The 56,942-nt window shown below is 60.2% G+C and carries 52 protein-coding genes, 3 tRNA genes and 1 pseudogene (1 of these 56 running past the window's edge); 44 read left to right on the plus strand and 12 right to left on the minus strand.

The window, feature by feature from the left end:
- The first annotated feature begins 352 nt into the window (after nt 1-352).
- The 11 genes from nadE to FYJ74_RS00055 all read left to right on the plus strand — a co-directional run bounded on the left by nadE (nt 353) and on the right by FYJ74_RS00055 (nt 12,733).
- Nucleotides 353-1,087: an NAD(+) synthase gene (nadE, locus tag FYJ74_RS00005; protein ID WP_320633408.1), complete on the plus strand. Its 735-nt coding sequence runs from the start codon at nt 353-355 to the stop codon at nt 1,085-1,087.
- A gap of 61 nt (nt 1,088-1,148) precedes the next feature.
- Nucleotides 1,149-1,904: a YebC/PmpR family DNA-binding transcriptional regulator gene (locus FYJ74_RS00010; RefSeq protein ID WP_154527593.1), complete on the plus strand. Its 756-nt coding sequence runs from the start codon at nt 1,149-1,151 to the stop codon at nt 1,902-1,904.
- A complete protein-coding gene (locus FYJ74_RS00015) occupies nt 1,888-2,406 on the plus strand; it encodes a crossover junction endodeoxyribonuclease RuvC (RefSeq protein ID WP_154527594.1) in 519 nt (172 codons plus the stop codon). Before FYJ74_RS00010 ends, FYJ74_RS00015 begins: the two co-directional genes overlap by 17 nt.
- Nucleotides 2,407-2,412: 6 nt before the next feature.
- A complete protein-coding gene (gene ruvA / locus FYJ74_RS00020; RefSeq protein WP_154527595.1) occupies nt 2,413-3,024 on the plus strand; it encodes a Holliday junction branch migration protein RuvA in 612 nt (203 codons plus the stop codon).
- 12 nt (nt 3,025-3,036) lie between these two features.
- On the plus strand, nt 3,037-4,080 hold the full coding sequence (ruvB, locus tag FYJ74_RS00025) for a Holliday junction branch migration DNA helicase RuvB (protein WP_154527596.1): 1,044 nt from the start codon (nt 3,037-3,039) through the stop codon (nt 4,078-4,080).
- Nucleotides 4,016-5,485 (plus strand): SpoIID/LytB domain-containing protein, encoded by a 1,470-nt coding sequence (locus tag FYJ74_RS00030; protein ID WP_154527597.1) that lies wholly within the window; start codon nt 4,016-4,018, stop codon nt 5,483-5,485. The genes ruvB and FYJ74_RS00030 overlap by 65 nt, the downstream gene beginning before the upstream one ends.
- Before the next feature lie 44 nt (nt 5,486-5,529).
- Complete coding sequence (queA, locus tag FYJ74_RS00035) at nt 5,530-6,579, plus strand: tRNA preQ1(34) S-adenosylmethionine ribosyltransferase-isomerase QueA (protein WP_154527598.1); 1,050 nt, start codon at nt 5,530-5,532, stop codon at nt 6,577-6,579.
- 14 nt (nt 6,580-6,593) lie between these two features.
- Entirely contained in the window at nt 6,594-7,586 is a 993-nt protein-coding gene (gene mltG, locus FYJ74_RS00040; RefSeq protein ID WP_154527599.1) for an endolytic transglycosylase MltG, read from the plus strand.
- Between the two features lie 31 nt (nt 7,587-7,617).
- A complete protein-coding gene (locus FYJ74_RS00045; RefSeq protein ID WP_154527600.1) occupies nt 7,618-8,751 on the plus strand; it encodes a GTPase in 1,134 nt (377 codons plus the stop codon).
- Entirely contained in the window at nt 8,751-10,106 is a 1,356-nt protein-coding gene (locus tag FYJ74_RS00050; RefSeq protein ID WP_154527601.1) for a TldD/PmbA family protein, read from the plus strand. The genes FYJ74_RS00045 and FYJ74_RS00050 overlap by 1 nt, the downstream gene beginning before the upstream one ends.
- A 62-nt stretch (nt 10,107-10,168) precedes the next feature.
- Entirely contained in the window at nt 10,169-12,733 is a 2,565-nt protein-coding gene (locus FYJ74_RS00055) for a DNA translocase FtsK (RefSeq protein ID WP_154527602.1), read from the plus strand.
- A 172-nt stretch (nt 12,734-12,905) separates the two neighbouring features.
- On the opposite strand, the gene rpmB is transcribed toward FYJ74_RS00055, so the two are convergent.
- The gene (rpmB, locus tag FYJ74_RS00060; RefSeq protein WP_040550057.1) at nt 12,906-13,100 is read right to left on the minus strand and encodes a 50S ribosomal protein L28; all 195 of its coding nucleotides are present in this window, start codon (nt 13,098-13,100) and stop codon (nt 12,906-12,908) included.
- A gap of 152 nt (nt 13,101-13,252) precedes the next feature.
- Here rpmB and xseB point away from each other — a divergent pair, with 152 nt between their 5' ends.
- The 6 genes from xseB (at nt 13,253) to FYJ74_RS00090 (ending at nt 19,746) form a co-directional block, all read left to right on the plus strand.
- On the plus strand, nt 13,253-13,477 hold the full coding sequence (xseB, locus tag FYJ74_RS00065) for an exodeoxyribonuclease VII small subunit (protein ID WP_154527913.1): 225 nt from the start codon (nt 13,253-13,255) through the stop codon (nt 13,475-13,477).
- The gene (locus tag FYJ74_RS00070) at nt 13,467-14,360 is read left to right on the plus strand and encodes a polyprenyl synthetase family protein (protein ID WP_154527603.1); all 894 of its coding nucleotides are present in this window, start codon (nt 13,467-13,469) and stop codon (nt 14,358-14,360) included. The genes xseB and FYJ74_RS00070 overlap by 11 nt, the downstream gene beginning before the upstream one ends.
- 1 nt (nt 14,361) lies before the next feature.
- Nucleotides 14,362-16,200 carry a 1-deoxy-D-xylulose-5-phosphate synthase gene (dxs, locus tag FYJ74_RS00075; RefSeq protein WP_154527604.1) on the plus strand — a complete coding sequence of 613 codons (1,839 nt, stop codon included), beginning with the start codon at nt 14,362-14,364 and terminating at the stop codon, nt 16,198-16,200.
- Nucleotides 16,181-16,993 (plus strand): TlyA family RNA methyltransferase, encoded by an 813-nt coding sequence (locus FYJ74_RS00080; RefSeq protein ID WP_154527605.1) that lies wholly within the window; start codon nt 16,181-16,183, stop codon nt 16,991-16,993. Before dxs ends, FYJ74_RS00080 begins: the two co-directional genes overlap by 20 nt.
- 175 nt (nt 16,994-17,168) lie before the next feature.
- Nucleotides 17,169-18,044 (plus strand): NAD(+)/NADH kinase, encoded by an 876-nt coding sequence (locus FYJ74_RS00085; RefSeq protein WP_154527606.1) that lies wholly within the window; start codon nt 17,169-17,171, stop codon nt 18,042-18,044.
- The gene (locus tag FYJ74_RS00090; protein ID WP_195838747.1) at nt 18,037-19,746 is read left to right on the plus strand and encodes an AAA family ATPase; all 1,710 of its coding nucleotides are present in this window, start codon (nt 18,037-18,039) and stop codon (nt 19,744-19,746) included. The genes FYJ74_RS00085 and FYJ74_RS00090 overlap by 8 nt, the downstream gene beginning before the upstream one ends.
- A 49-nt stretch (nt 19,747-19,795) precedes the next feature.
- Here FYJ74_RS00090 and FYJ74_RS00095 read toward each other — a convergent pair whose 3' ends face one another.
- Nucleotides 19,796-20,473, minus strand: a complete 678-nt coding sequence (locus FYJ74_RS00095) for a GntR family transcriptional regulator (RefSeq protein WP_154527608.1) — start codon at nt 20,471-20,473, stop codon at nt 19,796-19,798.
- Between the two features lie 201 nt (nt 20,474-20,674).
- Between FYJ74_RS00095 and FYJ74_RS00100 the strand changes: the two genes are divergently transcribed.
- From FYJ74_RS00100 to FYJ74_RS11900, 16 genes are all read left to right on the plus strand, one after another.
- Nucleotides 20,675-21,637, plus strand: coding sequence for an NAD-dependent epimerase/dehydratase family protein (locus FYJ74_RS00100; protein WP_154527609.1), 963 nt, complete (start codon nt 20,675-20,677; stop codon nt 21,635-21,637).
- A 31-nt stretch (nt 21,638-21,668) separates the two neighbouring features.
- A complete protein-coding gene (locus tag FYJ74_RS00105) occupies nt 21,669-22,895 on the plus strand; it encodes an aminotransferase class I/II-fold pyridoxal phosphate-dependent enzyme (RefSeq protein WP_154527610.1) in 1,227 nt (408 codons plus the stop codon).
- 215 nt (nt 22,896-23,110) lie between these two features.
- Nucleotides 23,111-23,377, plus strand: a complete 267-nt coding sequence (gene rpsO / locus FYJ74_RS00110) for a 30S ribosomal protein S15 (protein ID WP_154527611.1) — start codon at nt 23,111-23,113, stop codon at nt 23,375-23,377.
- 196 nt (nt 23,378-23,573) lie between these two features.
- Nucleotides 23,574-25,829, plus strand: a complete 2,256-nt coding sequence (locus FYJ74_RS00115; RefSeq protein WP_154527612.1) for a polyribonucleotide nucleotidyltransferase — start codon at nt 23,574-23,576, stop codon at nt 25,827-25,829.
- A 2-nt stretch (nt 25,830-25,831) separates the two neighbouring features.
- Nucleotides 25,832-26,269, plus strand: a complete 438-nt coding sequence (gene dut / locus FYJ74_RS00120; RefSeq protein WP_154527613.1) for a dUTP diphosphatase — start codon at nt 25,832-25,834, stop codon at nt 26,267-26,269.
- 80 nt (nt 26,270-26,349) lie between these two features.
- On the plus strand, nt 26,350-28,272 hold the full coding sequence (gene thrS, locus FYJ74_RS00125; protein ID WP_195838748.1) for a threonine--tRNA ligase: 1,923 nt from the start codon (nt 26,350-26,352) through the stop codon (nt 28,270-28,272).
- 64 nt (nt 28,273-28,336) lie between these two features.
- On the plus strand, nt 28,337-28,486 hold the full coding sequence (locus FYJ74_RS00130) for a LuxR C-terminal-related transcriptional regulator (RefSeq protein ID WP_154527614.1): 150 nt from the start codon (nt 28,337-28,339) through the stop codon (nt 28,484-28,486).
- A gap of 256 nt (nt 28,487-28,742) precedes the next feature.
- Nucleotides 28,743-29,261 carry a translation initiation factor IF-3 gene (gene infC / locus FYJ74_RS00135; protein WP_320634007.1) on the plus strand — a complete coding sequence of 173 codons (519 nt, stop codon included), beginning with the start codon at nt 28,743-28,745 and terminating at the stop codon, nt 29,259-29,261.
- Nucleotides 29,262-29,288: 27 nt separating this feature from the next.
- Complete coding sequence (gene rpmI / locus FYJ74_RS00140) at nt 29,289-29,489, plus strand: 50S ribosomal protein L35 (protein ID WP_009163741.1); 201 nt, start codon at nt 29,289-29,291, stop codon at nt 29,487-29,489.
- A 27-nt stretch (nt 29,490-29,516) separates the two neighbouring features.
- Entirely contained in the window at nt 29,517-29,873 is a 357-nt protein-coding gene (rplT, locus tag FYJ74_RS00145; protein WP_154527615.1) for a 50S ribosomal protein L20, read from the plus strand.
- A 139-nt stretch (nt 29,874-30,012) separates the two neighbouring features.
- On the plus strand, nt 30,013-31,056 hold the full coding sequence (pheS, locus tag FYJ74_RS00150) for a phenylalanine--tRNA ligase subunit alpha (protein WP_154527616.1): 1,044 nt from the start codon (nt 30,013-30,015) through the stop codon (nt 31,054-31,056).
- Nucleotides 31,056-33,437 carry a phenylalanine--tRNA ligase subunit beta gene (gene pheT / locus FYJ74_RS00155; RefSeq protein WP_154527617.1) on the plus strand — a complete coding sequence of 794 codons (2,382 nt, stop codon included), beginning with the start codon at nt 31,056-31,058 and terminating at the stop codon, nt 33,435-33,437. Before pheS ends, pheT begins: the two co-directional genes overlap by 1 nt.
- Before the next feature lie 49 nt (nt 33,438-33,486).
- Nucleotides 33,487-33,780, plus strand: a complete 294-nt coding sequence (locus tag FYJ74_RS00160; protein ID WP_154527618.1) for a hypothetical protein — start codon at nt 33,487-33,489, stop codon at nt 33,778-33,780.
- Nucleotides 33,781-33,784: 4 nt separating this feature from the next.
- The gene (locus FYJ74_RS00165; RefSeq protein ID WP_154527619.1) at nt 33,785-34,072 is read left to right on the plus strand and encodes a flagellar biosynthesis protein FlaG; all 288 of its coding nucleotides are present in this window, start codon (nt 33,785-33,787) and stop codon (nt 34,070-34,072) included.
- A complete protein-coding gene (locus FYJ74_RS00170) occupies nt 34,069-34,572 on the plus strand; it encodes a CvpA family protein (RefSeq protein ID WP_154527620.1) in 504 nt (167 codons plus the stop codon). The genes FYJ74_RS00165 and FYJ74_RS00170 overlap by 4 nt, the downstream gene beginning before the upstream one ends.
- A 13-nt stretch (nt 34,573-34,585) precedes the next feature.
- Nucleotides 34,586-36,931, plus strand: a complete 2,346-nt coding sequence (locus FYJ74_RS11900) for an endonuclease MutS2 (protein ID WP_326830826.1) — start codon at nt 34,586-34,588, stop codon at nt 36,929-36,931.
- A 265-nt stretch (nt 36,932-37,196) separates the two neighbouring features.
- On the opposite strand, the gene FYJ74_RS00180 is transcribed toward FYJ74_RS11900, so the two are convergent.
- The 3 genes from FYJ74_RS00180 to FYJ74_RS00190 form a co-directional block, all read right to left on the minus strand.
- The gene (locus FYJ74_RS00180; protein ID WP_154527621.1) at nt 37,197-37,640 is read right to left on the minus strand and encodes a DUF340 domain-containing protein; all 444 of its coding nucleotides are present in this window, start codon (nt 37,638-37,640) and stop codon (nt 37,197-37,199) included.
- Nucleotides 37,641-37,664: 24 nt separating this feature from the next.
- Complete coding sequence (locus FYJ74_RS00185) at nt 37,665-38,480, minus strand: DUF3100 domain-containing protein (RefSeq protein WP_154527622.1); 816 nt, start codon at nt 38,478-38,480, stop codon at nt 37,665-37,667.
- Nucleotides 38,481-38,564: 84 nt separating this feature from the next.
- On the minus strand, nt 38,565-39,878 hold the full coding sequence (locus FYJ74_RS00190; protein WP_154527623.1) for an amidohydrolase: 1,314 nt from the start codon (nt 39,876-39,878) through the stop codon (nt 38,565-38,567).
- Between the two features lie 330 nt (nt 39,879-40,208).
- Here FYJ74_RS00190 and FYJ74_RS00195 point away from each other — a divergent pair.
- The 4 genes from FYJ74_RS00195 (at nt 40,209) to FYJ74_RS00210 (ending at nt 42,172) form a co-directional block, all read left to right on the plus strand.
- Nucleotides 40,209-40,285, plus strand: a tRNA-Arg gene (locus tag FYJ74_RS00195).
- Between the two features lie 18 nt (nt 40,286-40,303).
- A tRNA-Gln gene (locus FYJ74_RS00200) sits at nt 40,304-40,377 on the plus strand.
- A gap of 335 nt (nt 40,378-40,712) precedes the next feature.
- A complete protein-coding gene (locus FYJ74_RS00205; RefSeq protein WP_320633561.1) occupies nt 40,713-41,396 on the plus strand; it encodes a GntR family transcriptional regulator in 684 nt (227 codons plus the stop codon).
- Nucleotides 41,393-42,172, plus strand: a complete 780-nt coding sequence (locus FYJ74_RS00210) for a YdcF family protein (RefSeq protein WP_154527625.1) — start codon at nt 41,393-41,395, stop codon at nt 42,170-42,172. The genes FYJ74_RS00205 and FYJ74_RS00210 overlap by 4 nt, the downstream gene beginning before the upstream one ends.
- 111 nt (nt 42,173-42,283) lie before the next feature.
- Here the strand turns inward: FYJ74_RS00210 and FYJ74_RS00215 are convergent, their stop codons facing one another.
- The 3 genes from FYJ74_RS00215 to FYJ74_RS00225 form a co-directional block, all read right to left on the minus strand.
- On the minus strand, nt 42,284-43,267 hold the full coding sequence (locus FYJ74_RS00215) for an HAD family hydrolase (RefSeq protein WP_154527626.1): 984 nt from the start codon (nt 43,265-43,267) through the stop codon (nt 42,284-42,286).
- 353 nt (nt 43,268-43,620) lie between these two features.
- Nucleotides 43,621-43,989 carry a molecular chaperone DnaJ gene (locus FYJ74_RS00220; protein WP_154527627.1) on the minus strand — a complete coding sequence of 123 codons (369 nt, stop codon included), beginning with the start codon at nt 43,987-43,989 and terminating at the stop codon, nt 43,621-43,623.
- A 177-nt stretch (nt 43,990-44,166) separates the two neighbouring features.
- Nucleotides 44,167-45,933, minus strand: coding sequence for a DEAD/DEAH box helicase (locus FYJ74_RS00225; RefSeq protein WP_326830827.1), 1,767 nt, complete (start codon nt 45,931-45,933; stop codon nt 44,167-44,169).
- Between the two features lie 424 nt (nt 45,934-46,357).
- On the opposite strand from FYJ74_RS00225, the gene FYJ74_RS00230 reads away from it, so the two are divergent.
- Entirely contained in the window at nt 46,358-47,164 is an 807-nt protein-coding gene (locus FYJ74_RS00230; RefSeq protein WP_154527629.1) for a class I SAM-dependent methyltransferase, read from the plus strand.
- Nucleotides 47,165-47,346: 182 nt separating this feature from the next.
- Here the strand turns inward: FYJ74_RS00230 and FYJ74_RS00235 are convergent.
- The 3 genes and pseudogenes from FYJ74_RS00235 to FYJ74_RS00245 form a co-directional block, all read right to left on the minus strand.
- Nucleotides 47,347-47,431, minus strand: a tRNA-Leu gene (locus tag FYJ74_RS00235).
- A 170-nt stretch (nt 47,432-47,601) separates the two neighbouring features.
- A pseudogene (locus FYJ74_RS11980) lies at nt 47,602-47,972 on the minus strand (GxxExxY protein).
- Nucleotides 47,969-49,378, minus strand: coding sequence for an MATE family efflux transporter (locus FYJ74_RS00245; RefSeq protein WP_154527630.1), 1,410 nt, complete (start codon nt 49,376-49,378; stop codon nt 47,969-47,971). Before FYJ74_RS00245 ends, FYJ74_RS11980 begins: the two are co-directional and overlap by 4 nt.
- A 366-nt stretch (nt 49,379-49,744) precedes the next feature.
- Between FYJ74_RS00245 and FYJ74_RS00250 the strand changes: the two genes are divergently transcribed.
- Nucleotides 49,745-50,200, plus strand: coding sequence for an RrF2 family transcriptional regulator (locus FYJ74_RS00250; protein ID WP_154527631.1), 456 nt, complete (start codon nt 49,745-49,747; stop codon nt 50,198-50,200).
- 64 nt (nt 50,201-50,264) lie between these two features.
- On the opposite strand, the gene FYJ74_RS00255 is transcribed toward FYJ74_RS00250, so the two are convergent.
- Complete coding sequence (locus tag FYJ74_RS00255) at nt 50,265-50,624, minus strand: VOC family protein (protein ID WP_195838749.1); 360 nt, start codon at nt 50,622-50,624, stop codon at nt 50,265-50,267.
- Nucleotides 50,625-50,910: 286 nt separating this feature from the next.
- On the opposite strand from FYJ74_RS00255, the gene FYJ74_RS00260 reads away from it, so the two are divergent.
- The 5 genes from FYJ74_RS00260 to FYJ74_RS00280 form a co-directional block, all read left to right on the plus strand.
- A complete protein-coding gene (locus tag FYJ74_RS00260; protein ID WP_154527633.1) occupies nt 50,911-51,249 on the plus strand; it encodes an HU family DNA-binding protein in 339 nt (112 codons plus the stop codon).
- A 181-nt stretch (nt 51,250-51,430) separates the two neighbouring features.
- Entirely contained in the window at nt 51,431-53,482 is a 2,052-nt protein-coding gene (locus tag FYJ74_RS00265) for an acetate--CoA ligase family protein (protein WP_195838750.1), read from the plus strand.
- Between the two features lie 131 nt (nt 53,483-53,613).
- On the plus strand, nt 53,614-54,213 hold the full coding sequence (gene plsY / locus FYJ74_RS00270) for a glycerol-3-phosphate 1-O-acyltransferase PlsY (RefSeq protein ID WP_154527635.1): 600 nt from the start codon (nt 53,614-53,616) through the stop codon (nt 54,211-54,213).
- A gap of 80 nt (nt 54,214-54,293) precedes the next feature.
- Entirely contained in the window at nt 54,294-54,791 is a 498-nt protein-coding gene (locus FYJ74_RS00275; RefSeq protein ID WP_154527636.1) for a CtsR family transcriptional regulator, read from the plus strand.
- 39 nt (nt 54,792-54,830) lie between these two features.
- Nucleotides 54,831-56,942 carry the 5' portion of an ATP-dependent Clp protease ATP-binding subunit gene (locus FYJ74_RS00280; RefSeq protein ID WP_154527637.1) on the plus strand. The gene runs 213 nt beyond the window's last position, so only the first 2,112 of its 2,325 coding nucleotides appear in the window; it begins with the start codon at nt 54,831-54,833; the stop codon falls past the right edge of the window.

The raw sequence follows: 56,942 nt of genomic DNA on the forward strand, positions 1-56,942 counted from the left end.
TCAGCCGGCCCTTTCGGTTCTGACGTTTGATCAGCCCTTTCAGCTGCTGCAGCGAAAGGTGATAGGATTCTGCTATTTGCCTGTTCGTCTCTCCGGAACTTTTGCGACGAAAAATTTCGGCTGATAAATGTTCTGCTTGTGTGTAATTCCTTGCCATAGCAAGACCTCCTGTTGTTGAGTTCATTCTACAACAGGAGGTCTTTTTATTCTCTGGCCTTTAAACGGGGTACAGGCCACTGTATGTCCAGTAAGCGTGGTACATATTATTTCGTGACGGCTTTTTTCTGCCCTAAATACAGCGAGTGTGGTAAAATAAAACGTCATGTCGCACGAGGGAAGAGGAGGGGCTTCTGTGAGAGACGCCAGAAAATTGATCGACGCCATCGAAAAATGGATGAGCCAGATTATTTCCGCTTCCGGAGCCGGCGGCGCCGTAGTCGGACTGAGCGGCGGCATCGACTCGGCCGTGGCGGCGGCGCTGCTCAAAGGAGCGCTCGGGACGGAGCGCGTGATAACGGTGTATATGCCGTGCCACAGCATTCCTCTTGACGGAGAGCACGCGCGCCTGACCGCCGAGGCGCTGGGAGTGAAAATGCTGACGGTCGATCTGTCGGAGACTTTTGACGTCTACCGGCGCACGATCGATCCGGTCATGGAACCTTCCACGCTGGCGGCCGCCAATATCAAGCCACGTCTGCGCATGATCACGGCATATTCCATTGCGCAGACGCTTGGGTACCTGGTGTGCGGTACGGGCAACAAGGACGAGCTGACCGTGGGCTACTTTACCAAATACGGAGACGGCGGCAGCGACTTTATGCCTCTGGCCGATCTGACCAAGGCCGAGGTGCGCGCGATCGCGCGCGAAGTGGGCGTGCCGCCTCCGGTGGTCGAAAAGCCGCCGTCGGCAGGACTCTGGGAAGGGCAGACCGACGAACAGGAAATGGGGCTGTCCTACGAAGTTCTCGACGCCTATGTTTCCGGACAGCCGGTCGATGAGAAGAGCCGCAGGGAAATCGAGCGGCGCAGACGTATTTCGGAGCACAAAAGAAAAATGCCGCCAATCTGCGTTATCGGCGCAGTTTGAGCGATTTCAAGCATGTTTTTACAGAGTGGGACTCCCTAAACTTTTTATGAGGTGATTTTGTATGTCAGGGCATTCGAAGTGGGCAAATATCAAGCACCGTAAGGCTGCGCAGGATTCCAAAAAAGGAAACGAGCGTCAGAAGCTGATCAAGATGATCATCATCGCGGCCAAGGAAGGCGGAGGCGATCCCGGCATGAATGTGCGCCTCAAGGCGGCGCTCGACCGCGCGCGGGCGGCCAGCGTTCCCAACGACACGATCACCAGGGCCATCAAACGCGGCACCGGCGAGCTCGAAGGCGTGTCCTACGAAGAGCTGACGTACGAGGGCTACGGCATCGACGGCGTGGCCATCATCTGCGAGTCGCTGACGGACAACCGCAACCGCACCACGCCCGAGATCCGCGCCATTCTCGAACGCAACGGCGGTTCCATGGGAACGGCCGGCAGCGTGGCCTGGAACTTCGAGCGCAAGGGCAGCATCACCATCGAAGGCGCGGTCGACGAGGATCAGCTGATGGAAGACGCTATCGACGCCGGCGCGGATGACGTGGCCGTCAACGAGGAAGGCGCCACGGTGACGACCGATCCTTCAGCCATGATGGACATTCGTGAAGCGCTTGAAAAGAAAGGCTATAAGGTAACCGACACCGAAAATATTTTCGTCCCCAAGACGACCGTGACGATCAGCGACGCGGAGAAGGCCCGCAAGATGCTCAAGCTCTTCGATCTGCTCGACAGCCACGATGACGTTCAAAACGTCTACGCCAACTTCGAATTTACCGACGAGGTGAACGAAGCCATTGCCAACGACGACTAAGGGACTTGTCTGCCTGGGGATCGACCCGGGCATCGGTCGCCTCGGATACGGCTTTGTGTGCCAATCGGGAAGCTCCTACCGGGCGTTGACCTATGGGTGTCTTGAGACGCCTCCCCATCAGGATACGTCAGTGAGAATCAAAGCGTTGTATGACGGAGTGAGGGAGCAGATTGAAAACTGCTCCCCTCATTTTATGTCCGTCGAGAGGCTCTATTTCGGACAGAACCGTACGACTGCCGAAGCGGTGTGGCAGGTTCGGGGAGCCGTACTGCTGCTGGGAGCGCAATATCATCTGCCGGTTGTCGAACCCAAACCGTCGGAAGTGAAGCTGACGGTCTGCGGCGATGGCACGGCGGAAAAACGTCAGGTACAGCTCATGATTCAGCAGCTTCTGAATCTGCCGGGAATTCCCCGTCCCGACGACACGGCCGATGCGCTCGGAATCGCGCTGGCCGGCCTGGCGATCGTCCGCAGTCCACAGTATGCCTATGGAAGGAGATAGCCAGCCATGCTTGCCAGCATCAGAGGAACGGTTGTAGAGAAGTCCGAGTTTACGGTTGTCGTCGAGTGCAACGGGTTGGGCGTGGAGGTCCTTTTGACGCGTCGGGCAGCGGAGCGGTGCGAACTCGGAGCGCAGGTATTTCTTTACACACTGCTGCAGATCGGCGACGCCGGCATCGCCCTTTACGGTTTCGCCGACGATACCGAGCGCCGGACGTTCAAGCTGATGATTCTGACCAAGGGCGTGGGCGGCAAGGCGGCCATTTCCATCCTTCAGTATCTTTCCCCTGCGGAGATCGTCGCGGCCGTGGAGCAGAACGACATCAGACTGCTTACTTCGGTGCCGGGAATCGGCAAAAAAACGGCCGAACGCATCTGTTTCGAACTTTCCGACCGCATTCATAAAAAAGGCTTTATCCAGCTGACGGGCGAGCTGCACGGTGCGCCTGCCGGCGATCAGCAGGCGGCCGCCGGCGTGCTCGACGCTCTTGAATCCCTGGGATTCGACCGAGCCTCGGCTGTGCGCGCCTACAAGTCGGTTGTGGCTGAACAGGGAGAGTCTCTTGGCGAAAGCGAGGCCATTATGAGCTGCCTTCGCATCCTTCAGCCCCGTAAGTGAGGTTGATGCGCTTTGGACAAAGAAAACATTCGTCGCGGCTTTGATCTGCCGCCGCTTGATGAGCTCAAAGAGCGGGAAGACGAGAGGGGCCTTCGCCCCCTGCAGTTATCCGATTTCAACGGCCAGTCGGAGATAAAATCCAAGCTGGAAGTCTATATCCAGGCCGCAAAAAAGCGCGAAGAAGCGCTGGATCATCTTCTCTTTTACGGGCCTCCCGGCTTGGGGAAGACGACCCTGGCCGGCATCATCGCCCATGAAATGGACAGCGAGCTGCGGGTGACGACGGGGCCGGCGCTGGAGAAGCCCGGCGATCTCGCCGCGATCCTCTCGAACCTTCAGGATCACGACGTGCTTTTCATCGACGAGATCCACCGCATGTCCGCGACGATCGAAGAAGTGCTGTACTCCGCCATGGAGGACTTCACGCTGCACATTATCGTCGGCAAGGGGCCGCTGGCGCGCAGCATCTGCCTGAACCTGCCGCATTTCACGCTGGTGGGGGCCACGACCCGTCTGGGACTGCTCAGCGCGCCGCTGCGCGCCCGGTTTGGCATCGTCGAGCAGCTGCGGCTTTATACGCCGGAGGAGCTGTGCGTGATTCTCGACCGCGGCGCGGGCGTGATGAACATGAAGGTGGAGCCCGACGCCTGCCGCGCGATCGCCGGCCGTTCGCGCGGGACGCCGCGGATCGCCCTGAGGCTGTTGCGCCGCGTCCGCGACTTTGCCGAGGTGGCCGGCGTACCGACCGTTGAGGCAGCTTTGGCGGAACGGGCGATGGATACGCTCGGGCTTGACAGCCTTGGCCTGGACGACGGCGACCGCAAAATACTCGACGCCATCGTCAGCCTTTTCGACGGCGGTCCCGTGGGGCTTTCGACCCTTGCCGCAGCGCTGAACGAGGAACCTCAAACGATCGAAGACATTTACGAGCCCTATTTGATTCAAAAGGGCATGATCGAACGCACCCCTCGAGGGAGGAAAGCAACGGAAAATGCGTACCGTTATCTTGGCAAGACGCCGCCTCAGGCGGCACCGGATCAGCTGGAACTGCTGTAAAAAGATTTTTCTCGCCGTGTTTTTTTTCTCGCTGTGCCTTGCGGCTGAAGCTCAGGCGCGCTGGATTCGCGTAGGTCTCGTGACCGCGCCTTCCGCGCCGATTTCCGGACGCGGCTTGAGCGGCAAGGACGGCGGCGGCCGCCGTTTTTCGCTGCCGGCGAGTTTCAGCGCTCACGCGCGCGGCTCGAACGTCGTCATTCAGGGAAAAAGCTATGTTTCGCCTGTGATCGTGAGCTCGCCGCATCAGATCCGCTGCGGCAAGGTCAGCTATGAAGGCGAGCTGGTGCTGCGGGCCCGCGGCAGTCAGATCACGGTGATCAACCGGCTTGACGTTGAAAAATATCTTCGCGGCGTTCTCGGCTACGAGATCAATCCGCAATGGGGCATGGAAGTTCTCAAGGCGCAGGCGGTGATCTCCAGGACCTACGCGCTGGCGCAGATGGGACGTCACGAAGCCAGCGGTTATGACGTTTGCACGACCGATCATTGTCAGGTCTATCGCGGCACGAACGTGCTCCACGCTTCGACGGACCGCGCGATCGCGCAGACCCGCGGCCAGGTCTTGACGTACAAGGGCGGTTTGGCGCACACCTTTTTCTGTTCCGACAGCGGCGGCGCCACCGCTGATGTCAGCGACGTGTGGGGCAAAAGCGTCCCCTATCTGATCGTTCGCAAAGAGCCCTTCCCCTCCGAATCCCCCAAGGCTCGCTGGGAGGCCTCTCTGTCGGCGGGCGAGATCCAGAACGCTCTCGCCAAAAAAGGCAGAAGCGTGGGGACGTTGTCGCAGATCGCCATCGAGCGGCGGGACGCTGCCGGGCGCGCGGCAACGCTGAGATTTACGGGCTCTGCGGGAAGCTCCGTGCTCAGCAGCGCGGCCTTTCGCACCCTGATCGGCGCTAAAAAGGTGCGCAGCACGTTCTTTGAGTTTTCCTCCGAAGGCCCGCGTATGACCGACGTGCCCGATCCCGCTCAGCGCCGCGAAGCGCCTCATGCCGCGAGAAAAATCGCCTTTGACACGACGCCTCTGACGGCGGCTGAAGACGCGCAGCTCAAGGCGCTGATCGAGCAAAAGAAATTCAATGTCGACGAGCGACTGGACATGATCCTCTATCCCGAACGGCGCCGAAATTACCTGTATAAAGCTTTGGGCGTTGAGGCGCCGGAAACGGAGCGGGAACGGGAACCGCTCGAACAGCCGGCGGAACCGGCGAAGCGCATTCCGAATCCGAGCCGGACGGGAGTTTTCGCCAACCTTACCGGCGGCAGCGTCACACTATATGGGCGTGGCTGGGGGCACGGCGTCGGCCTCTCGCAGTGGGGGGCTAAAGCCATGGCGGATCGGGGCTGGTCGGCGGAGAGAATACTTGAGTTTTATTATCCCGGCACGGTAATCCAAAAGAGATGAAGAGATAACGTACGGCAACCCTTTACAGGAGTGACCTTTTGTTAATGACGCAATGTAACTTTTTTGACATCAATACCTATGATTATGAACTCCCGCCCGAGCTGATCGCGCAGAAACCGGCGCAACCCCGCGACCGCTGCCGTCTTCTGGCCGTACGCCGTGCGGACGGAGAACTGTTTCATCAGCGTTTCCATGATATTCTTCAGTGGCTTCGCCCCGGCGATGTCCTTGTGCGCAACGACACGCGCGTTATGGCCGCGCGCGTCGAAGGCGTGAAGGTCAACGGCAGCGCCCACGTGGAGGTACTTCTGCTGCGTCCGGAAGACGACGGCGAAAAATGCTGGGAGGCCTTGGTTCGCCCTGGCCGCAAGTTGCCCGAGGGAGCGCGGGTACGCCTTGACGGCGACGTCGTGGTCACGATCGGCGCCGTCAAAAGCGAAGACGGCGTGCGCCGCGTCATTTTCCCCGCTGACTGCGATGTGCGCGCCTTGGCTGAGGCAAACGGCTCGATGCCGTTGCCTCCTTATATTCATGAGCGCTCGTCGCGCCCCGAGGATTATCAGACCGTTTATGCGAAGGATCCTCGTTCTGCGGCGGCGCCGACGGCCGGCCTCCATTTTACTCGAGATCTGCTCCGGAAAGTCGCCGACTGCGGCGTGACGATTGCCGACATTACGCTCGAAGTCGGGCTGGGAACGTTTCGCCCCGTCAAAACGGAGGACATTCGAAGGCATCATATGCATGCCGAACGCTGCCTCGTTTCTCAGGATGCCTATGACAAGATCGTCATGGCCAAGAAGAACGGGGGGCGCGTCGTCGCCCTCGGCACGACCGTGGTGAGAACTCTCGAAGGCATGGCCGCCACCTCCGCGGGGCTTCATCCGGGCATGCTGGAAACGGACCTCTTCATCTATCCTGGGTTTGAATACAAGGTCGTGGATGCGCTGATCACGAATTTCCATCTTCCCAAAAGCACGCTGATGATGCTGGTTGCGGCCTTTGCGGGGTATGACCTGACCATGAAAGCATACGCCGAAGCGGTGAAGGAACGATATCGCTTCTTTTCGTTCGGCGACGCGATGATGATCGTATAAAGGCGTGCAGCGCAATGAAAAAAATTCTTGCAGTCCTTGCGCTCGTTTTTGTCGGCGCCGTCGCCGCGTATCACTGGAAGCCTTCGCAGTGGAGAGACGTCTTCGTCATGCCGTTCCATAAGAACGAAAAGACGGTTCAGCTCTTCCTGAAAGAAGGAGAATCTCTGCGTCACTTTGCGCAAAAGATCGCCGAAGAGAATCTCGTTGCCGACCGTCGCAATCTGCTGTATTGGCTCGGCAAAAAGGGCGTCGATCGTTCGCTTCGCGCCGGGGGATATCACATCTCTTCCGGCCCTTCCTGGTATGTCGCCGAACAGTTGAAGAATGCCGAACCTTCGTACTTCAGTGCGATGATCGTTCCCGGCGCGCTGCCGCAAAAGCCCTTTTCGCTGGGGAGCGACGAAGCGCAAAAAGCGGCGCTGAATGACCTCGGCAACTTCCCCGCGGCCATGCGCCGCATTTTGCCCGACGCGGCCGAAGGGCGCGCGGCGTTCCTTCTGCCCGAGACCTATTCTCTGACGGAAGCATCTCTATCGGAGCTTGTCAAGCAGGCGTCGGCGGCGTGGTATGCCCGTTTCGGCGCGCTTCTGACCGATAAGGACAACGCGTTGCGAACGGCGGTGATCGCCTCTCTGCTGCAGCGCGAAGCGCAGATCGACAGCGAATACCCTGTGATCGCCGGAGTCATCGAAAACCGGCTGGCTCAAAACATGCTGCTGCAGATCGATGCGAGCGTCGTCTACGCGTGGTATCTGCAGAAAGGCGAAATGCTGAAGCGCGTACTGTTCAAGCATCTCGAAGTGGATTCGCCGTACAATACCTATAAGAGCGCGGGCCTTCCGCCGCTTCCTGTCTGCGTTCCCTCGGCCCAAGCCTGGGAAGGCGCGTTGGCACCCGAGGAGAACGATTTTCTCTATTACGTGGCCCGCGGCGACGGAAGCCATCGTTTCGCCAAAACGGAAGCCGAGCACCAGAAGAACGTGCTGCTCTATCGCAAAAGCAAATAATTCGTGGTAACAGAAGAAGGAGACGCTTCCGATGGAAGAAAAAAGACGCTGTCCCGGCTGCGGAGCCGTTTTTCAGGGTTTTGACGAGAATCTTCCCGGCTATCTTGTGCCGGGCAAGAATCCCGACGACGGCGTGCTTTGCAAACGCTGCTTTCAAATGAAGCATTACGGCGTTTATCGCAAGGCGCTGCTCGCTGACCCCGGGATTCAAAAGGATATCAGAGCTCATGCGCTGGGCGCCGCCGCCCTGTTTCTTGTCCTTGACGTGAGTCGCCCGGAGATTTCCCTGCCCGATCTCGACTGGGCGGAGAGCATGAAAAAGCCTGTCTTTGTCATCGCCAACAAAATCGACCTGCTCGAACCGTGGACGACCCGCAAAGAGGTGCTGCAGTGGCTGTCGGAACGCACTGGCGTCCGACAGGAACAGATTCTTCTGGTCTCGGCGCAGAACCGCGGCGATATGGCCGAACTGCGGCGGCACATCGAGGAGACGTTCGACGCCGGCGACCGGCTCCTTTTTGCCGGCGCCGCCAATGTCGGCAAGAGCACGCTTCTCGGCGCGCTTTTGAAGAATGAAATGCCGACGGTATCTCGGCTGCCCGGCACGACCGTGGGACTGACGGAGTACCGGATGGCGAACGGGCCGATTTTGGTGGACGCTCCCGGTTTGAAGGGAGAGGATCCCTTCGTTCCCGTGCTCTGTCCCGATTGCCTCGCCGCTCTTTCGCCGAAAAAAGTTTTTCAAAGCAGCATCGAGGTGCTGAAAACCGGTCAAACCGTCTTTTGGGGCGGCTTGGCCCAGCTTATCGTCGCGGATGCAGGCGAGCGCGGCTGGGTCCGCTTGGGGATTTTCGCTCCTGACAGCGTCACGATTCATCGCACCCGCGAAGAACGCATCGACGGCCTGATGAAAGAGCATGCCGGCGAATTGCTGGTGCCGCCGTGCCGCAAGTGCGCGGCGAAACTGCAGACGCAGAGCTGGCGTGAAGAGCAGTTTCAGATCCATCCCGAAGAAGACCTCGTCGTTCCCGGCATCGGCTGGGTTGCGCTGTACAGCGGCGCCTGTACGGCGAAGCTGCGCGCCCCTGCGTTCGTGAAGGGAGTCCGGCGTCCCTGGCTCATTCCCTCGCCGGCGCGGCGCCAGCAGGGGAAGAAAAAAAATTAATGGCCGCTTTGGAGGACTGCACGCAGTTTTTGAGCGCTCTGCCCGGCATCGATGGGGGCGATCTGTATTTTCAGCGCTCCGCGTCGCGCAGTTTGTCCTACAGTGACGGAAAAGTCGAAGAGGTTTCCAGCTCTTCGTCCGCTGGCTGTTCTGCCCGTTTGCTGAGAGGCAGGAGTTCGGCTTTTGCCGTGGTTTCCGGCGTCGAACGCGGCGGCGCGGCGCGGGCTCTTGCAGAAGCGGCCCGCATCGCTTCGGTCGAAGGCGGAAAAGTTCCCGCAATGAATTTTCCGATCGACCGCGTGCGGGCGTTCTTTCCGGAGAACGTGGATTTTTTCGGTGAAACTGACCGCTGCCTGCGGGCAGAGTGCGGTTGGATCAGGCAGATCACGCTGTCCTGCTCCGCAAACGCGCGCCGGTACGTCGTCGTTTCGCCGGAAGGAAGCCATGCCGGGGAAGCGGAGCGTTGTTCCTTTGCCGCCGAGGTGATCGTGGAACGCAATGGACGTCTGGAAAGCGGCTATGACGCCTTTTCCATGTCCGGAGACGCCCGTGAGTTCTTTCGGAAGCTTTCCGCGAAAAACGTGGCTCGCAGGGCTCTTCAGGAGGCTTTGGTCAACCTCGAAGCGGTGGAGTGTCCGACGGGCGCCATGCCGGTGCTTTTATCCGAGGAAGCCGGCGGCACCATTGTCCATGAGGCCTGCGGACATGGGATGGAGGCCGATCTCGTGTTCGAGGAACAGTCGTCCTTTGCGGGAAAAATCGGCAGACAGGTCGCGGCGGAGGACGTGACGGTCGTTGACGACGCGTCACTTCCCGGACTTTACGGTTCTTTTGCCTGCGACGACGAAGGGACGCCGTCTCGACGGACGGTTCTTATAGAGCGAGGAATTCTGAAAAACTATCTGACGGACAAACGATGTGCGCGCCTGTATGGCCTGCCCCTGACCGGCAGCGGGCGGCGTTCGTCCTATGCCAGCCTGCCGATGCCGCGCATGAGCAACACCTTTGTGGCCGAAGGAAGCAGCGAGCAGGGCGAGATGATCCAGAGCGTTTCCCGGGGGATCTTCGTCTGCCGCATGGGCGGCGGCGAAGTCAACACGACGACGGGGGAATTCGTTTTCGACGTCACGCAGGGCTATCTGATTGAAGATGGAAAAATAACGCGCCCGGTCAAGGGCGCTTCGCTGATCGGCCGCGGTATCGACGCACTGATGGGAATCCGCGCCGTCGGCAAAAGGCTCCACATGGAGCCGGGAATGTGCGAAAAGGAGGGACAAAGCCTCCCTGTCACAGACGGACAGCCATCGCTGCTGATCGATGGGCTTATCGTCGGAGGGACGGCCGCTGATAGATGAGTTCGAAAAATCGCTTTAAATCGCGTCGGCGCGCCACAAAAACTCGGTCTGCACGTGGCAGGATGGCAAAGCGCGGTTTTGAATTCGGCGCCCTGTTCCGTCTCTGCCAGATTTTTCTGGCGGCAATCCTGCTGTATGTCACGGCCTCGTTGTTCACCAAAGGCGCCGGCGTGCTGGGCAAAGATATGGCGAGCTGCCTGCTGCGACTGGCGGGCGGCGGTCTTGTGCTGCTGCTGTTGCATTTTTTCTACGGCCTTTTTTGTTCTTTGCTGTACCGTCAGGTTCATTCCGTTTTCGGCCAGTGGATGGGAACGTTTTGTCTTTACGGCGCCGTCAGTCTGTTCCTGGGGATGCTTCGGCGCATCGGAGCCGGCGAAAATATCGGACTTCTCAGTCCCGGTATCCTGGGGAACGTCTCTTCTCTGGTGCTGCCCCGTTTTATCGGCGTGATCGGGACAATGCTGACGGGGCTGTGTCTTGTCGGACTGGCGGCGTTCAATTATGGACATCTCAACGCTGCTCGCATTGCCTGGCTCCGCGAGCGTTTGTCGTTTGTTCACATGCCGCGCTGGCGGCGCGAAAAAGCCTCTCAGGACTCCGCTTCCGTGGACTCCGCTTCCGTGCAGGCCGAGGGAGAAGCCGCGCCGGCAGCGCAAGGTGAGGCCGAAGCGGCGCGACCGGAAAGAAGTGTTCCCGAAGAGGCGTTGCTTGGCGAAGAAGCCGAGGCTGTCGAGGTCGCCGCTTCCGAAGCGGAAAAAGCGCTTCAAAACGACAGCGTCGGGAAAACTGGCTTTTGGGCCTCGCTGGGCGCTGCCGTGAAGGCGCTGTTCGGTCACGGCAGGAAGGAACATGAAGACGGCGAGATTCTCGACGAGTACGCCGAGCAATATGCCGACGAACAGGAAGAAAACGCCGAAAGCGAAAATTACGGCGGTTATTTTGCCGACGCGCCTCAGTCCGACCGCTATGGGCGTGAAGCGGCGGGAACGCGGGAAGATGAACTTCCCGAAACGGATGGCGAAAGAGCGTTGGCCGCGGGCACTTTAGGAGAATCCGGAAGCGTTGGCGAAGCGGAAAGAGTCTCTGCCGCGGCCGGTTCTGTGCCGATCAGCAAAAAGCCTTCTGTGGAAGTGGAACCGTCAGGAGAGCTTGCCGGGACGGAGAACGTTCAGTTCTGCGCGGGGCGCCCGATCCCCGCGGGAAGTTTCCCGCCGCCGCTCGATCTGCTCGGACCGCATCGGGACATCAAAGAGGTCATCGACGATCAGCAGGCGCAGGAAAACGGACAGAAAGTGATCTTGTCGCTTGCCGATTTCGGCGTTGCCGCGGAACTGAAGCGCACGATCATCGGTCCGACGGTCGTGCAGTATCAGATCCAGCTGGCTCCGGGCATCAAGGTCAGCAAGGTGATGACTCTCGGCAACGACATCGCCGTGGCGCTGGGCGTCTCTTCGATCCGAGTGGAAGCGCCGATCGTCGGCACTTCGTATATCGGCATCGAACTGCCGAACGTCAACCGCCGCTCCGTGCCGCTGCGCCAGATTCTGGAAAGCGAGGTTTTCCAGAAAACGAAACTCAAGCTGCCGCTGCCGCTGGGGCAGACGGTGGACGGCCGCATCCTCATCTCCGGCCTGGAAGACCTGCCTCATCTGTTGATCGCCGGAACGACGGGCTCGGGCAAGAGCATTTTCGTCAATAACTGCATCGTCTCTCTGTGCTATCGCAACACGCCCGCAGATCTGCGCTTCATCATGGTCGATCCGAAGCGGGTGGAGATGGGCATCTACGAGTCGCTGCCGCATATTCTCGCCAAACCCATCGTCTCGGCGACAGGGGCCGTTCATGCTCTGGCCTGGGCCGTGCGCGAGATGGAACGGCGCTACGACGTCTGCTATCAGGCAAAAGTCAAGGATATCTTTTCGTACAACAGTAAGGTCCTTCCCAAGGACCGTCTGCCTCATATCGTGATCATCGTCGACGAGCTGGCCGATCTGATGATGACGGCTCAGAAAGAAGTGGAAGACTGCATCATGAGCCTGGCGCAGAAGGCGCGCGCCTCCGGGATTCATCTGATGCTGGCGACGCAGCGCCCTTCCGTCAACGTGCTGACCGGAACCATCAAGGCGAACATCCCGGCGCGAGTGTCTTTCGCGCTGCCGTCGGCGATCGACTCGAAAACCATTCTGGACAAATCCGGCGCGCAAAATCTGCTGGGCAAGGGCGACATGCTCTTCGTCAGCACCAAAACGCCGCATCCGCTGCGGATCCAGTCGCCGTTCCTGGACGAGCAGACGAACATCAGGGTGGTCGAATATCTGCGCAACACTTTCGGCGATCCCGAATACGTCGATCTGGAAGAGCCCAGTGACGAAAAGGGCGGGAATTCTTCCGACTTTCTTGAAGACAACCGTCTTGAGGAAGCCATCAAGATCGTGCTCAGCACCGGCGTGGCTTCGTCGAGCGGGCTGCAGCGCCAGATGCGCGTCGGTTTTACCCGCGCCGCCCGCATGGTCGATACGATGGAGTCCATGGGCATCGTCGGGCCGCAGCATGGCGGCAAGCCCCGGGAAATTCTGGTGGACGAAGCGGAGGCCTTGGAGATTCTCGAGCAGCTCCGCGGCGAATAGAAAAATGACGGCGAAAAAGTTTGCTTCCCATCGGGCGCAGACTTTTTCACCGTCATGGCAGGAGTCGGGTATAAAAAAGAGGCCCTTTCGGGCCTCTCGGCGTGTCGTTCTACCGGAAAAGTTCCGGCCGAAATCATTGGCAGCACAAAGAGCAGCGGCTTGTCCGTTTTGATTAGAGCGCTCTCTTGACTTTTCCGGAACGAAGGCAACGGGAGCAGATGCGCATTCTCTTCGCTTCGCCGCCGCCGAGATCCACGCGGACGGAGAAAAGGTTGAGCAGCCAGCGTCTGCGAGTTCTGCGATGAGAGTGGCTCAGCTGATTTCCCGTCGCAGGACCGCGACCACAGCAGTCACATACCTGGGACATTTAAAGCAGCCTCCTTTGTGTAGTGTTCAGTAACAACCAGTGAATTCTAACACAGGTACGGCCATTAAGGCAAATGGTTTCAGAGATCTGAATATTTTCTTTAAGGAGAACATTCTTTCTCTCTGCGGGGAGCTTTGATTGGAGTCGTGAAGATGGACTATTCAGCAAAAATCGGACGTCTTGAGGAAATCTTGAAAAGCATGGAGCATACGGCCATGCCGCTTGAACAGACGCTGACGCTCTATGAAGAAGGGCAGAAGCTTGTGGCCGAATGCCGTCAGTTCCTTGCCGAAGCGGAGGGGAAGGTCAAGAAGCTGGAGGCCGACGGAACGTTGAGCGACTTTGGCCGGCAGGAAGAAGATAAAGATGGACTTTAAAGAAGAACTGAGCTGCCGCTCGGCTTTTTTTGAAAGATCGCTGCGGACTTTTTGCGAAGAGGAGCGTCGTCGCATTCCAGCGCGGCTGCGCGAGGCCATGAATTATTCTTTGCTGGCGGGCGGCAAGCGCCTGCGCCCGGTTTTGTGCATGGCCGGAGCGGAGATCATGGGAGAAAAAGCCGAGAGCGTTTTGCCGATGGCGACGGCGTTCGAAATGGTGCACACCGCGTCCTTGATTCACGATGACCTGCCCTGCATGGACAACGACAGTCTGCGGCGCGGCAAGCCGACGAACCATGTCGTTTACGGCGAATCCCTGGCGCTGCTGGCCGGCGACGCGCTGTTTCTTGACGCGTTCGAGACCGCGCTCGCCGGTCTGCTGAAAAACGGCGCCGAACCGCAGCGCTGCGTCCGCGCCCTCGCTCTTTTCGCGCAGGCGCTCGGCCCGGAAGGAATCTGCGGCGGCCAGGTGCTCGACACGGATCGCGCCAGCCAGACCGACGAACGGGATTTTGTCGTGGACGTCGCTTCGATGAAGACGATGGTGCTGATCCGCGCTTCGCTGTGCGCGGGAGCCATCTTGGCGGGGGCGGACGGCGAAGCGCTGCGGCGGCTCATGAAATACGGCGAGAAAGTGGGACTGGCGTTCCAAATCGCCGACGACCTTCTCGACTGTACCGGTTCGCAGTCTGCGATGGGAAAGACGCTCGGCAAAGACGAAGCGCAGGACAAACGCACGTTCGTGCGCGCCTATGGTCTCGACGGCGCCCGCGCGCTGCTTCATGAGAAAACGCTGAACGCCGAAAAACAGCTGGAGCCGTTCGGGGAAAAAGGCGAGTTCCTGCGGGCGCTGGCCGCCTATCTGGAGCACAGGTCGAATTGACATGGCGCTGCTGGACGAGATCAAAGCGCCGGGAGACGTAAAAAAGCTCTCCGAGAAAGAGCTTCCCGGACTGGTCGACGAAGTGCGTTCGCGCATCGTCGACGTCACGCTGAAAAACGGCGGACATCTGGCTTCCTCTTTGGGAGCGGTGGAACTGATCGTGGCGCTGCTGCGGGTCTTCGATCCGCGGTACGATCGCGTTGTGTTCGACGTGGGGCACCAGGCCTATGCGTGGAAGATTTTGACAGGCCGCAACGCCCGTTTCGAGACGTTGCGGACGGAGGGCGGCGTCAGCGGTTTTCCGAAAATGAGCGAAAGCCCGTACGACCACTTTGGCGTCGGACACAGCAGCACCTCGCTCTCGGCGGCTTTGGGATACGCGGTCGCGCGCGATCTGCGCGGCGAAAAGCATCACGTCGTCGCCGTCATCGGCGACGGGGCGCTGATCAACGGCGAAGCTTTCGAAGCGCTGAATCACGCCGGTTCTCTCGACAATCCCGTGATCTTCGTCCTCAACGACAACGCCATGTCGATCAGCCCGCGCGTGGGCGGCATGGCGCTGCATCTGGCGAAACTTTCCACTTCCGCGCTGTACAAGGGCACGAAAAACGTGGTGAAAAGCTTTTGCCGAAAAGCGTTCCGCACCGACCGGGTTTATCGGCGTCTGGAGCGGATGAAGAACGCCGTCAAAAAAACACTGAGCCGCGGCAACCTTTTCAGCGACATGGGGCTGACGTACTGGGGCCCGTTTGACGGACACGACGAACAGGAACTCGAGCGCGTCTTCGCCTTGGCGAAAAATTACGACGGTCCCCTGCTGATCCACGTGCTCACGGAAAAAGGCAAAGGCTATGCGCCGGCCGAAGAAAATCCCGTCGCCTATCACGGCGTCGCCGCCGCGGAGAAAGTTCCCGCGAGTTCGGCGAGTTGGAGCAGAGCGGCGGCCGCGTGCATCGAAGATCTGGCGGAAAAAGATCCTCGCGTCACGGTCCTGACCCCGGCCATGACGGAAGGGTGCGCGCTGAATCGCTGCCGCGCCGTTTTCCCGCGGCGTTTTTTCGACGTGGGCATCGCCGAGGAGCACATGCTGACGTTCGCCGCGGGGCAGGCCGCCGGCGGCCTCAGGCCGATCGCCTGCATCTATTCGACGTTTTTGCAGCGCGCGATGGACCAGCTGGTGCACGACATCTGTCTGCAGAGGCTTCCGGTGATCCTGGCCGTGGACCGCGCCGGACTGGTGGGCGAGGACGGCGAGACGCATCAGGGACTGTTCGACATGAACTGGGCCAGCGCCATCCCCAATCTGAACGTCTGGGCGCCTTACGACGGCCGCTCGCTGAAAAACGCCTTCGAGAGCGCGGCGCGTTGCGAAGGCCCGTCGCTGATCCGCTATCCGCGCGGCACCGCCGTGGAACGGCTGACGCCGGCCGACGTTTTCGAGACGGCCGATTTCGCCTTCGTGAATCGAAAAAGCTCGTGGTGCGTCGCTGCGGCCGGCTCGGCGTGCCAAATTGCGCGCCAGGCGGCGGAACTAATCGACGAACGCGGCGGCGAAGCGCCCGATCTGCTTTATCTCAGCCGCGTTTCTCCGCTGCCGGAAGAGGCGTTGGCGCGGCTGGACGGAAAAAAACTTCTCGTCACGGTCGAAGAAGCGTATGAGCGCGGCGGTCTGGGCGAGCGCCTGGCGCTGACTTGCGAGCAAAGAGGAATGGAGTGCCGCGTACGGGCGGTGGCGCTGCCGTCGGTCTTCGTGGCCTCCGGCACGCCGGCGCAGCAGCGCAAGCGCCTTGGCCTGACGCCTGAAAGGATCGTGGAGATCTATGAGCGCCAGATGCGTTAAAAAGCGGCTCGACCTGCGTCTGGTCGAAGAGGGAATGGCTGATTCCGTTCGGGCGGCCGGCGCGCTGATCATGGCCGGCGAGGTTCTGATCGACGGGCAGCCGGCGTCCAGCGCCGGGCAGCCGGTGAAGGACGCCGCCGTCGTGCGCCTGAAAAGCGGTTCCGGCGGCTGGGTCAGCCGCGGCGCCCATAAACTGCTGACGGCGGTCGAGCGTTTCCATCTGAAACTGGAAAATCGCGTTTGTCTCGACGTCGGCGCTTCGACCGGCGGTTTCACTCAGGTGATGCTCAAACATGGCGCGGCGAAAGTCTACGCCGTCGACGTGGGCTATGGGCTGCTGGACTGGAGCCTGCGCACCGATCCGCGGGTTGTGGTGATGGAGCGGCAGAACGCCCGCTTTTTGACGGCGGAGATGTTTGCGCCGCGGCCGGATTTCGCCTGCAGCGACGCCTCGTTCATATCGCTGCGCCTGCTGCTGAATCCGCTGGCGGCCGCGACGGCCGCGGACGCCGAAGCCGTGGTGCTGGTGAAGCCGCAGTTCGAAGCCCGCCGCGAAGACCTCGGCGAGGGCGGCGTAGTGCGCTCGCCTGAAGTTCACCGTGCCGTGCTGAAAGACCTCGCTGATTTTGTCGGCCGAGAAACTCCATGGGGGCTGGAAGAGGCGACGTGGTCGGGAATCAGGGGCCCAAAAGGCAACATCGAATTCCTGTTCCGTTTAAGAAAAAATATGACGTCGGCGTCAGTGGATTTTTGCGAGCTGGTGCGCGTGAGCCACGAAGCCCTTGCCGAATGAGCGAAAAATTCGAAGGCGTCGGAGGAAACTGTGTCCCGTTTCCTCCGACGCCTTTTTTTGTCGGTCTGCGGAAATTGATACAACGGAATTGTAGACGTGATGAAATCTGCTATAATCGCATTGAATTCTTTTTGTGAAACGGAATCCCTGGTGTATTTCCGATGGAGGAAAGTCGATGAAATTCGGCCTGATTGTCAATTTAGCGAAACCGGAAGCGATTCAGCTGGCTGGAGAGCTGTGCGCGTGGGGAAGAAAAAGGAACAATCCTTTTCTGCTCTTCGCCGAAGAGGCGCCGGCGCTTCGTCAGAACGGGATTCCTCTCGACCGTTGGCTGGCGGAGGTCGAAACGGCGCTGGTGATCGGCGGCGACGGCACTTTTCTGCAGGCCGCCCATTTGGTGCAGCACAGCGGCATCAACCTCTTCGGCGTTTCCGTCGGGCACTTGGGGTTCCTGGCGGTCGGCGATCCGCGGCGCGTGTGCGAACAGATCGAACAGATCGAGAAGGGCGATTTTAAAATCGAGCGGCGGCGTTGTCTCGAAGGCGTATTGGCGACGGAGGAGAAAGAACGGCGCCTTTTCGCTCTCAACGATCTCGTGCTCAGCAAAGGGATCCAGGCGCGCCTGGTGTCTCTCGACGTGCAGGTGCAGGGCAAGCCCATATGCGAATACCGCGCCGACGGCGTGATCGTCTCCACGCCCACGGGCTCCACCGCTTACGCCCTTTCGGCCGGAGGGCCGATCGTGCCGCCGTCGCTGGACTGCATGCTTCTGGTTCCTATTTGCGCTCACACGCTGTATGCGCGTCCCACGCTGCTGGGGCCGGACGACTGTCTGACGCTGCGCCCGACGGAGAATTCCGAGCTGTTTCTGACGGTGGACGGCGCCGACGTTTATCCTCTTTCCAGCCGTGACCGTCTCGATGTGCGGCTCTCCAAGGATCACGGCGTCAACACCGTCTCGCTGCCTCAATTCGACTATTACGATCTGCTTCATGAAAAGCTCCTGTGGGGTTGGAATCCAGTTTCCGAAAGGAGCGCCCGCCGTGCTTGAAGAACTGAAACTCATTTCCGTGGGCGGCATCGGTCACGTTTCGCTGCGCTTCGGCAGCGGCCTGACGGCGGTGACGGGGGAGAGCGGCGCCGGAAAAAGCAGCCTGGTGCGCGGCCTCGAACTGGTCTGCGGAAAGCGCAGTTCCGGCGGCACGATCCGCGTCGGAGATGAAACAGCCGTCGCGGAAGCGTTCTTTTATCAGCCCGACCGCTTGGAAGGCGTCGGCGAGGAGCTGCAGCCTCAGGAGTGTTCGCTGGCGCTGCGGCGCGAACTGTCGCGTTCCGGGCGCGGCAAGTGTTCCGTCCAGGGGCAGACGGTGCCGCTGAACACTGTCTTGGAAATAGCCCCGCGGCTGCTCACGATCCAGAGCCAGTTTGCCCAGCTCGAGCTGCTCGATCCCGACCGCCAGCTCAAAATCCTCGACGCCTGCGGCGGCGAAGAACTGAAGGCGACAAAAGCACGGCTGGAAAAGGAATTCTACGAAGTGTTGGACTGCGAAAGAGAGCTGCGCCGCAACAAACAGCGCGAGCAGGAAATCGCGTCGGCTTACGGGGCGCTGGCCGAGATCGCGCCTTTTTTGGAACGCGCCGGTCTGCAGCCTGACAGCGAAGAACGGCTGTACGAGGATTTCGCCGAAGCGGAGCGCGAACTCAAACGCCTGCGCGAGCTGCGCGGCCGCTTCCGCATGCTGCAAAACCAGGAGAGCGGCGGGCTGATCTCCGAGCTTTCGGGTGTCCTCGACGGCCTTTCCGGGCTCGTGCCCTGCGAAAGCCGCGAAGCGCTCGACGAGACGTCGCACAAGGCGCTCGCCATTCTCGAAGGCCTTGCGGAAAAAATCGGCGCGCTGGCCTCTTCGGAAACGATCGAGAATCTCGAAGCGGAATTGGAAGTTCTTGAAACTTCCCTCGGTCAGATTCGCAAGAGCAAGCGCCTTGCCAAGGCGAACACCGTCGAGGAATTGCTGGAGTACTGGCATAAAGGCGAAGAGGCATTGCGCTGGCTGGCCGGAGCGGGGAAAATCCAGTCCGACCTGAACGAAAAAATCGCGGCCGCCAAGAAAGCCGTCGCGAAGGAGGCGCGTACGCTGCTGGAACAGCGCACCGCGGCGGCGCTGGCGCTTCAGACGCGAGTCAGCGAGAACCTTGTCGACGTGGCGATGGAGAACGCGCAGTTCCGCATCCGCATCACCGAAACGAATAAACTGAAAGCAAACGGCGCCGAGAAGGTGGACTTCGTCCTGCAGCGCGGCAGTCAGGAAATTCCGGTAGCGAAAGCGGCTTCCGGCGGCGAGCTGAGCCGCATCCTTCTGGCCATCCAGATCTCGCTTCCCGACGAACTGATGCCGCCCACGGTCGTTTTCGACGAGGTCGAAGCCGGTCTGGGCGGACGCGCCGCTTACCTGACGGGATTGAAACTGCGCGAGCTGGCCGACCGCGTTCAGGTCATCCTGATCACCCACGAAGCCAGCATCGCGGCGCTGGCAAACCGGCATTACCGCGTGGCGCGCCGGGGCACGCTCTCCACCGTGACGCGCGTCGAGGGAGAAGAGCGGGTGCGGGAGATCGCGCGGATGCTCTCCGGAAACGACCAGGAAGAAGAGGCGCTTTCGCATGCGCGCAAGCTGCTTGGAGCGGACGGCGCCGACGGGGAAATCGTTTTTGACCCGGACCGTTTTTTTGACGGAAAAAGCAGCCCCTTCTGATCGCCGGGCATGGACGATCGAAAGGGACTGCTTTTTTTGAGGCGGCAAATTATTCGTGAATGTGGTTCTGGACGTGGCGCATATAAGCCTGAAGGTCTTTGGACGTGTTGACAAGGTGGCTTTCCAGCGCCCTGAGCGTGCGTTCGAGGTCGTGCGCCTTCACGCCGGCGAGAATCTCGCGGTGCTGTTCCTCCGATTCCTTGCGCATGGATTTGAGGTGGTTGCGGATGTAGCGGTCGACCTGACGGCGCAGCTTGGCGATCGTGTCGAGCGTCATCGGACGATCGGCCGGCTCGTACAGCGAGGAATGGAAGAGCACGTTCATGTCGCGCCATTTGACGGGATCTTCCTCTTTTTCCATCTTGTCCAGCAGAACCTCTTCTTCCTGAATCAGCGCGTTCGAGATCAGGTCGAAGGAGACTTTCATGATGCCGACCTCGAGCCAGGTGATCATGTCGTAAATTTCGCGGGCGTCTTCAAGACTCAGCCCGGAAACGATCGCGCCGCGGCGCCCGCGGAATTCGACCAGCCCTTCGATCTCGAGCTGCTTCAAAGCTTCCCGCAGCGGGATCGGGCTGACTCCCATCCGCGCCGCCAGCTGATTCTGCAGCAACTGCTCGTTTTCCTGAAGGATCCCCCGATAAATGGCCTCGCGCAGCACGTTGGCGATGTAGTACGAGGCGGCCTTATCACCGCTGATACGAGGCATCAGCTCTTCCAATGTCATGCTTCAGATTTCTCCCTTCCCGAAAGCAAAATCTCTGCTTGGATACTATATTATTCTACTCTCTCGGGGTGTAAAAATCCACGCCCTATTTTTATGTTATTTTATTATATATAGAATCTCATTTCGGATTATACTCATTTGACAAACAAACTTCGCCTCCATATACTTAAGAAAAATAAGAAGTCAACTGGAGGCGTTTTGATGAAAAAGATCATGGTTTCTGGCTGTCTCGGCCAGATCGGCACAGAGCTCGTCACCAAGCTGAGACATGATTACGGCGCGGAAAACGTTCTCGCGACCGATATCCGCGAAGATACGGCCCATGCGCTTCCCGAGGGGCCTTTTGTGATCCTCGACGCCCGCGACGGCAAAAAGTACGCGGAACAGGTCGAAAAGTTCAAGCCGGACACGATCTATCATCTGGCCGGCCTGCTTTCCGCGACGGCCGAGAAGAATCCGCAGCTTGCCTGGGACATCAACATCAACGGGACCTGCAACGCCCTCGAATGCGGGCGGATCTATCACAGCGCCGTCTTTTTCCCCAGTTCCATCGCCGCCTTCGGCCCCGGTACGCCTCACGACAAAACGCCGCAGGACACGCTGCAGCGCCCCAATACGATCTATGGCGTGACGAAGGTAGCCAGCGAACTCCTGGCAGAATATTACCATAAAAAATGGGGCGTCGATACGCGCGGCGTGCGTTTCCCCGGCCTGATCTCCTACAAAACCCTGCCCGGCGGCGGCACCACCGACTACGCCGTCGACATCTACTATCAGGCCGTGCAGCAGGGCAGGTACACCAGCTACATCGCCAGGGGCACCTACATGGACATGATGTACATCCCCGACGCGATCGACGGTATGATCCAGCTGATGGAAGCCGATCCGTCGCGCCTGATCCACCGCTGCTGCTTCAACATCACCAGCATGAGTTTCGAGCCGGAACAGGTCGCCGCGGCGATCCGCGCTCACATTCCTTCGTTCGCGCTGGATTACGCCGTCGATCCCGTCCGCCAGGCCATTGCCGACAGCTGGCCGAACTCTCTCGACGATTCGGCCGCCCGGGCGGAATGGGACTGGAACCCCAAATACGACCTGGAGAGCATGACGGCGGACATGCTCAAGAACCTGCGCGCCAAGCTCGGCGGTCAGGCGAAGTTTTGAAAAATCTCGTAAGGCAGGAGGCATTCGTACAATGAAAAAACTCGAAGCGGTACTGACGGCGGAGCTTGAAAAGCTGAAGCAGGAAGGCCGTCTGAAGGGCAAGGAGCAGATCATCGTCGACGTGAAAAAGGGCGCAGGCGCCAAAGGCCCCCGTTATTTCCTGAAAGGGGAGGGCGCCAAGGAATTCATCCGCATGAATTCCAATTCCTACCTGGGCCTGTCGCTGCGCGAGGACATGATCGCCGCGGAGGAAGAGGGGACGCGCAAATACGGCGTCGGCCCCGGCGCGGTCCGCTTCATCAGCGGCACCTTCAAGGCGCACCGCGATCTGGAACACAAGCTGGCCGCCTTCCACGGCCGCGAGGACGCCATGATTTTCAGCGCCGCCTACGTGACCGTCGGCGGCGTCCTGACCTCGCTGATCAGCAAGGAAACCTTCGTCGTCAGCGACGAGCTGAACCACAACAGCATCATCAACGCCATCAGACTTGGCCTGGGCAAGTCGGGACTGCGCGCCGTCTACAAGCACAATTCCCTCGACGACCTCAAGCGCTGCCTGGACGAAGCCGTGGCAAGCGGTGCCAAACGAGCTCTGGTGGTGACCGACGGCATCTTCAGCATGAGAGGCGACTATGCGCCCCTGAAGGAGATCGTCGAACTGGTGCACAGCTATGACGATCGTTTCGCCGAGGACGCCTTCGTCGTGGTCGACGATTCCCACGGCGTCGGCGCCTTCGGCACGACGGGACGCGGCACGGAGGAGATCACCGGCGCCCGCGTCGACGTGCTGATGGGCACGCTCGGCAAGGCGTACGGCGTCAACGGCGGCTACGTCGTCGGCTCGCGCGCGCTGATCACGTATCTGCGCGAGCACGCCGCCATGTACATCTATTCGAACCCCATCACCGTCGGCGAGGCGTATGCGGCCATGAAGGCGCTGGAGATCCTCGACAGCGAAGAGGGCCGCACGATTCTCGCCCATCTGCGCGCCGTGACCAAGCGCTTTGAGGACGGCCTGGTCAAGCTTGGTTACGAGACGATCCCCGGCGAACATCCCGTGACGCCGCTCGTGCTCCACGACACGGCCCGCACCAAAGCGCTGGTCGCTCATCTGACGGAGCACGGCGTACTGGCCACCGGCATGACCTACCCCGTCGTCCCCAAGGGTGCCGAGGAGATCCGCTTCCAGATCAACGCGGACCACACCGAAGCCGACATCGACGAAGTTCTGTCGGTGATCGCCTCGTTCAGGGGCTAAATTTGTTTTCCGGCGGCCGTCGGTCCGGCGGCCGCTTTTCCCGCCCCTTGCGAAAAAGAGCTTGCAACTCTTGCGAAGCGATGCTACAATGCTTTTCGACCTGTTACTCCGTTGCTCCCCCTCGGGAGTTTCCCGTTCCGCTTTGCTTCCATGGAGCGCAAAGTCGGAGAGGAGCTACGTTGTTTCAGGATTATTGCCCCATGAGGTGAAGCGTTATGTTGGAGAAGTCAGTCAAAACGGAGCTTATCGAGAAGTATCGCGTGCATCCCACCGATACCGGCTCGCCCGAGGTGCAGATCGCCGTCCTCACGCAGAGGATCCGCGACCTCACCGATCACCTGCGCGTGCACGTTCACGATCATCACTCCAAGAAGGGCCTTCTGACCCTTGTCGGAAAGCGTCGCAAGCTTCTGCGCTACCTGAGCGGCAAGGATTTCAACCGCTACAAGCAGCTGATCGAAAGCCTGGGTCTTCGTCATTAAGCCAAACGGAAAGAGAGAGTCCCGTTCGTTCGGGGCTCTCTTTCTTTTTTGACAAAAAAGTTTTTAGGGATTCTACGGGCGATTTTCCCGGATTTGTTCGCTGATCTTGAAATTCGGCCCTCGCATTTATATGAAATTGTGATATTCTTACGCTATTATATATCGCGATCGAAAAGAAAGAGGAGGAGTCTTTTATATGGAAAAGACCTACACACTGAACGTCGGCGGCCAGGATCTGGTTTTCAAAACCGGAAAAGTCGCCAAGCAGGCCAATGCCGCCGTCGTGGCGTCTCACGGAGAAACGACCATTCTCACCACGGCCTGCATGTCGGACAAGCCCCGCGTGGGATTGGATTTCTTTCCCCTGCTTGTCGATTTTGAAGAACGCTATTACGCCGCCGGCAAGATCCCCGGCGGCTACATCAAGAGAGAAGGCCGCCCCTCGCAGACGGCCATTCTCAGCGCCCGCGTCGTGGACCGCTCGATCCGTTCGCTCTTCGACGATTCCATGCGCAACGACGTGCACGTCGTCGCCACGGTGCTGGCGGTCGACCAGAAAAATCCCGCCAACATCCTCGCCATCAACGCCGCTTCCATGGCGCTGACGATCTCCAACATCCCTTGGAGCGGCCCGGTCGGCGCCGTGCGCATGGGCTGCATCGGCGGCGAACTCGTCGTCAATCCCACCGAGGAGCAGATGGCCGAGAGCACGCTCGATCTGACGGTGGCGGGGCACGCCGGCGGCATCACCATGGTCGAAGCCGGCGCCAAGGAAGTGTCCGAAGATCTGCTTGTCGATGCCTTGCAGACGGCGCAGGACGAGATCAAAAAGATCGTCGCCTTTCAGCTGCGGATCCGCGAGGAGATCGGCCAGCCCAAGACGGTGCTGCCCGCGCCGCTGGCGATCGAGGAGATCGACCGCTGGGTGAAGGACAACCTGAGCGAAGAGACCGCGAAGGCCGTGATGATCCACGGCAAGAAGGAGCGCGGTGCCGCGATCTCCGCGCTGGTGGAGAAGACGACGGCCCATTTCAACGGCGTCTATGCCGACGCCGAAGGCTACATCGCCGGCGCGGTGGAATCGCTGGTCAAGAGCACGATGCGCACGATCACGGCCCGCGACAAGATCCGCGCCGACGGCCGAGCCACCGACGAGATCCGTCCCATTTCCTGCGAAGTGAACGTGCTGCCCAAAGTCCACGGTTCGGCGCTGTTCACCCGCGGCGAGACGCAGGCCTTGGTGGTCACCACGCTGGGCATGCTGGGCGAGGACGATCAGATCATCGACGGTTTGAAACTCGACGAGCCCAACAAAAGATTCCTGCTGCACTACAACTTCCCCCCCTATTCCGTGGGCGAGATCAAGCCCATGCGCGGCCCCGGACGGCGCGAGATCGGCCACGGCGCTCTGGCCGAGCGCGCGCTGGCGCCGCTGGTGCCCGGCGAAGAAGATTTCCCCTACGTCGTCCGCGTCGTCTCTGACATCCTCGAGTCAAACGGCTCCAGCTCGCAGGCTTCGATCTGCGGCGGCAGCCTTTCGATGATGGCCGCCGGCGTGCCCATGAAAAAGCACGTGGCCGGCATCGCCATGGGGCTGATCAAGGAAGGCGACGACATGGTCATCCTCACCGACATCCAGGGACTGGAAGACCATTACGGCGACATGGACTTCAAAGTTGCCGGCACCCGCGACGGCGTCACGGCGCTGCAGATGGACAACAAGGCCGGCGGCATCACCCGCGAGATCCTGTCCCGCGCCCTGATGCAGGCCCACCAGGCCCGCATGCAGATCCTCGACGCGATGGAAGCCTGCATCCCCGAGCCCGCGCCGCTGTCGCCCAACGCCCCCCGCATCTTCACGATGAACATCGACGTGGACAAGATCCGCGACGTGATCGGCCCCGGCGGCAAGATCATCCGCAACATCGTCCAGGAGAGCGGCGCCAAGATCAACGTCGAGGACGACGGCAGCGTGTACATCTGCGCCGTGTCGCCCGACAGCGTCGAAAAAGCCAGCCGCATGATCCACGACATCGTCCGCGAGGTCGAAGCCGGCGAAGCTTTCTACGGCACCGTCACCCGCCTGATGGCCTTCGGCGCGTTCGTCGAAGTGCTGCCCGGCAAGGAAGGCCTGCTTCACATCAGCGAGATCAGCACCAAACACATCGGCAAGGTCGAAGACGTTTTCGCTCCCGGCGATCACGTCATCGTCGAAGTCAAAGAGATCGACGACCAGAACCGCATCAACCTGTCGCGCCGCCGTTTGCTGGCCGATCCCGCCCTGATCGAGTCGGCCGGGCTGACGCAGTACCTTCCCGCAGAGGAAGAGCGCGACAAAATGATCGCCGCTTTGCCTGACGCGTCCGCCCCTTCGCGCGACAGAACTCCCCGCCGCGACGGCGACCGTGAGCGCCGGGGCGACCGCGGTCCGTTCCGCCGCGACCGCCGCTGATCATGACGCTGATCGTCAAGATCCGGCGCGAGAACGAAAACATCCCGTTGCCCGAGTACGCTACGGCCCAGGCGGCGGGGATGGATCTCCGCGCCGGCGAAGATCTGGTGCTCGAACCCGGCCAAATCGCCGGCGTCGGAACCGGCCTTTACATCGAACTGCCCGAAGGGTATGAAGCCCAGATCCGCCCCCGAAGCGGACTGGCTCTGAAACACGGCATTTCGGTTCCGAACGCGCCGGGCACGATCGATGCCGATTATCGCGGAGAGATCCGCGTGATTTTGGTAAACCTGGGCCGCGAGCCTTTTCCCATCCATGCGGGCGACCGTATCGCCCAGATGGTGGTGGCTCCCGTCACGCGGGTCAGCTGGCAGCCCAGCGAAACGCTCAACGAGACAGGCCGCCAGAGCGGCGGCTTCGGAAGCACGGGAACCCGTTAGGGCCCGTCAAGGCAGCATCGGCACCATAAAGCAGCGCGCTGCGCAAAGTACGTGCATCGCGTTTTAAAGGAGGCAGCAAAATGTTCAAATACCGTGGCCCTGAAGGGCAAATGCTTGAGAGCGAAGCGCTTAAAGCCGGAGATATTCTTTCCCGCTGGAAGCTTGGCAAGGGAGCCGTCGCCGCTTTCGTCGACGGAGAAGAAAGAGATCTCGACGTCGTGGTCGATCATGACGCGGAAGTCAGGCCGATCATGCCGGAGACGGAAGAGGGCATCGAAATCGTCCGCCATTCCACGGCGCATCTGCTGGCCGAAGCCGTCATGAACTTGTATCCGGGCGCCAAAGTGGCCATTGGCCCGACGATCAAAGACGGCTTTTACTACGACATCGAATTCCCCGAGACCGTCTCCGAGGAAATTTTGCCTGCCCTCGAAAAGGAAATGCGCCGCATCGCCAAGCGCTCCATTCCGCTGCGCCGCGAGCGCGTCGGCGTGGACGACGCCATCAAACTGTTCAAGGAACGCAACGATCCCTACAAAGTCGAAATTCTCGAAGGCGTCGGCGACGAGACCGTCAACCTGTACTGGCAGGACGACTACGTCGATCTGTGCCGCGGCCCGCACGTGCCCAACACGCGCTTTTTGAAACACTTCAAGCTGCTGTCGATGGCCGGGGCGTATTGGCGCGGCGACGAGCACAACATCATGCTGACCCGCATCTACGGCACCGCCTTCAACACGCAGGAAGAGCTCGACGCTTATATTACCCGCATGGAAGAGGCGCGCCGCCGCGACCACCGCAAGCTGGGCAAGGAACTCGACCTGTTCAGCCTGCATAACGAGGGCGTCGGCTTCCCGTTCTTCCATCCCAAGGGCATGGTCGTCATGAACAAGCTCATGTCCTTCTGGCGTCGTCTGCATTTCCTCAACGGCTATACCGAGGCCCGCACGCCGCAGATTCTCAACCGCGACCTGTGGCTCCGTTCCGGCCACTGGGACCATTACCGCGAGAACATGTACTTCACCACCATCGACGACATCCCGCACGCGATCAAGCCGATGAATTGCCCGGGCGGCATCATCATTTACAAGACCAGCAAGCACAGCTACCGTGAGCTGCCCATACGCATGGGCGAGCTGGGCGTCGTGCACCGGCACGAGCTTTCCGGCGCGCTGCACGGCCTCATGCGCGTGCGCTGCTTCACCCAGGACGACGCGCACCACTTCTGCACGCCCGAGCAGATCAAGGACGAAGTGAAGCTGATCATGAAGCTTGACGATTACGTGTACACGCACGTCTTCGGCTTCAAGTACTACGTGGAACTGTCCACCCGTCCCGAGAACTCCATGGGCAGCGACGAGCTCTGGGAGATCGCCGAGAACGCCCTGCGCGAGACGCTCGAGGAGACCGGCACCCCGTACGTGCTCAACCCCGGCGACGGCGCCTTCTACGGCCCCAAGATCGACTTTCATCTGGAAGACTGCATCGGCCGCACCTGGCAGTGCGGCACCATCCAGCTCGACTTCACGATGCCCGAAAAGTTCGACATGACCTATGTCGCCGCCGACGGCAAGGAACACCGCCCCGTCATGCTGCATCGCACGATTTTGGGCAGCATCGAGCGCTTCATGGGCATTCTCATCGAGAACTACGCCGGCGTCTTCCCCTACTGGCTGGCCCCCGTGCAGGTCAAGCTGCTCGCGGTGAGTGACGATCATCTGCCCTACGCCCGCGAGGTGGCCGAGAAACTTCAGGATCTGAACGTCCGCGTCGAGATCGACCGCCGCGACGAAAAGCTGGGGCGCAAGATTCGCGACGCGCAGATGGAAAAAGTGCCCTACATGCTCGTGATCGGCGACAAGGAAGTGGAAGCGCGCACCGTGGCCGTCCGCGACCGCGCCAAAGGCGACCTCGGCAGCATGGATTTCGCCGCCTTCACCGGGCTTTTGGCGGAACAGTACGACCCCGAGAAGGAAAACTTCCGCGTCAGGCTCGGCCGGTAACGCGAAAAACGGAGAACGGCAGCGGGGCGCTGCTTTCGGAGCGCGAGCGCGAAGTGCCGGGCTGGTGGGGCACGGGCTGACGAACGACGAGATCGCCTGGCGGATGCACGTTTCCGTGGCGACGGTCAAATCCTTTCCGGCGCGGGCGTTCTGCAAGACCGGCGTCGCTTTCCGCGCCGAGCTGACCGCTTGGCTGCTGCGGCGGGGAAACTGACGATCGGCGGCCGGAGGGGCGCGAAATCGGCGCTTGCGCAAATTGCCCGCGGGTGTTATACTCTCACAAGCGATAGAGAAGCAGAGGATTTCCTCTCGCCCGCGCGGCGCCTTTCGGCAGCTGGCGGGTCATGCGTGGACGTCACGGAGTGTGTGAATGTGCATGAGGAGAGGCGGAGCCTTTCCTCATTTTTTTATCGCGGTAAAATCTTGTGGAGGTGACTCACATAGCTAAAAAAATGCCCGACGAGCCGAGAGTGAACGAAGAGATCAACGCCGAGCAGATTCTTGTGATCGACAACGAGGGCAAGAAACTTGGCGTGATGACTCCGGCTGAAGGAATCGCCGCAGCGGAAGAGCGTGAGCTGGATCTTGTGGAAGTCGCGCCGGACGGCAATCCGCCCGTGTGCCGCATTCTTGATTTTGGCAAGTACCGCTACCAGCAGCAGAAGCGCGACAAGGACGCCCGCAAGAAGCAGAAGGTGCAGGCGCTCAAGGAAATCAAGATGCGTCCCAAGATCGACGAACACGATTACGATTTTAAGACGAGGGCCGTGATCAAGTTCCTCGAAAGCGGGCACCGCGTAAAGGTGTCCATATTCTTCCGCGGCAGAGAGATGGCGTTTTTGGACAAGGGCCGTGAGGTCATTAACCGCGTCGCGGCTGACTGCGCCGCCGTCGGCAAGATGGACGAAGAGCCGCGCATGGAAGGCCGCTACATGAGAGCGTTGTTTGTGCCGCTTCCTGGTTCCGCCAGAGGCGACAGCAAAGAATAGAAAGCGAATTTTACGGAGGTTGTCAGTATGGTCTGGAAAGCAAAGACTCATTCCGGCGCGAAAAAGCGCTTTTCGTACACGGGCAGCGGCAAGATCAAGTATCAGAAGAACGGACGCCGTCACCTTCTGAGCACCAAGAACGCCAAGAGACATCGCCGCCTGCGCCAGGCGGGGCTTCTTGCCAACGGGCAGGAAGAGATGCTGCGTCTGATGATGCCCGGCAAGTAAGTTCGAAATTTTCAGAGGTGAAGATCGATGCGCGTTAAAGCAGCCAGTTCCAGCGATAGAAAGTACAAGAAGCTTTTTTCCATCACCAAGGGTTTCTTCGGCCATAAGAAGAACAATTACCGCCGCGCCCGCGAGGCCTATCTGCACGCCCTGAGCAGCATGTTCAAGGACCGCCGCCGCAAGAAGAGGGATTTCCGCCGTCTGTGGATCTCCCGCATCAACGCGGCCGCGCGCATGGAGGGCATGTCGTACAGTTTCTTCATGAACGGCCTGAAGAAGGCCGGCATCGAAGTGAACCGCAAGATGCTTGCCGATCTTGCGGTCAACGACATGGCGGCCTTCCGCGGCATCGCCGAGCAGGCTCGTCAGGCGTTGACCAAGTAGGGTTGGACGAAGAGCTCTTCAACCTGTTCAATGAAGAGAGCGAAGGGCTCCTGTCACAGAATGACAGGAGCCCTTCTGTTTTATGAGGCCTGTCTGAGAACAGGAAGTTCTGGGCGGGAACGGACAAGGAGGAAACATCATGAGCAGTGAAATCGCTCTTGAAATAGAGAAAATCCGCGCGGTTGTCGAGTCGGCTCTGAAAGACGGCGCCACGCTCGAATCGCTGAACGACTGCCGGATCGCGGTCTTCGGCAAGAAGGGGGCGATGACGGGCCTGCAGAAAATGCTGGGCAAGCTGTCGCCGCAGGAGCGTCCCGAAATGGGCAAGATCATCAACGGCGCCAAGGCGGAGTTTCAGGGCAAGCTCGACGAGGCGATCGAAACGCTTGAACGCCGCCGCTTGACGGAGATGGAGCTGCGCGACCGCGTCGACGTCACGCAGCCTGCCCGCGGCCGGGCCTACGGCGGCGTGCATCCTGTCGTGCAGGTGACGATGGAGGTGCTGGAAGTCCTTGAAGGGCTGGGATTCGTGACCGTGACCGGTCCGGAGATCGAGACGGACTTCTTCAACTTCGAAGCGCTGAACATCCCGCCGCACCACCCGGCCCGCGACATGCAGGACACGTTTTACTTCGGCGACGGACGCCTGCTGCGCACGCACACTTCCGGCATGGAGATCCACGCCATGCTCGACATGGGCGCGCCGCTGCGCGTGGCCTGCCCCGGGCGCGTCTATCGCCGCGACAACGACCCCACGCACTCGCCGATGTTCCATCAGGTCGAAGGCTTGGTCGTCGACACATCCATCTCCGTCGGCGACCTCAAAGGCTGCCTCGAAGCGATGATCCACGGCGTCTTCGGCAGGAAGCTGAAAGCCCGCTACCGCGCCAGCTACTTCCCGTTCACGGAGCCGTCGATGGAAGTCGACATCGAGTGCTTCAAGTGCGGCGGTTCCGATTGCCACTGCCAAATCTGCAAGGGCACCGGCTGGCTCGAGATCGGCGGCATGGGCATGTGCCATCCCAACGTGCTGCGCTACGGCGGCATCGACCCCGACAAATACAACGGTTTCGCCTGGGGCATGGGGCTCGACCGCATCGCCATGCTCAAGTACGGGCTGACGGATCTCCGCGCACTGTTCGACGGCGACGTTTCCTATCTTCTTTCCGGGAGGCATGAATAATGTTGCTCTCCATCAACTGGCTGAAAGATTTCATCACGCTTGACGCGCCTCTTGAAGAGATCGCCGAGAAGCTGACGGTGACGGGCACCGAGATCGAATCCATTATGCGTCCCGGCGCGGCCGTCAGAGGCGTGCGCATCGCCAAGATCGTCGAGTGCTCGCAGCATCCGACCAAATCGGGTCTGAAAGTGACCCGCCTGGACGTGGGGGAGAAGGAGTATCCGCTCTGCGTCACCGCGGCGCCGAACGTGAAGCTGGGCGACGTGATCCCCTGGTTCGCGCCCGGCTCGTCGACGGCCGGCGGCATGGAGCTGGAGTATCGCGATTTCGACGGTTTCAACAGCGCCGGCATGATGGCGTCGGCCAAGGAATTGGGCGTGCCCGATCTGACCGATGTGTACGGCATCCTCATCCTGCCGCAGGACGCGCCGCTCGGCGCCGATGCCGGCGCGTGGCTGGGGCTGGACGACACAGTCTTCGACATGTCGGTGACGCCGAACCGCGGCGATCTGCTCAGCGTTCTCGGTGCGGCGCTGGAGATCCACGCGCTGTTCCCGCAGTGCGATCTGCACGTGCCCGCCGTTCCCAAGCCGGGCTACGACGGCGAGTGGACGCTGCCGTTCGAAGGGATCACGCTCGGAAGCGAAGGCTGCCGCGCCTACCGCCTCGGCATGGCCGATTCGGTCCGGATCGCTCCGTCGCCGTTGCAGGCCGGCGTGAGACTGTGCATGTCGGGCATGCGCCCCATCAACAACATCGTCGACGCCACCAACTACGCGATGCTCGCCCTCGGCCAGCCGCTGCACGCTTTCGACGCGGCCAGCCTGCCGGGGCGCAACATCGGCGTGCGCGCCGCCCGAGACGGCGAGGAGCTCGTCACGCTCGACGGCAAAACCCACAAGTTGCTGCCCTCCGACCTTGTCATCTCCAGCAGCGGCGTCGGCGTGGCGCTGGCCGGCGTCATGGGCGGACTCAACTCGGAAATCACCGACAAGACGGAACACGTTCTCCTGGAAAGCGCCAACTTCGCGGCTCCCTTCGTCAGCAAAACTTCGCGCCGCCTCGGCATCCCCAGCGAAGCTTCGTTCCGCTATTCCCGCGGCGTCGATCCTCTGCTGACGGAGACCGCCATGAACTACGCGCTGCATCTGATGGAGCAGTGGGGCGGCGTGCGCGCCTTCTCGCGCAACTTTTACGTTCAGAACGGCGAAATCCGGCCGGCCCGCGTACCTCTGACGGCGGGAAAGATGAAGAAGATCCTCGTCTGGGACGACATGAACGGGGCCGAGGCGATCTTGAAGCGCCTCGGCATCGAAAAAGCGGCCGGCGATCGGGACAGCGCCGAATACGAAGTACCGACGCGCCGCTGCGACATCGCCATCGAAGAAGATCTGATCGAGGAAGTCGGACGTATCCGCGGTTACGACGCGATCGAGCCAACGATCCCCGTTCTGCACCGCGCCGGAGCGCTCAGTCCGGCCATGCGGCTGCAGCGCCTGCTCCGTTCCGTGGCGATCGGTCGCGGTTATACCGAAGCGGTGACGCTGAGCTTCGTCAGCCCCGAGAGCCTGACGCTGCTTCGTTATCCCGAGGCCGGCCAATGCAAGGTCGTGGCCAATCCGATCAGTGCCGATATGTCGGTGATGCGTCCTTCGCTGCTTCCCGGGCTGCTGAACGGTGTCGGCAAAGCGGTGCGCGGCGGCTGGCGCGATCCGATCCGCGTCTTCGAGTTCGGCCGCGTGTTTGTGCCGGAAAACGGCGCTGTCAAAGAGGTGGAGCGCATCGGCGGCATTGCCTTCAGCGGCAAGGAAAAACGCGCGCTCTACGCGTCCTCGAAAGAGGATTTCATGTTGGTCAAGGGCGACGTGGAAGCGCTGGCCCGGAGCTGCAACGCCGCGCTGACGTTCCGCCGGGCGCAGCGCGCCGACGGGCACGCCGGCCAGACGGCCGAGATCCTGTTCGACGGCAAGACCATCGGCTATCTGATGTGCCTGAAGCCCGACATCGCCGCTCAGCTCGATCTCGACACGCCGCTGTACGCTTTCGAGCTGGACGTGGAGCCTTTTATGGAAACGCCGCTGCCCCGTTATGCCAAAAACAATCCCTATCCGCCGGTCTACCGCGACATTTCCATGCTCGTCGCCAGGGATGTGCCCGCCGACAAGGTGATCGCCGACATCCGCGAAGTGGCCGGCTCGCTGCTGAGCACCGTGCGCCTTTTCGACGTCTACGAAGGCCAGGGCGTGCCGGAGGGATTCCGCAGCATGGCTTTCTCGATGGCGTACCGTCTGAGCGAGCGCACGCTGAAAGACGCCGAAGTGGAAGAAGAACACAACGGCGTTCGTTCGGGGCTTGAACAAAAGGGCTATAAACTGAGATAATAAGACGCAGATCCTTGCAGAAATGCGGAAAACTAAGGAGGAAGAAATGATGACCAATTTATCCGAACTCGATCAGCTTCTGGAGCGCGTTTCCGGCCGTATCGGCGAGTTCGCCGCGTCCAACGCTTCTTTGCAGGACGAGCTGGCGAAGGTGAAGAAGCAGCTGGATGAAAAAGAGCTCGACAAGATCCGCGCGCTCAAGGAGAAAGACCGCGTCATCGAGGAGCTCGAGCGGGAGAAGATGAACCTTCAGAAGGAGAAGGAAGCTCTCGAGAGCAAGCTTGACGATATCGCCAAGAGCTTGAAAAACATCCTGCCCGACGCCGGCTTCGAAAGGCGGTAAGAACATGGAGGATAACACCCGGGAGGCAAGAGTCACTCTCGGCACCAAGACCTACCTCCTTCGTACGGCTCTTAAGCCCGAACAGTTTGACGAAATCGTCGAATTCAGCCGGAAACTGTTTGCGTCCCTCGACCCCAAAGTCGACCAAGAGCGGCGGCTGGTCCTCGGCTGGATGTACATGGCGTATAAGCTGAAGCAGATCGAGGGAAAACTCGATCTGCTCCTGAGCAAATATTATTCTGCCGGCGACGGCGCGCCGGAGAAGAGCGAGCGGAAAGAAGGCGCGGAATGACCCTTGTGGACGGATTCGACCTTTGCATGCTGCTGATCGTGGTCTTTTTCGCCGTCAAGGGGATTTTCCGCGGTTTTTCCGGCGAGATCTTTTCCCTGGCCGGCATCATCGGCGGCGTTTATTTCGGCTTCAAATACGCCGATCCGGTGGACGCCGCGCTCAGGAATCTTTTCGGCTCGCTCAACGCTTCGGTGAGCCGGATGATCGCGATCGCGCTCGTTTTCTTTGCCGTCTGCATCGTCTGCGCGCTGATCGGCAAGCTCTTCCGCGCGCTGCTGTCGATGGTGTCGCTGTCGGCGCTGGATCGTCTGTGCGGTTTTCTGGTCGGCGGCGTCAAGGGCGCGGCGATCGTGATCCTCGTCGTCGTGACGCTGCAGCATGCCGAGCGTTTTCTGCCCGGCGTGGAACTGCGAAACAGCCGTACGGTGCTGCTCGTCAATGCGGTCCTTCCCGACATCAAAGACTCTCTCGACGCTTTTTTCCCGAAACAGATCGTATAGTTGGTGATCCGAGGTGAAAATCAACGAAGAGGCGCGGCAGTCGCTCGAGATCGACGACGTCCTCGAGCTCCTTGCAGCGGGCGCGAGAAGTGAACTGGGACGCGCGGCTCTCGTCCGGATAGAGCCTGCCGCCGACATGAAAAGTCTGATAAGCCGCCAGAATCTGCTGGCGGCTTATTTGAACTTTATCGAAAGCGGCGGGAACTTCCCGTGGAACGAGGCGGTGCAGGTCGTCTCCGCAGCGCTGGACGAGGCGCGCCATACGGGGCTGCTGCTGGGGGAGGAGCTGCTGAAGGTCCGCGTCCTGCTGACGCTGGCCATGGCCGTCAAGGAATGCGCGCAGGCGGCAAAGGAGAAGTTCCCGCCGCTGGTCTGGTTTTGTGACCGTATCCGTGAATTCTCGGACGAACTCGAACGGCTTTCGGTCTTGAACAGCGACGGCTCGCTGGCCGACGGCGCTTCGCCCAAACTGCGCGAGATCCGCGCCGAACTGGACCAGAAACGGCGCGAAGCGCGCGCTGTGGGCAACGGCTTCCTGAACGGCCCCTCCAGCGGCATGCTCCAGGAACGCGTGCTTTCGATGCGCAGCGGCCGCTTCGCCGTGTTGGTGAAACAGGCTTTTATCAACCGCTTCCCCGGCATCGTCACCGACAAGTCGGCGTCGGGCAACTCCGTCTACATGGAGCCGCACGCCCTCGTCGTCTTCAATAACCGCATCGCGGCGCTGCTGGAGCAGCAGCGCCAGGAGGAGCACCGCATTTTCGGCGAGCTGACGAAAATGCTTCTCGACCGCCGAAACGCCGTGAACGAAGCGGAAACGGCGCTGGCGCAGCTCGACCTGTTCTACTGCATGGACGACCTGATCCATTTCAAACGCTGGCGCATCCCCGAGCTGGTCAAACGCTCCGAGTTTTGCTTTTACGACGTGCGTCACCCGCTGCTGGGCGAGCGCGCCGTTCCCATCGACGTTTCTTGCGGCCGGGATTTTCGCGCCCTCGTGGTGACGGGACCGAACACCGGCGGCAAGACCGTGGCGCTGAAAACGTGCGCTCTGGCCGTGTACCTGGCCTGGTGCGGCTTGCCCGTGCCCGCCGGCGACGGCTCCTGCGTCGGCAACATCTCCGCGATTTACGCCGATATCGGCGACGAGCAGAGCATCGAACAGAGCCTTTCGACGTTCAGCTCCCATTTGAAGCGCATCGTTTCGATGCTCGAAAACGCCGATGCCGATTCGCTGGCGCTGCTCGACGAACTGGGCGCCGGCACCGACCCGCAGGAAGGCGCGGCCCTGGGCATCGCCGTGCTGGAGGAGTTTTTGCGCCGCAAGACCCTCGTGCTGGCGACGACGCATCACAATCCGATCAAACGCTTCGCGACCACTACGCCCGGCGTGGAGGCGGCCTGCGTCGACTTCGACATGAAGACCCTCAGCCCCACGTATCATCTGCTCGTCGGCATCCCCGGCCAGAGCAACGCCCTGGCGATCGCCCAACGCTACGGCATGCCGCCCGACATCGTCAAGCGGGCCGAAGAGTGTCTGAATTCCGACGAGCTGAACGTCGAGCGCCTGATCGGCCAGCTGCAGGAAAAACGCTTAGCCGTCGAGAAGCTCTCGCGCGAACTGGCGCAGGAAAAACAGAGGCTTGACGCCGAAAGGAAAAAACTTCAGCAGAGCCGTTCCGAAACCGAGCGGAAACGGGACGAAATGATCCTGAAAGCGGAACGCGAATCGCAAAAAGTTCTCGACGACGCCGAGGCGAAAGCCCGTTCGCTGCTCAAATCACTGCAAGGCGCGGCGCGCTCGGCCGGACACCGCGAGATGGCCCGGCAAAAAATGCAGATCGACAAGACCCGCGGCACGTCGGCCGTGCGCCAGAACGCTATTGAAGTGCGGCGCACGCCTCCCGCCTCGCCGCGATTGGCGGTCGGCTCGCCCGTGAAGCTCAGCGACAGCAGCGTCAAGGGCGAGATCGTGGCCATCGACGGCAAGAACGCCGAAGTGCAGGCCGGCGCCATGCGCATCACCGTGCCGCTGGCGAAGTTGACGCCGACCGCCGCACCACCCCAGGCGCGGCAGAGCGCGGACGAAATCGCCATCGTGCGGCGTCCGGAAGGCGTGCCCAGCTCCATCATGGTGCGCGGCATGCTGGCCGACGAAGCAATCCCGTTGGTGGAGCGCTACCTCGACCAGGCCATGCGCGCCGGGTACGGCGAAGTCGCCGTCATTCACGGCCGCGGCGAAGGCATCCTGCGCAAGCTTGTGCATCAGCTCTGCGCCCGTTTGCCTTACGTTTCCGAGTACCGTCTCGGCGACCACTCCGAAGGCGGCTGGGGCGTGACCATCGTGAAATTCCGCTGATACTAATTCTTGATAGAAAGCATTAGCACAGTTTTCGGGGCTGCGGGGGAGTTCAGTCGCTCAGAACTGCCTCGACTGCTGCGCAGCTCGCTTTGTGAGTCTCCCCCGCAGCACCTTGCGTTCGGCCTTTTAATTGAGAAATAGCATGAATTTTCTTCGCCGCCGGCGTTCTTCGCCTCGATCTGCCGCGCGGGCGGCAAACAAAAAACGAGAGCCCAGTCCTGCCAAGAGGATTGGGCTCTCGTTTCCATTTTAATCCGATCTTTTACTTCATGAAACGAAGGACCACTTCGGCGATAATCGCGGAACCGAGGAACGTTCCCACAAAGACCACCAGTCCGACGAGGATGATCCTCAATCCCTGTTTTTTCAGAAGGTTGATGTCCTTGCCGAGCGCCAGTCCGGCGTAGGCCAGGATGGGCGTGCAGAGGCCGACAAAGCCGATCTTGCCGGCGGCCTTGCTGATGAATGCCGCGCCGGGCAGCAGATCGGGGATCGTCACGAGGCAGCCCAGTGTGGTGATGTAAGCGACCGCGGGAAGCCCCTTCCAGGGGATCAGCTTATGGATGATCACGCCGGCCGCGACGATGCCGAGCAACACCGCCATGCCCAGCAGCGTGTCGGCAAGGGCGACGCCCTGCATCATATTGACGACGACGCTCAGGAAGGTATCGATGAGCATGAAAAGGACAAGCTGTACATTAGTCATGGTCGTATACTCCCTTCTTCTGGACTACTTCTGCGCGCCGGGCTTGCTCGGAGCGTCCTTCACGCCGCAGAGGCGGACGAGGAACTCGGTCAGAGGCAGGCCGATGAAGACCGACATGTACAGGCCGTCCAGACCGGAGAGCATGTTGCTGGAAGCAGCCAGAGCCGTAAGCTCTTCCTTCAGATCGGGGAACATCGCCACAAGCGGAGCCAGAGAAGTCGTCATCATGCTGGCGCTGCCGGTACCGCAGGCCATCGCCAGAGCCTGGGGGCTGAACCAGGAGATCGTCGAGGCGATGATGGAGCTCATGAAGCTGCAGAACAAAGCGCCGAAGACGGTGCCGGTGATGTATACGCCCATGACGCCCAAGCCTTCGGGAGAGTCGATGCCGTATTTTTCACCGACCAGAGCGACGCTTGACTCGCGGGCGTTGGAGAAGGCGGCGCCGACGGCTTCGCGGCGCAGCCCCAGCAGCACGGCGAAGGGAACGCCCAACAAGGCGGTGCCGAGGTTGCCGAACTCCTGCAGCAGAAGCGCGGGAGCCGAATGGACGACCTTCCAGAAACTGGGACCGACCAGCGTGCCGTAACGGGCCATGAGCAGGAAGAACGTCACGCCGACCAGCGACGAGACCTGCGTCATATCGTCCATGGAGAGAATTTTCATCTTGGGCAGGCTGATGATCGCGCCCAGAATGAACGAATAGAACATGGGCACCAAAACCAGCTTGGCCGGGCCGACGTCGAACGTTTTGCCGCCGATAAGCTCGGCGACGACCGACAAGGCGAGCGCCAAAGCGTGGATCTTCCAGTTTCTCAATGCTTTGCCGACAGTTTCCATACAAAAAAGCCTCCTTCTGAAATAGAAAATGTGAAGAGATAAAACCGAAGCTCGACCGAAGGACGACCGTCCTTCGGGTATGACCTAATGCTCGGAGAAACGGGCGTCCATCGCCGCAAGATACTGCGCCTTCGTGTAAATGGGCTTGAAGCCGCCGATGATCTCGCGCGCCTTCGCCGCGTCGTCGGCCAGCAGATCGACGACCGTCGCCAGCAGGACCTTGGCCGAGTCCAACACCGCGGCGCGGAAGTCCGTCACCTTGAACTGCGCGGAATGAAGCGCGCCGACGGAACCGCCCGCCGAAGGATGGATACCGGGCATCAGGTGACAGATATCGCCCATGTCCGTCGAAGCGGCAAAGTAGGACCCCGTCAGCACGTTGTCGCGTCCGACCAGAGCCGCGGCGTTTTCGGCAAAAAGCCGGTTCAGCGAGTCGCAAACCGCCAGCGGCATGTCGCCGGGGATGCTGGTAAAGTGGAACTTGCAGCCCAGCGCCTCGGCGCCGCTCCTGAAGGCCCGTTCCACCTTGGCGAACACCGAATCGATCACGGCCGCGTCGGCGGCGCGGACATAACCTTCGAGACGCACGTCATCGGGCACGCTGTTGACCGAATCGCCGCCCTTGGTGATGATGAAGTGGACGCGCACGTGATCGTTGTCGCGGAACGTTTCGCGCAGCGTGTTGACGGCGTTGATGCCCGCGACCGCGGCGTAAAGCGCGTTGATGCCCTGGTCGGGCGCGGCGGCAGCGTGAGCCTGCTTGCCCTCGTAGCGCACCATGAACACGCGGAAGCCGTTGCCGTGATAGGGAACGGAGAACGCGGGGCCTGCGGAGAACTCGCCCGCGTGGACCATCATTGCCATGTCCACGTCGTCGAACTCGCCCAGGCGCACGAATTCGGGCTTGCCGCACAGATAGGCGATCGTGCCCTCGTCGCGCATCTTCTTGCGGCGGTCGATCTCGATGAACTCCTCCGCGGGAACGGCCATCAGCGTCACGGAACCGTCGAGCTCCTTCATGACGCCGCTCCTGACCAACGCCGCCGCCGCGGTCAGCACGATCGCGGTCTGGAGATTGTGCCCGCAGCTGTGGGAAGCGCCGTCGACGGGATTGGCCTGCGGATGGTTGCGGCAGACGATGCCGTCGAGTTCGCCGATCAGCGCGATCTTGGGCCCTTTGTTTTCGCCGATGTCGGCGCGAAGCCCCGTCAGCGCGATGCTCTTTTTCAGCTTCAATCCCAACGATTCAAGATTTTCGGCCAGTTTGCCGCTGGTGCGCTTTTCGAAAAAACCCAGCTCGGCGTTGGCCGCGATGTCCTCTGCATAGGCGCGGGCCATCGGTTCCGCCGCGTCGGCCGCAGCAAAAATTTTTTTCTTCAACGACTCTCTGTCAACCAATCAGAACGCCTCCTCCCAAACATAGAACGCCCATCGGCGCGAAAAAACAAAAGGCCGCGACTTTTTACAGAGGCCGCCTTCACACCGCATAGCACAACATAACTTCAATTGCGACGCCTTCCTTCAGAGATAGATCGAATATAATCTAGCACATTCGTTTTGTCAACTATAAAATCATCAGAAATATAAAAACGAAATGTGCGCTATTACACAAGAAGCCATGTCTTCGCCCAACGCAACGAAGTTCGCCGCGCGCGTCACTTTTTCTCGCGTTGACTCTTCTTGACGGATAATGCAAATCGGTGTATTCTACCTACTGTTCCATGGCGCGCGCTCGTAGCTCAATTGGATAGAGTGTTGCCCTCCGGAGGCAAAGGTTGTGGGTTCAAGTCCCGCCGAGCGCGCCATTTTTTTCCGAAAGAAATTACCCCGTGGTGCAACGGCAGCACAAGGGATTTTGGTTCCCTTGATCCTGGTTCGAATCCAGGCGGGGTAGCCACAATATCGAACGGTGCGACGGACTCTGCGAAAGCCGAGGCAATGTCCGTCTTGTTCTTCCGAATCATAACCACCGGCACTGCCGGTGGCTTTCGTTTAAAAAAACGAAGCTGCCCCGTTTCCGTGCCGTGCACGATAACGAGGCAGCTTTTTGTATGGCGCATTCATGGAAAATACGGAGGCATCTTGAGAGCCGATCGTGTGACATTTATCAGGAAAACGCCGCGTTTTCGGCGTGACTTCGTGCAGATTTCATGATTGCGGCAGATCGATGTTTTTTGTATAATCATAAATAAAGGTTGCAAAGCTTTGCTTCTATATGATGGGGTGATGATCATGTATAATCCGCTTCATCCGGCGAAGAACATGGATCTTCGTCAGATCGTTTACGAGAAGATCAAGCAAGCTATTGTGAGCGGTATCATCAAGCCGGGGGAAAAACTTTCCGAAGTCGAGCTGGCGGAAAAAATGGCCGTGTCGCGAACGCCGGTGCGCGAAGCGATCCGTCAGCTGGCGAAGACTTCGCTGGTAACGCTGACGCCGCGCAAGGGCGCTTACGTTTCCCTGCCGTCGATCAGCGATGCGGGGGCGCTCTACGAGCTGCGCGAGGACTTGGAAATGTTCGCGGCGGCGCTGGTGTCGGTGAACCCTCCGGAAAAGGAGCTGAAAGAGTTTCTCGAAATTTTCAAACACATGGGCAACGATACGGACCCGCAGAAATATCTTGAAGAGGATCGCCGTTTTCACGCTTTTCTTTATCAGTCGTCAGGCAACCGTTTCCTGATGAATTCGCTGCAGGAGCTGGTGGATGTGATCAACCTGTATCGTCCGTATTCGCTGGGCGACACTGAATACATCAGGCACCTTGCCGAAGGCCACGTGGAGATCATCGAGGCGCTTCTGGCCCGCGACGAGAAAAGGGTGCGCGAGGCCATGAGGGCCCACATACGCATGAGCCGGGCGCGCCTCGAGGCTTACCTGAACACGCATACTTCCGAACGCCTCCCGCTCCGCCCATGAGCCAGTGGTCTTTCTTTCAGTCGACGTTGATTATCGCCCTCCTGTCGCCGCTGGGACTGTTCCTGGCGGCGTCGTTCTTTTTGCTTCTGGTCCCGGCGGGGGAGGAACGCAAAAGGCGGCGCACCCTGTTGAGCGTGCTGACGTTGCTTTTCGCTTTTTCATGCACTGATTTCTGCGGCAAAAGAATGCTCGCCTTTTTGGAGTCTCTGACGCCCGAAGCGGAAGAGGGGCGCGGCGGCCGTTCGGCTGTCGTGCTGGTGCTCGGCGGCGGCGCGGTCGCCGAAGGGCGGACGTATCAGCCTTCCGTTTCTTCGCAGCGGCGTCTGCGGGCAGCGAGAGAAATTTTATCGCGTTGCGGAGACGGAAAGCTTCTGCTTTCGGGCATCGAGTCGCCGTTGATGGCCCGCTGGCTGCGGGGCTCGCCGCCTCGGGAAAAGACGCTTTTGGAAACTCGCTCCTTGAATACCGAGGGCAATCTGCGCGAAAGCGCCGTTTTTTTGCGAAGACTGTATCCCGACGAGCGTTCGCGCCCGCAGGTCTTTCTCGTCACGGACCGTTTTCATATGGCGCGGGCTCTGCGCTGGGCGAAAAAGTTTATGCCCGATTTCGAGGTCGTCCCTTCGCCTGCGCCCAGCCTCGTGCGGCACGTGCCCTGGCACCCGGCGAATTTCGTGCCGACCTGCCGGGGTCTGGAGCTGACCTCGATGGCTTGGCGCGAGACGTTGGCGCTTTTGAGGGACTGGCTCCGTTCGCGCCATGAGGCGCAGGATCAATAAAAGCGGGAAGTCTCGGCGCGTTTTGCCCGTGTCCGCAGACTTCCCGCTTTTGCGTTTTCCCGTTTTGGCGGCGCGAAGCGCGCGAGGAGGCGCCGTTTGCGTGAAAAACGATCATGTCCGCTCCCGATGGAAGATTTCTTCTGTAAAATTCCGGACGCTGGCGATGGAAGAGAGCGGACGCCCGGCTTCGCCCGGGGCGATATGCAGCAGCGGGTAGCGGACCGCGAATATGGATCTCAAGAGCTGCGCCGCGGGCGCTTCCAGCCAGGAAGGGGGAAGCAGAACCTGCTCCCGAAGCTCTTGCAGGCCCAACGTGCGTCCGGCGTCCACCGACAGGCGCCCGAGACCCGAGGCGGCCAATTTTCCGAGCTTGTCGAGAGTTTGGAACGACAGCGGCGTATCGACATGGACGGCCTGCTCGTGCATCTTTTCCAGTTTTCGCCGGCCGCAGCGCCGCGCAAAGCCGTGATACTCCCAGGGAACGAGCGTCCCTCCGTCGAGAAAACTTTCGGCAAGATCGCGCATCGTGGGAAAAACGGCGTCGGCCAGCGCGGCGCTTTCGGGATCGGAGCAGTTGTTCACGAGAACGCAGCGCATCCCGGCGCGCCGCGCGCCGAGCAGCTCGTAAAGGTAGTCGCCGATGACGAGGCAACGGGAGGCGGGAACGCCGATGGCCTGAGCCGCGTCGGTCATTGCCCGGGGATCCGGTTTGACGTAACGGGCTTCGCGCCCGAAGGTCTGCGGCGGCAGCGCGAGCCCGATGCTTCTGGCGGCAAGCTCGATGGACTCGCGGCAGTTCCTCGAGAGAACGCACCACGGGACGCGGCGTCCGTCGAGCAGCGCGATGAGATCGAAAGCGCCGGCGACCGCGGCGGAGCGCGCGGCGCCCCGCATCTCTTCGTCCCTGACGGCGTTCATGAACTCGGTTTTGAGAGGCTCCTGCATCTCCGCCGCCGCCTCCAGCAGAGGGACGCGCCGTCCGCCGAAATATTTCTCCCGGAGCGGGGCGAAATCGAGCCTGCTCTCGGCAATGACGCCGTCCCAGTCGAAAATGACTCCGCGAATCTGATCGAGATGGATATAGGGGGAACTCATTGTCTCACTTCCTGCTCTGTATCGGAAAATTTTTATGCGCCATTGGCGTCGAATATAAAAAAAGAGGGAACCCCTGAGAGTTCTCTCTTTTCCGATAAACTGAGCCCACAGTGCCGTGTCGCGGCAGTCTTGACCCGTTCCGCTAGAAATAGAAGATTGCCCGGCCGCCACGACGGCCGCGGCCTCTCTTCACCGGACGACAGGTGTTGGCTCAAGACGAAAGCCAAGATCACGAACACCGCAGGTAGACTTTATCATTACAAAAAGTATAGCACAGCTCGTGAACAAAGCAAGCCGTTTTTTTGCCGGACTCCGCATTTTCGCGATTTAAAGCGAAATAATTCTCCAAAGGTTCATTCTTTCTCTTCGGGCGCGACGATCCCGTCGACGTGATGCAGCTGGTATTCCGTGAGGATTTTCTGCTCGATGATCCGTCCCGTGCCGTGGCAGTCCTCGCACTCGCGCTCTTCGGAGCCGTAATCGATGCTGCCCAGGCCGCCGCAGGATTTGCAGACGCGGACTCTCATCGTTTCCTTGTCGAAAGAGAGATTCTCGCTGAGGCTGTCGAGCGTGAACTCCTCCTTGAGCGTCTTGACGAGAATGCGGCCCGTGCCGTTGCACTCGGAGCAGTTGAAACGGTTGCCTTTCAGGTCGATGCCAAATCCCAGGCCCTTGCATTTTTTGCAGATGTGGATTTTCATAGTTTCCGGATCGAATTCCATGGAAAAGACTCCTTCTCGAAAAATGTGCGCTCCCGTCGGCGGAAATGTGACGATCGCGCCGCTTCTTCTTAATGATTCCCGTCCATTATACTCGCTTGGGGCGCTGAAAATCAAAACGGAAGAAACAAACAGGAGCCGTTTTCGCTCTGAAAAGCAAAACGGCTCCTGTGCGTTTATTTAGGCGTCGCGGCCGTATCGGGGACGGCGTTCCGAAGTGCGCTCGAAATTCCTTTTGCCAAGACGCTCACCGGAACGATCGAAGCGCCGTTCGCGGCGAGCCCCGCCCAGCCGTGGCTCGCCGGAGATCAGGCCGCGGTCGATCAGCCGTCGCCGCCCGCCGTCGTCGAGGCTGGCGATCGCCGCGGGGCTCAGCTCCACCTCGGTGTGCGAGTCGCGCATTTTGATGTTGCCGATCTCGTCGCGGCTGACGCCGAGCGCTGCGCACAGAGCGCCGAGGATGCGGCCGACGGACCATTCCTGGTCGTTCCGCCCCTTGGCGATGCGAATGGAAAGGCCCTGCCCGCGGAAACGCGCGCGTTCCGTTGCGAGGCCGCGCCGTTCGCCGTCGAAGCGGGAACTTGCGCGCCCTTCACGGCGCACCGCGGCACGCTCGCGGCGCTGGTCAAGCTCGCGCTGGAGCGAATCTCTGAGGGCGTAGCCCGTGGGGATGTCCTTGACTGCGACCGACAGCAGCTTGGCCGCCAGATCCGCCGCGTCGTCGCTGCGTTCGAGAAGCGACTCGGCCCAGGCGCGGATCTCCGGCGCGGGAACGATCTCCAGCAACGATTCCTCGCGGCGTTCGCGCTGGATGACGCTGATCTCCTGGATGTCGGGGACTTTCAGCCATTCGACCTTCATCTCGGAGCTGCGGATCATGAACTTGAAGCGTCCCGATTCCTGCGGCGTCAGCAGCAGCAGGTTGCTGCCTTCGTGCCCGGCCCGCCCGGTGCGCCCGGAACGGTGCACGAAGGTCTCCATGTTGTCGGGAAGGCCCAGCTGGATCACGTGGCTGACGCCCTGCACGTCCAGCCCTCGGGCGGCCACGTTGGTGGCGACCAAAACGGGAATGCGGCCGGTGCGGAAAGATTCCAAGGCGTTGCTGCGTTCGCGCTGCGTCATGTCGCCGTTCAGCGCCAGAGCCATCAGACCTTCCTCCTGAAGACGCCCCGCCACCTCTCCCGTATCGGTCTTGGTGTGGCAGAATATCAGGCAGAGCGCCGGCTTCTCCCACAGCAGGATGTTGACCAGCGCTTCCATGCGCTGACGCGAAGGCACCAAATACACACGGTGCACAATGTCTTCGTGCTGCTCCTCCTCGTGGTTCAGCTCCAGCCGCAACGGCTCCTTGAGATAGCGTTTGCAGAGCGAAAACACCGAGTCGGGCATCGTCGCCGAGAAGAGCCAGGTCTTTTTGCGGCTCACGGCGGCCTCGAGGATCGCTTCCAGCTCGTCGCGGAAACCCATGTCGAGCATGTTGTCGCCCTCGTCGAGAACCAGCGTCTCGATCTCGCTCAAGTCGAGCGTGCCGCGGCGGATATGATCGAGAACGCGCCCCGGCGTGCCGACGACGACCGAGGCGCCGCGCCGGAGCTGGAAGATCTGGTGCTCCATGCTCATGCCGCCGACGATGCTCACCGTGCCGATGCCCCTGATGCGGCCTAAAAATTCCGATTCGCCGGCGTTCTGCATGGCCAGCTCGCGCGTCGGCGAGAGCACCAGCAGACGGGGCTTTTTGCCGCCGCCTTCGAGTTCGCTCAGCAGCGGCAGAAGAAAAGCCAGCGTCTTGCCGGAACCCGTGCGCGCCTGCACGACCATGTCCGTGTCCAGATTGGGCTGCGACAGAACCTGCGCCTGAACCGGCGTCGGCGTCGTAAAGCCTCGTTGATCGAGAGCGGCAAGAAAACTCTCGGGCAGATTGAAATCTCTAAAACTTGCTGCGGTCACTTCGTAATTCCTCCCAGAATCGCAAGGGATTTCCAAAGGACCGCCCACCGTGAGCCGCCCCTGGCGTTTCATCCCTGAATCATGACGCTGAAATCGCGCCAAAAAAATAATTATGATTGTTTTGTGCGTGTTTGTCAATGCTTGGAGAAAAATCGATGGCGAACCATAAGCTGAAATCGAGAGATACCCCCTTAGACCGCCGGACTTTCTAGAAGTTCTCCCCATTCGCACCGGAGCTCGAACGATTGACAGCCAGTCTGCTTAATATATAATAGAAGCAATCTCTGTAATTGAGAAGAGTCTTTTTTGTCGTGCGATAAGCGCAGAGACGGCGAAGTTTATTGTAAAGCCTTGGGGACAAATTGCGCCGCCTGTCGCGGTTCCGTTGGAAAAGAGCTGGAGAATTTTTGCGAGGTATGAATCGATGAACGACATAAAGGGTATCTGCGTCAGGAAACTGTCGAAGCCGCGGCAGGACATGGAAAAATCCAATGCCATGTGGAACAAGCGGGCGCGCGAGTTTCGAAAGATCTCCTCCAATGCCGGCGGCGACCAAGTTTTTGATCTTTTCAGAGCGAAGGCCGAGCTGAAAGGCCGCAGCGTGATCGATATCGGCTGCGGGGCGGGGCGCTATTTGAAGCGCCTCCTCGACGAGGGCGCGCTTGCCGAGGGGCTGGAACCCTCCGTGGAGATGGCGAGAGAAGCGCGGGACTTCATCTCGCAGTCGGGATACGACGGCGCGGCGGTGACCATCTACAACGTCGCCTTTCAGGACTTTGCGCCCGGGAAGAAATACGACTACGTGTTCATATCCAACAGCCCCGTCATCTCATATTACGAGAATTATCCCCGGATTATCGACCTGGCTCGAAAGGGGATCTTCATCAGCTCGTGGCTCAGGATCGAAGACCTGTTTCTGGAAAAAGTCGCGGCGGGGCTGGGACGGACGCCGCATACGCACGGAGGCTGTGACATCGTCTATTTCCTGAATCTCCTGCTGGCCGACGGCTATTATCCCGACTTCTGGACGAGCGTAAAACGCAGGGAAGAGCGCGTCGATCCCGAAAATTTTTACCTGCGCTACGCGAGCTGGCTTTACGGCCCCGAATACGGCGAGAAAGAGCTGGACAGGGTCAAAAAAGAAATCGATAAGCATTTGGGAGACGATAAAAAAGTCGCCGTGTCGAGCACAAATGTCATGGGGGTACTGTATCTCGATCTGCTGAAATAACCCGTGAGCCTGTGAAGGAGAAACGCGAACACTGGAATTTTCCCGCGACGATAACGGCGCCACGCGAATCCGCCGCGGAGTGTCGCTGGATGCGCCGCGAGCCCCGGCGCAGTCGTCGAACGAAAAAGCGGCCCCGTGCGAATCCAAGATTCGCACGGGGCCGCTTTTTCGTATCCACAATTTGGTGCGGGGGGGGGGAATCGAACCCCCATGGATTGCTCCACAAGATCCTTAGTCTTGCGCGTCTGCCAATTCCGCCACCTCCGCGTGACACAGGGCATTATACCACGCGTTCGATTTGCGTCAAGTCCTTAAAACAAAACCCTCCACGGAGAAGCGGCGAAACGGAGCAATGCAAAGAGAATATTAAGCTTATTGTGATATTGTTCGCGGAAGTCGGGCTGAATAGGGAAGGAGCAGACGATGAATGCCGTCTTTTATGTCAGAGGAACGTTGAAATTGATAAGATACCCCACAGTCTTTCTCGTGAGTTTCATATATGAAAGAAGCTGTGCGGTATGAAACGGTAAAAGACTTTCTACGGCTTTGAGTTCGATGATTATTTGGCTGTTGAGTATGTCCAAACATAGGCATCGTTGATCTGAAGCTGCTTGAATGTAAAATTGACGGGAACTTCGGTTTCAACTTTGAGGCGTCGCAATCGGAGTTCGTGAACGAGGCATGTCTGATAGACTCGCTCCAGAAGTCCGGGGCCCAGAAATTTGTGTACGGCGAATACCCCGTTGACGATTTCATCACATAAAGAGTTGAGATCAGGGGAAATTACTTGTACCCTATAGTTTGTCATTCTCCGCTTCTCCGTTTCTCTGTGGTCGAATTTGTTCTAACTGCGGGCGTCTGCGCGCGCATCCAGGTGAGGTAAGCTCTGACAAGAGGGATGGAGAAACAGGCGCAGAGGACGTCGGCGACAGGCTGGCTGATCTGGATGCCGGTCAGGCCGATGAAGCGGGGCAGGATATACACGCAAGGGATAAAAAAGAAGCCGCGGCGGGCGCCGGAGAGGAACGACGCCTCTTTGTAGCGCCCGGTGACTTGAAACAGCATGTCGGTAAGGGCAGTTACGGGCAAAGTGACGAGCGTCACGCAGTGGGCGCGGAAGGCAAAGGTGCCGATCTCGGAGACGCGCGGATCGGCGTTCTGAAATGAGGCGATGACCTGCGGCGCGAAGACGAAGAAAAACGCCGCCAGGCACGACAGCACGATCAGCCCGGTGCGGGCGCAGAACTTGTACGCTTCGACGACGCGGTCGTAGCGCCGGGCGCCGAAGTTGTAGCCCGCGACCGGCTGAAATCCCTGTCCGAAACCGATCAGAATCGAGCCGATGAACATGGACACGCGCATGACGATGGCCATGGCCGCAAGGGCGGCGTCGCCGTAGACGGCCGCGCTGGTGTTCAGCGCGATGCTGGCCAGCGAGGCCATACCCTGGCGGAACAGTGTCGGCATGCCGGTGCGGGCGATCAAACCGTAAAAAGCGGGCGAACGGGACACGTAGCGCGTGCCGATGCGCAGCACCGTGCGCTTGAAGACAAAGTGCGACATCAGAATGGAAAAACTGACGCACTGGCTCAGCACGGTCGCGATCGCGGCGCCGGCGATGCCCATCTTGAACGTGAAGATGAACAGCGGGTCCAGCACGACGTTCAGCAGGCCGCCGGTGACGATGCCGAGCATGGCGAAGAACGCCTTGCCTTCGGAACGCAGGTTGGTGTTCATGACGAACGACGTCGTCATCAGCGGTGCACCGAGCAGGATCCAGCGGGCGTATTCGCGCGCGAAGGGCAGAATGGTTTCCGTCGAGCCGAGCAGCCTCATAAAAGGATCCAGCCAGATCAGGCCGCCGGTGGTGACCAGCAAGCCAAACGCAAGCGCGGCGAAAAACGCCGACGAAGTGGCCGTGCGGGCTTCGTCATTTTTTCGTTCGCCCAGACGCCGCGAGGCGATGCTGCCGGCTCCCATGCCGAACATGAAACCGATCGCCTGAATGATGGCCATCAGCGAATAAACCACGCCGACGGCGCCGGCGGCGCTGGTGCCGATGCGGGCCACGAAGAACGTATCGGCCATGTTGTAGAAGGAAGTGATCAGCATGCTGCAGATGGTCGGAAAGGCCAGGCTGAGAATCAGGGGCCGCAGAGCTGACTGAGTCATCTTGATGAACTGTTGCTGTGCAGCGTCGGGGAAGTTGTTCATGTTAGGTCGAACTCCTTAAATGATTTCGCTAAATTGTCGGTAATCATAAGATGCTTTTTTAATGAAAGGCATTATTGAAAATGCAGCACTTCGCACCGCGCTGCCGCAAAGGCGTACGCCGTCCGCCTTCATATCGTTTTCGAGGCGCCTTCGTCATCACAAAAAGAGCGCGGAATCTTTGTCCTTTTTAATGAAAACCAGTGCGAGAGGACGACTGAATTCCTGTCTATACTGCCAGGCGTTTTTGTGATATAGTCTAGCAATACTATACGCATAAACGAAGATGATCATTTTGTCCGGGAGGTACATTACGGATTTTTGTCCGATGAAGTTTGTCGAACCCGACAGAGACGGAGGTTCTTTTCAATGAAAGTTTCAACAAGGGCTCATTACGGACTGCGCGCGGTCATCGCTATCTCCGAAATGGCCCGGAGCGGGCTGCCGGTCAGCGTCAGCGACGTGGCCAGGGCCGAGAATCTTTCTGACACGTATCTGGAGCAGCTGGTATCCAAACTGCGCCGCGCCGGGATTTTGCGCAGTTACAGGGGCGCTCGCGGCGGCTATGAATTGGTTCGCGATCCTGATACGATCACGGTCGCCGAGGTGCTGAAAGCCGCCGGCGAACAGATCGTCTTTCCCGAGTGCACGACGCCGGAGGGGTGCGAGTTGGCGCACCAGCGCGGCCATGTCTGCGCTTCTTCCCATTTCTGGCAGAATCTTAATTCTATGGTGAACAAAATCGCCGAAGAAACGACAGTCGGCAGTTTGATCCGGAACTACGAAGAAGAGATGGGAAAAATGCAGGCCGAAAACCGGCAATGACGCGGTGGAGCTGGAGCGAATAACGGAATCCCTGTCTGCTGAGACAGGGATTTTTTGTCGGTAGCTACAGGCTGCCTTCGCAAAGTTCAATGATCTCGCCGTCGGGACCGCTGAGAAAACAATTGCGGGCATGATCCCCCATGGGGCCGACAGGGCCGGCGGCAAAGCCGCAGCCACTGAGGCGCCGGAGGGCGTCCTCCATAGACGGGACGGAAATTGCCAAATGATTGCGCCCTGGAACGCGTTCGTCACCGGGCTTGCAGATCAGCTCTACGGAGAAGTCCGCAAACCTGACGAAGACCAGATGGGATCCCGAAGGCATTTTGAACTCCTTGTCCTTCGTGCCGCCGAGGGCATCGACATAGAAACGAAGCGACCGATGAAGATCCTGCACGCGAATCCCGACGTGGGCCATTGAATACATGAGCAACCATCCTCCTTCGTGAAAAAGCAAAAAAAATGAGACTTTTTCGATGTTCTTTATCATAGCAGAAATTTTCTCATTTTGCAGTATCAGGAAGAGCCGTATGTGCTTTTAGAAATGGCTTTTACTGCAAAAATTTGTATTATGCCCCTTCCACAAGCCATGGAAGAGGCCGTCTCAGAACGCGAAATCAGCAAAAATCCGCTGCTGGGGGGCTTGTCAGGCGCGAATGCTGTGATATACTCACATCGTTAAGTACCAAATCCTGTGTGGAGGTGTCTGAAAAATGACAAAGGCTGAATTGGTTGAGTTCGTAAGGGAAAAGACGAATCTTCGCAAGGTTGACGCTGCCAACGCGGTGGCCGCCATGCTTGCAGGCGTGAAGGACACGCTGCAGAAGCAGGGCAAGGTCCAGATCGTGGGCTTTGGCACTTTCGAGGTACGTCAGCGCAGCGCTCGTACGGGGCGCAATCCTCAGGATCCTTCCAAGACTGTCCACATCCCCGCCAAGAAAGTGCCTGTTTTCAAGGCCGGCAAGCTTCTGCGCGAGGCCGTCGATGCCACCGTCGCCAAGAAAGCTGCCAAGAAGCCCGCTCCCAAGGCCGCCAAGAAGGGCAAGAAGTAGTCTCTCCCTCAACCAAGGTTTCATCAGTCCAAACGAAAAGAGCGTTCCGGTTTTGCCGGGGCGCTCTTTTTAGTTTCGTCGGGCGCGGATGACGCGGCTGCGGCGAGGCGGCGCAAACTTCACAGGATTTAGGCGATGGGATATAATTTTCACGTCATGGAGAACGCAGGGAGGGATCGCTATGTGGAACCGTGGACTGTTGATCGTCGGCGACGGAGATGGCACGGGGACCGACCTGCGCCCGCTGGCGCTGATGAGCGACTTGGGACGCGGAGATTTCTTTGCCGTGCGCCGCGAGAGCGCCGCGGCAGCCGAATGGCCCGACGAAGAAATCGACGTGGTCATGATCGCGCCGGGCTGCACGAACTGCGTGCCGCTGCTGGAACAGTGCCTTGCGCGGAGGATTGGTTTTGTGATCATCGGCTGCCCGCGCTTGGAAAACGAAGAAGAGCGACAGCTGCTGCGTGAATATCGTGCCGCCGGCGGCAGGGCCCTGGGACCGGGCAGCCAGGGATTCTTCGACTGGGAACGGCGGCTGGCACTGTGCTGGTCGGCGGCTGTGCGGATGCCTGACAGTCAGCCGCAGGAACGTCATGTGACGCTGATCGCGCAGGGCGGCACCGTGCCGTTCTCGCTCTATGCCATGGCGGTGGAAGCGGGCGTCCGCTTTCGCCGCGTCGTTTCCCTCGGCAACTGTGCCGACAGCGACGGCGAACTGCTGCGCTGCATGGAAGCGGCCATCGGCGACCCGATGACGACATTGTTGATTCTCAGCTTTGAATCGCTGTCGCGGGGGCGCGATTTTCTCGCGATGGCCTCGCGCGCGGCGGAGCGCCGGCTGCCGGTGGTGCTGCTGCGAAGCGGCGTGAATGAGGATTTTCACGACCGGCTGGCGCGGCGTCATGCCGACGCGGCTTGGACTGATTCGATCATGTGGGAGTCGGTGGCCGGTCAGTTCGGCGTGGTGCTGCTGAGCGACGCTCAGCAGATCGTCGACCTCGGCAAGCTGTCCTCGCTGGGCCTGCCGCCTCAGGGCAACCGCGTGGCGGTACTGGCGCTGTCCGAAGGGCTGGCGATGATGCAGGGCGATCAGTGCCGCGAAGCCGGTCTGGACGTGGTCGAATTTTCCCCCGCGCTGAAAGGGAAGATCCAGGCCCTGCTGCCCCGCTGGGCCAACGCCGCCAACCCGGCCGACTTGTCCGAGCAGGCGCTCAACCGCGAAGGGACGCTGGGGCGGATCCTCGATACGCTGCAGGACAGCGATGAATGCGACATGATCTTGACCATCACCGGTTCGCTGACGGCCGCTCAGGGCGAACGCCTGGCCCGCGCCATGGGCACGACGCACCGCCGCGGCGGCAAAACTCTGGCCTGCTGTTGTCTGAGCCGCTGGCGCCCGCTTGACGAAATGGTGCGTCGCATGAACATGGAAGGCGTACCTCTGTTCAGCAGCCCGCGCCGCGTGGCCGAAGCGCTGTCCGGCCTGTGGCGCATCGGCCGCGATATTCATCCGATGAACGAGCTCTGCAAGCCGGCGCCGCGTCCGTTCCTCGACCGCTGTCCGCCGCGGTTGAGCGAGCGCGACGCCATGGCGCTGGTTGATGCTTATGGATTGAAAACGGTTACGCACCGTCTTTGCACCTCGGTAACGGAGGTCCTGGAAACGGCGCACAGCATCGGTTTTCCGCTGGCGCTGAAAGTGGTGTCGCCGTCGTTTGCCAGCAAGCAGCAGGTCCGCGCCGTGGCGCTGAACCTGCGCACCGAGGAAGAACTGCGCAACGCTTACGGGCGCATCCTCGAGCGCACCAGCCGTGTCCACGCCGGGGCGGAGATTCAGGGCGTGGTGGCTCAGAAAATGGTCACCGACGGCATCGAGTGTATGATCGGCATCAAGCGCGACCCGCTCTTCGGCCCGGTCGTTGCCGTAGCGCTGGGCGGCGCTTATTACGGTCTGATGAAGGACATTTCTTTGCGCGTGGCTCCGGTCTCGCTGGAAACGGCCATGGACATGATCAGGAGCCTCAAAGGGTATCCGCTCATCTCCGGCGAATGGTTCGGCACGCCTATGGACGTTGAGGCGCTGGCGCGGCAGATCGTCACGCTGTCGCAGATGGGGTGTGCGGAGCCGGACATCGAACTGCTGGACATCAACCCGATCTTTATCCGTCCGCGTGGATTGGGAGCGGAGATTGCTGACGCCTTTGCAGTGCGACGGCACAAAGCGGAAGGCTGAGGCTAATCCGCAGTCTGCGGAAAATGGATTGTGGAATGAAAAGCTTCGGAAAGTCTCGTGGCTTTCTTTGTGAGGCGCGCCCTGTTTTGAGGCGAGTCGCTGATAAAAAACATCAAGAGGAGAAGAACGGCATGGAACTGGCGTTTTGGGCGGCAATCGGCTATCTTTTCGGTTCGTTCCCCACGGGCTATCTGGCAGTTAAAATCATAAAGGGCGAGGACATCCGCACGCTCGGCTCGGGAAACACCGGCGGCACCAACGTGGGCCGCGCGATGGGGAAAAAGTGGGCCGTGTTCGTGACCCTTGTGGACATGCTCAAGGGCGGCTCCGTCGTCATGCTGTGCCGCGCTTTCGGCGGCGGCGACGCGACGGTGGCCTTGGCCGCCTTTGCGGCCGTGTGCGGGCACAACTATCCCGTCTGGCTTGGTTTTCACGGCGGCAAGGGCGTAGCCACGACGCTGGGCACGCTGTTTTTCGTGCAGGTATGGGCGTCATGTGCGGCGGTGCTGCTGGGCGGTGCGCTCTGGTTTTTGATCATGAAAGCGACGCATTACGTTTCCGTGGCTTCGTTGGCGGCGCTGCTGTTTGTCGCCGGAGCTTTTGGCTTTTTCGGGCTTCACCGCGCTTTCGTGATGCTTGCGCTATTGCTGGCGGCGCTGTCGCTGTGGCGTCATCGCGGCAACTTGAAGCGCTTGGCCGGCGGCACGGAAAATAAAGTTGGTCAGAAATAATCCTGACCAGTTCTTGACTATATTTGACCAATGCGCTACAATCGTTCCAGTTCTGAAAGAAGGAACGGAGGAAGCCTTGAATGAGCAGTTTGACCGAGGTCATTGAAAGCTATATCAACGAACTTTTCGAGCGGGAAGAGCAGGGCAGCGCCGCCGACGCCGAACGCGTTTCGCTGCGCCGCAAAGACGTGGCGGAACGCTTCGGCTGCGTCCCCAGCCAGATCAACTACGTGCTGAGGAGCCGCTTCACGCCCGAACGCGGCTATATCGTCGAGAGCCAGCGCGGCGGTCACGGCTACATCCGCATCATGAAGATCAGTTACGACATACCCGAAGAACGCGCCCGGCACATCGTCAAGATCGTCGGCGATTCCATCTCCGAAGCCGACGCCAGGCGCCTGCTGTGCTCGCTTCAGGCCCGCGGGATGATCAACGCCCGCGAGCGCCTGCTGATCGAGATTTCGCTGCGCCATATCGGCGAACTCTGCGATAGTATGTTCGACGTGTCTCCCTACAAGAAAAGCTTGCTGGCGGCCGAGATGCTCAAAAAAATGCTTTGCGGCCTCGATTTGGCCTAAGAGTTGAGAGTTACCCAAACGATCAAGGAGGGGAGTGCCTTGTGGCAATTTTTTACGGAGCGAAGCAAACGCGTGATCCAGATCGCGCATCGTGAGGCACTGCGCCTCGGACACGCTTTTATCGGCACGGAACATCTGATGATCGGCCTGATCGCCGAAGATTCGTCGGTGGCGGCGCTGGCTTTGAAAGAAGCCGGACTGGCCGCCGAAGACGTGGCGCGCGAGATTCTTGCCCTGCGCCCGCCGGCGGCGCCGTACGCGCAGCCCGTCGACCTGCCGCTCTCGGACCGGGCCCGCGGCGCGTTGAACGCGGCCATCCATCTGGCCCGCGAGTTCCATTCAAGTTATGTCGGCACCGAACACCTGCTGCTTGGCGTGTTGTCCGCGCCGGAGTGCACAGCCTGCCATGCCCTGGCAGAGTTGGGGCTCGACACGGAAAATCTGCGCGTCAGCCTGAAAAAACAGTTGCTGGCGCAGTCCAGCCGTCAGGACGCGGAGAATGAAAAAGAGGGCGGCGACGCCCGCCCGGCGGCGGATGCCAAAACGCCGACGCTGGATAAGTACTGCGTCGACCTGACGGCCAAAGCCGCTAGAGGCGAACTCGATCCGCTGATCGGCCGCGAGCAGGAAACGCACCGCATGATGCAGATCCTCTGCCGCCGCCGCAAGAACAATCCCGTTCTGGTCGGCGACCCCGGCGTGGGCAAAACCGCGATCGTGGAAGGGCTGGCCTACAAGATCCAAAAAGGTTCCGCGCCCTCGCTGCTCAAGGGCAAGCGCGTCGTGGAGCTGACGATGGGAACGCTCGTGGCCGGCACCAAATACCGCGGCGAGTTCGAAGACCGCATGAAGAAGATCGTCGACGAACTGACCGCCGCCAAGAACGTGATCCTCTTCATCGACGAGCTGCATACCGTCGTCGGCGCGGGCAGCGCCGAAGGATCGCTGGACGCGGCCAACATCCTCAAACCCAGCCTGGCCCGCGGCGAGTTCCAGGTCATCGGTGCGACGACGCGCGACGAGTACACGAAAAACATCGAAAAAGACGCGGCGCTGGAGCGCCGTTTCCAGCCCGTGGCGGTCGGCGAACCCGATCAGGACGCGGCGCTGGCGATCCTGCAGGGATTGAAGGAAAGCTACGAGAAGCATCACAGCGTGCACTACACCGAAGGCGCGCTGGAAGCCGCCGTGCGCCTGTCCAGCCGCTATCTGTCCGACCGCAGTTTGCCCGACAAGGCCATCGACCTGATCGACGAGGCCGGCGCGAAAGTGCGCCTCGACCTTGACGGACAGCAGATCCCCGAAGGGCTGACCGTCGACGAGGAAGAGATCGCCGGCGTGCTTTCCGAGTGGAGCGGCATTCCCGTCAAGACACTGACTGAGCACGAAGCCCAGCGCCTGCTGCGCCTCGAGTCGGAGATCCATCAGCGCTTGGTCGGCCAGGACGAAGCGGTGAGCGCGCTCTGCCGCGCCGTGCGCCGTTCGCGCAGCGGCCTGAAAGACCCGCGCCGCCCCGTGGGCAGTTTTTTGTTCCTCGGCCCCAGCGGCGTCGGCAAGACCGAGCTGGCCCGCTGCCTGGCGCGATCTCTGTTCGGCAGCGAGAAAGCCCTGCTGGCCTTTGACATGAGCGAGTACATGGAGCGCCACGAGGCCGCCAAACTGATCGGCGCGCCCCCGGGCTACGTAGGCTACGACGAGGAAGGCCGCCTCACCGAGGCCGTGCGCCGTCATCCCTGGTCGGTTGTGCTGTTCGACGAGATCGAAAAGGCCAATCCCGACGTGTTCAACCTGCTGCTGCAAATCCTCGAAGAGGGGCGGCTCACCGACGCGCACGGACGCACGGTCGATTTCAAAAATACCGTCGTCATCATGACCAGCAATCTCGGCGTGCGCGAGACGGCGAAGGCCGGACTCGGCTTTTCCGCCTCCGCGGAAGCGGAGAAGAAAAAACAATCGGAAGCGGTCCTCGGCGCCGTGAAGGAATTTTTCCGTCCCGAGTTCCTCAACCGCGTGGACGCGCAGCTCGTCTTCCATCCGCTGAGCGCCGAAGAGATGGCGCGCGTGTTCGACATCATGATGTTCGACCTGCGCGCGCGCCTCGGCGAGCACGGCGTCATCCTCTCCATGTCGAAGGACGCGCGGGAGTTTCTG

The organism is Pyramidobacter porci, from assembly GCF_009695745.1.
Classification (GTDB): domain Bacteria; phylum Synergistota; class Synergistia; order Synergistales; family Dethiosulfovibrionaceae; genus Pyramidobacter; species Pyramidobacter porci.

Coding starts and splice junctions, on each gene's coding strand:
- FYJ74_RS00160 (WP_154527618.1), top strand. CDS start 33,487: ATGACCAATTTATCCGAACTCGATCAGCTTCTGGAGCGCGTTTCCGGC.
- FYJ74_RS00255 (WP_195838749.1), bottom strand. CDS start 50,624: ATGTATTCAATGGCCCACGTCGGGATTCGCGTGCAGGATCTTCATCGG.
- FYJ74_RS00275 (WP_154527636.1), top strand. CDS start 54,294: ATGAGCAGTTTGACCGAGGTCATTGAAAGCTATATCAACGAACTTTTC.
- queA (WP_154527598.1), top strand. CDS start 5,530: ATGACGCAATGTAACTTTTTTGACATCAATACCTATGATTATGAACTC.
- xseB (WP_154527913.1), top strand. CDS start 13,253: ATGGACTATTCAGCAAAAATCGGACGTCTTGAGGAAATCTTGAAAAGC.
- FYJ74_RS00180 (WP_154527621.1), bottom strand. CDS start 37,640: ATGACTAATGTACAGCTTGTCCTTTTCATGCTCATCGATACCTTCCTG.
- FYJ74_RS00215 (WP_154527626.1), bottom strand. CDS start 43,267: ATGAGTTCCCCCTATATCCATCTCGATCAGATTCGCGGAGTCATTTTC.
- FYJ74_RS00070 (WP_154527603.1), top strand. CDS start 13,467: ATGGACTTTAAAGAAGAACTGAGCTGCCGCTCGGCTTTTTTTGAAAGA.
- pheT (WP_154527617.1), top strand. CDS start 31,056: ATGTTGCTCTCCATCAACTGGCTGAAAGATTTCATCACGCTTGACGCG.
- FYJ74_RS00205 (WP_320633561.1), top strand. CDS start 40,713: ATGTATAATCCGCTTCATCCGGCGAAGAACATGGATCTTCGTCAGATC.
- FYJ74_RS00085 (WP_154527606.1), top strand. CDS start 17,169: ATGAAATTCGGCCTGATTGTCAATTTAGCGAAACCGGAAGCGATTCAG.
- FYJ74_RS00030 (WP_154527597.1), top strand. CDS start 4,016: ATGCGTACCGTTATCTTGGCAAGACGCCGCCTCAGGCGGCACCGGATC.
- rpsO (WP_154527611.1), top strand. CDS start 23,111: ATGTTGGAGAAGTCAGTCAAAACGGAGCTTATCGAGAAGTATCGCGTG.
- dut (WP_154527613.1), top strand. CDS start 25,832: ATGACGCTGATCGTCAAGATCCGGCGCGAGAACGAAAACATCCCGTTG.
- thrS (WP_195838748.1), top strand. CDS start 26,350: ATGTTCAAATACCGTGGCCCTGAAGGGCAAATGCTTGAGAGCGAAGCG.
- pheS (WP_154527616.1), top strand. CDS start 30,013: ATGAGCAGTGAAATCGCTCTTGAAATAGAGAAAATCCGCGCGGTTGTC.
- rplT (WP_154527615.1), top strand. CDS start 29,517: ATGCGCGTTAAAGCAGCCAGTTCCAGCGATAGAAAGTACAAGAAGCTT.
- FYJ74_RS00165 (WP_154527619.1), top strand. CDS start 33,785: ATGGAGGATAACACCCGGGAGGCAAGAGTCACTCTCGGCACCAAGACC.
- FYJ74_RS00250 (WP_154527631.1), top strand. CDS start 49,745: ATGAAAGTTTCAACAAGGGCTCATTACGGACTGCGCGCGGTCATCGCT.
- FYJ74_RS00050 (WP_154527601.1), top strand. CDS start 8,751: ATGGCCGCTTTGGAGGACTGCACGCAGTTTTTGAGCGCTCTGCCCGGC.
- FYJ74_RS00210 (WP_154527625.1), top strand. CDS start 41,393: ATGAGCCAGTGGTCTTTCTTTCAGTCGACGTTGATTATCGCCCTCCTG.
- FYJ74_RS00230 (WP_154527629.1), top strand. CDS start 46,358: ATGAACGACATAAAGGGTATCTGCGTCAGGAAACTGTCGAAGCCGCGG.
- FYJ74_RS00185 (WP_154527622.1), bottom strand. CDS start 38,480: ATGGAAACTGTCGGCAAAGCATTGAGAAACTGGAAGATCCACGCTTTG.
- FYJ74_RS00260 (WP_154527633.1), top strand. CDS start 50,911: ATGACAAAGGCTGAATTGGTTGAGTTCGTAAGGGAAAAGACGAATCTT.
- FYJ74_RS00080 (WP_154527605.1), top strand. CDS start 16,181: ATGAGCGCCAGATGCGTTAAAAAGCGGCTCGACCTGCGTCTGGTCGAA.
- FYJ74_RS00220 (WP_154527627.1), bottom strand. CDS start 43,989: ATGGAATTCGATCCGGAAACTATGAAAATCCACATCTGCAAAAAATGC.
- FYJ74_RS00010 (WP_154527593.1), top strand. CDS start 1,149: ATGTCAGGGCATTCGAAGTGGGCAAATATCAAGCACCGTAAGGCTGCG.
- rpmI (WP_009163741.1), top strand. CDS start 29,289: ATGGTCTGGAAAGCAAAGACTCATTCCGGCGCGAAAAAGCGCTTTTCG.
- FYJ74_RS00100 (WP_154527609.1), top strand. CDS start 20,675: ATGAAAAAGATCATGGTTTCTGGCTGTCTCGGCCAGATCGGCACAGAG.
- FYJ74_RS00170 (WP_154527620.1), top strand. CDS start 34,069: ATGACCCTTGTGGACGGATTCGACCTTTGCATGCTGCTGATCGTGGTC.
- plsY (WP_154527635.1), top strand. CDS start 53,614: ATGGAACTGGCGTTTTGGGCGGCAATCGGCTATCTTTTCGGTTCGTTC.
- rpmB (WP_040550057.1), bottom strand. CDS start 13,100: ATGTCCCAGGTATGTGACTGCTGTGGTCGCGGTCCTGCGACGGGAAAT.
- dxs (WP_154527604.1), top strand. CDS start 14,362: ATGGCGCTGCTGGACGAGATCAAAGCGCCGGGAGACGTAAAAAAGCTC.
- mltG (WP_154527599.1), top strand. CDS start 6,594: ATGAAAAAAATTCTTGCAGTCCTTGCGCTCGTTTTTGTCGGCGCCGTC.
- FYJ74_RS00265 (WP_195838750.1), top strand. CDS start 51,431: ATGTGGAACCGTGGACTGTTGATCGTCGGCGACGGAGATGGCACGGGG.
- FYJ74_RS00105 (WP_154527610.1), top strand. CDS start 21,669: ATGAAAAAACTCGAAGCGGTACTGACGGCGGAGCTTGAAAAGCTGAAG.
- FYJ74_RS00055 (WP_154527602.1), top strand. CDS start 10,169: ATGGCAAAGCGCGGTTTTGAATTCGGCGCCCTGTTCCGTCTCTGCCAG.
- FYJ74_RS00095 (WP_154527608.1), bottom strand. CDS start 20,473: ATGACATTGGAAGAGCTGATGCCTCGTATCAGCGGTGATAAGGCCGCC.
- FYJ74_RS00245 (WP_154527630.1), bottom strand. CDS start 49,378: ATGAACAACTTCCCCGACGCTGCACAGCAACAGTTCATCAAGATGACT.
- ruvA (WP_154527595.1), top strand. CDS start 2,413: ATGCTTGCCAGCATCAGAGGAACGGTTGTAGAGAAGTCCGAGTTTACG.
- FYJ74_RS00045 (WP_154527600.1), top strand. CDS start 7,618: ATGGAAGAAAAAAGACGCTGTCCCGGCTGCGGAGCCGTTTTTCAGGGT.
- FYJ74_RS00115 (WP_154527612.1), top strand. CDS start 23,574: ATGGAAAAGACCTACACACTGAACGTCGGCGGCCAGGATCTGGTTTTC.